The organism is Lysinibacillus sp. YS11 (assembly GCF_002896375.1).
In the GTDB taxonomy this organism is placed as follows: domain Bacteria; phylum Bacillota; class Bacilli; order Bacillales_A; family Planococcaceae; genus Lysinibacillus; species Lysinibacillus capsici.
The window spans coordinates 57,672-115,342 of the sequence record NZ_CP026007.1 but is presented as its reverse complement, the minus strand read 5'-3'; the positions used below and the strand labels follow the sequence as shown (position 1 = coordinate 115,342).

Here is a 57,671-nt window from a genome sequence, read left to right as displayed (position 1 = left end):
AACACAAGTTCCTTCATGAATTGCACAAAATGCTGAAAGTGCTCTAATTTATACGTTACATGTTCTGTTAACCAATTCTGTCGGGCTAGTAAAACCTCTTCTCGTTGTGGAAAGAGCTTGTCCCTTACCCTATCCGAATATTTCTTTGGAATGGTTAGAAATAAAATACTACCAATGGCAATTGAGGTGAAATAAACACTATCCAAGGGCAATGTGGCGTCATAAAATAAAAAAAAGACACTAGGTAAAATACTACCAATAGCAACGCCAAATCTACCACCTTTCGCTCCCATACCCGCACATAATCCAGTTAAGGTAGCCACCGAAAGCATACCGGTAAACGAAAGCTTGGCCACACCAATAAGCGTCCCTAGCACTGCTCCAATGACAGTTGCTAAAGGAACACTTCCAACCAATGCGCCAAAACAGATAAAGAGCTGAAGTAAAAAAATAGGGAGTGAAAAATAGCTTATTACAACCGTTTGCATTCCAGTAAGCATGGCTGCAAAGACGACTAATCCTGAACCTAGCTTTTCATATGTCCAATGCGTCGTAAACCATTCATACGAATTAACAAATAATACTTGCATAAACAATGTCATAATAAGAGCTAAAGCTGCTTCACAGCCCACATAAAATTGTACAAGCACTGGTGGTAAGCCTTGATACATCACCCCTTGCCACATTATTTGTACCAGTAATACAGCTAAAGACACAGCAATACTTTGGGGCAGTTGCCAGTAACGAAAACGCATAATACATTCATACAGGATAATTTGTAAAGCGAGAATTAGGACTTGTCCAAAGCCCAGGAAAAAGCAACCCGCTAAACTCCCAAATAATACGAATTTGGCATACTCCCTATATTTTGTTCGAATAATGGCCCAAAAAGGAACTGAGAACGGTACAGCCGCTTCAAATACAACAGATTGAGCTAAGAAAAAGGCGGTTAAAAAAAAGAGAGAGCCTATTAGGATCTGCTTCTTTTTCAAACCTATTTTTTGGTCATCTACATTCGTTGTATTATACCATTCAATACTTGTCATTTTAATTATCCCCTTTCCGCACTTTTGGTTATTATAAAAAATTATGTGTGGAAAGATTGTCTGACGTTGACAGAAAAAAATATAAATATTTCGACTAATAGCTATTCATAAATACGAGAACTGGCAACAATTTCTATAGTAAGAGGCTTTTGATCAATAGAAATATTGGAAAATTCAATTATTGAATCAATATAATAATTATTTACTATTCATCTTAAAGCCTAATTTGAAGGGATTTTATGTACTATTAATGGTTTGATTCAACTCTTCTCTAGGTTATATTTCTACGTAAGAACAAAAAATCCGCTAAAATATTCTTCTATAGTTAAATGTCCTGAAATATCTTTAAATATTTTTTCAAACCTACTTGACACTAGCACGATTGGCTTGTATTATTTAACTTGTTGCTTAAACGACATGCGGAAGTAGTTCAGTGGTAGAACACCACCTTGCCAAGGTGGGGGTCGCGAGTTCGAACCTCGTCTTCCGCTCCATTTCTAAATTTGGCGGCCTAGCTCAGCTGGCTAGAGCGTACGGTTCATACCCGTAAGGTCGGGGGTTCGATCCCCTCGGCCGCCACCATATAGGCCCGTTGGTCAAGTGGTTAAGACACCGCCCTTTCACGGCGGTAACACGGGTTCGAATCCCGTACGGGTCATCTCAAATAGGTATCTCAGAACTAGATTCTGAGATACCTATTTTTAATTTATCCATCTATCTACTTCTTTGCAAATTCTATCCGTCCGCTTAAGTAAAGCTATGTGACAGAATATAAAAGTATGGCATACTAGTAAAAACAACGTTTTTAGGAGGTTTAATTCCCTTGAGTGCATTAACAAAAGCTGCTTTAATTTGTGGAAGTGGCTCAATGATTATTCTTATTTCAATTCTAATAAACTTACCGTTTTTTGTTCAAATAATCTTATTGCTTGGTGGACTAGCTGTGAGTGTATATGGTGTTTCTTTACTTGTCAAAATGGTTATCCATCCTGTGAAGAAAGAATCCATTGGTCTTACCGATGAAAAAACGATAACACCCACAAAAAAGAAAAAGAGACCTTCTTCTACTTTATAGGTATATTAAAAAAGGGAGTAGCTTTTTAAAAAGCCACTCCCAACTCTATTTCATACACTTTTTCTACGATTAAAACAGTCAGCAAACTACCCTCTTCTAGCTCCGCGACCTCCGCGTTTTGATTCTGTAGCACGTTTAAGTGTTGCTAGACGTTCATCACTATCTTTTAAGAAGCGTGCCATTTTTTGCTCAAAATTTTCTTTTGGCTGGTGGCGTTCGTTGCGATCATTGGAACGATTATCACGACGTGGACGTGCTGGACGCTCTGGTCGCTCTGGTCTTTCAGCTTGAGGCTTTGCTTTACGGATTGAAAGACCAATCTTTCCGTCCGCTTCAACATTCATCACTTTTACTTCAACTTCATCTCCAACTTTTAGATGCTCATTGATATCTTTTACATAATTGTCAGCAACTTCACTAATGTGAACTAAGCCTGTTTTGCCATCTGGCAGCTCAACGAATGCTCCAAAATTTGTGATTCCTGTTACTTTACCTTGTACCTTGCTGCCTACTTCAATTGACATAAAAAAAATGCTCCTCCTTAAAAATTAAGCGACTCTTTTGAGCCATGTAATCAATTTAATCAAACTTTTTACTGCAATAAGCTTCTCTTTTCATTATATATAACAATAAAAGAGTGTCAACAATACATAGCTTTTCAGTCGTCTTTTTTATCTTCCTTATCTGGAATGATGAAAATAATCTCACCTTTTTCCGATAAGTAGTACTCTTTTCTTAATAGCTTTGCGATATATTCATCATCCTGCAATTGTTTGATTTTAAGATTTAATGTATCTTGTTCCTCTTTCAATTCAGTGAGATGCCGATTCGCTTCTTCTTTGGATTTCTCTTTTGCTGCTAATGTTTCATTCTGATGTGACAGCACATTTAAGAGAAGAGCAATAATAATGACTGGTACAATCGCAAAAAAGACAATACGACGCATCTTACGTTTTCGAGCCTGTTGTTTGCGATTTATAGCTCTATCCGTGTTACGGACATAGTCATTATCAAGCTTAGTGAAGTTTTGGGATTCATCATTTGATGAATGACGTCTAGTCATGTCCGCACCTCCGATAATTATTGTTGCTTTTTATTATACTTCAAATATCGTAATTTTTTAAAAAAAGTGTAGGACAAATACGAATAAATTTTGACAAAAGGTCTTATAACAAACATAACAATATTTATTAATAATTGCAAAATTTGTCGAATAACCGTAATTATGAAACGCACAATGAACCAAAAGGGTCTCCATGTTATATTCACCAAAATTCTAGCAACGAAACGTAAAAAGGTTTGAAAAAATGATTGATACAAAAAAATTCCGGCTATTTGCGCTAGCGGGTCGTAAGCCCGCCAAGCGCCATCTTTTAGCCAAAATAATAAATAGTATGTCAACCCTCCAAGTAGAATCCAAGTTATTAACTCAACAACCATCATCCACTTTCGAAGGCTTGACCTTTTTGGAGTTGAAAAAACAATAAGCCTTATACTATCAATTATGAAACCAACTGCTATACCGCTCAAAACCATGACAATTAATTGATAAAATTGTTCACTGACAATCATCCAAATAACTTATGAAGGAAACCTTTCGAGAAGCCACTTTCCTCCTCGTCGTACTGTAAGGTTTTTACAGTTCCTTCAAGTGTCAATAATCCTTTGTCAACATCTAAATGAACGATATGCAGTTCCTCTCCACGGATTAACAAGTGCCCTTGGGACGTCTTAATGAAAAACTCTTCCTGATCAAAGCGTTCAATTGATTTTACAGAAGTCATGTCCATTCTTTTACGATTACGAATCGTTAAAATATGCTCTCCAGATGGAATTGTGTAACGATTACTTTCTTGATGTAGCGTCATTTTTTTCCTCCTTTAGTCGTCCTAGCTTCTGTTCACTTTATGCGGACAACCTTCAAAGCATGACAACTTTATTTAAGTTGTGTCATACTTTCACCTACAAAAAGAAAGGCAGGACAACAATAGGAGGGCTAGAAAATAAATTTAGCTTTAATCCTCATCATCAATAAATTCAGGCTCAATCTTTTCAAGTCGTTCTTCTTTCAAAATGGTAAACATTTTTGCTGCATCTTCTTTTTTCACAGTATCACGTATTTCTTCTACACGTGCCGTTACTATTTTTTGACCAAAACGGATAGCAAGCTCATCACCAGCTTTCACTGTACTACTTGCTTTTGCAATCTTTTCATTGATTGTAATACGTCCTTGATCGGCCACTTCTTTGGCTAAAGTACGGCGTTTTATTAAACGGGATACTTTTAAAAACTTATCTAATCTCATAATCTTACTCCTTTTCTAGTTGCTTTGCTTCATTCCAAAATGCATCTAATTGTTCTAATGTAAAATCGGAAAATGGTTTTCCACTTGCCTTTACCTGTTGCTCAACATAGCCGAAACGTCTTGCAAATTTCTCATTTGCATGTAGCATGGCTTCTTCTGGTGATAATTTATAGAAACGTGCTAAGTTTACTAATGTGAACAATACATCGCCAAATTCATCAAGACGGGACGCATTAGAGCCTTTCGTCACCTCATGGCGAAATTCCTGCCATTCCTCGGTAAATTTATCCCATGCTCCCTCCACATCTGGCCAATCAAAGCCCACTTTTGCAGCTCTTTTTTGATAATTGTAGGCTGTCTGTAATGCCGAAGATGCTCTATATTCTTCGTCTAATAAAGGTTTGTCGCTAGTTTCTTTTTCCTCAGCTTTAATAGCCTCCCAATTAGCCACAACATCATCTGCATCTTCTACTGCAACATCCCCAAAAACGTGCGGATGGCGGCGAATCATTTTTTTACTAATCGAAGCTAACACATCTTCAAGTGTAAAATAACCTTGATCTTCTCCAATTTGTGCATGCAAAAATACTTGTAACAACACATCACCAAGTTCCTCAATCATAGCAAAATCATCCTCAGCATCGACCGCAGCCAAGTATTCATGTGCTTCCTCAAGTAAATATTTTTTCAACGACTCATGTGTTTGCTTTTGATCCCAAGGACAGCCATGTGGACCTCTCAGCGTTGCAATGATTTGACGGAATGTTGTCCAATCTCTTAATGACTCCTCCTGTGATTTTACAGGTGGTACATAGACTGTTGTTAAATTATTTACTTCTACACTTTGATCGAGTTCATAGAGTGGCACTGTGACAATCTGTTCCTGTGAAGATCCAGCCGCTGTCACAACTGTCACAGGATACTCATCATCATATTTCTCCATCAACGTTAACTTCACTTCTGATGCACTGAATGTATCGTATACTTGAGCGATCAAGATATGCTGACGCATGTTAATGTCATGCATTGAAAAACTAGTACCATCAAGTAATTGAAAGCCTTCAATTGGATCTATTTTTAACGCACCAAAAATGGGATCTAAGAAACTCTGACCACCCTCAATGACTAGCTCAATTTTCCCTTCATTTGCGGCTGCAATAAGTAATTGCACTGTTTGCTCTGCAACTAGTGGATGCCCTGGCACAGCATACATAACATCCTCAACAGCGGTAGCTTCTATAAGTGAATCAGCTATTTCTGCATACACAGGTTGAAATGTATCGTGTTTTTCATAAACGTCGTCAAAACTTTCAAATCCCACACCCTCTGCTGCTAATTCCTCTAAAACCGGATGATCCACTGTTCGTACATATAATTTTTTAGCAGCCTTTAATTTTTTATAAACACCCATTTGCAGCTGATTAAAGTCACCTGCACCTAAACCAATAATTGTTAATGTATTCAATATTACACCTACTTCCTTGAATTTAGCCAAAGTTGGTAAACAGCCATTCTACGTCCAAACGGCAGTAAATACCATTCTTTTTCTATTAGTACTCTTTTCTTTGCAATAATTGTTAGCATAACAAACGCCCCAATAGATACTGCTGTCAAACCCGCCACCATGGCTATCATACGTGAAGACATCAAATGGTTTAACAAGGACGATACTAGCTGTAACCATATAAGAACGACGATTGTCATACTGAAGGAGGCTATACCTACTTTTTTATAAAATGCGCCTGAAGCTAATTGAATGCCAGTCAATGTTTTTAAATAAATAATTAGCAAGGTTGCTGTTAATAATAATCCTATATCGTTTGCGATGGCAGCTCCTAGTACACCTAATCCACCAATTAAACGTACATTTAATATAATTTTTATTAGAAAACCAATTATGAGAAATAAAGCTGGTTTTTTTAATTTTCCATAGCCTTGTAAGATCGCTGTAAATGTAAGGATAATCGACAAAGGGACAATTTGAAATACATAGACAATCAATACTTCCGATAAGGAATTGGTTTTAAAAAGCATTTCATTTAAATAAGGCATAACTAGCATTAAGCCTAGTGCAGCAGACCAGCCGAACAGGACGGATGCTTTGTATGTTAATTGTATGAATGGTACTGCACTACGTCCCGCTTGTTTTTTCGACAAATGGGCGACAAGTGGCACAATGGCCAACGACAATGAGGATGCAATGACAACACCTAGTTGAACTAACGGTTGTCCTCGATCATAAATACCCTTCGTTTCCTTTGCAATTGTAGGAGTCATGCCATTATCAATTAATGAAGAATAGATTGTAAATGAATCGACCAATTGATAGCCAAGTAGTAGTAGACCACTCATACTGACACTCAAGCTGAGCCAAGTGACCTCTTTAATGATAGGTAAACTTGGATTACGTTGTAGATGTTGTTTAACTTGCAGTAGACCAAATCGTTTATATGAGATATAAGCAAGTAATAGCAAGGCTGTAATTTCTCCAATTACTGTACCGATAACAGCCATTTTTCCTGCACCATAAAGAGATTTAGTCGTTGTCATAATAAGAAAGGTACCTGCTAATATGACAGTTACTCTCACTGCTTGTTCAAGTACTTGGGCATAAGCAATAGGCTCCATAATTGCTCTAGATTGAAAGCTACCTTTTAAAATAGCCAGCGCCGGCATAACCAATACTACTAAGGAGCCTGTACGAATAAGTGGTGCTAATTGAATATCTCCCATTAAATGGGCAATCTTTTCAGCACCTCCAAATAAAATGGCAAAAAACAGTAGTGATAATACCGTTAAATACCTGAAAACTACCTGTGTTATAGTGCGACGTCTTTCATCACGTTCTATTGTATCAACAATACAATCATTGTCTGCAAGCATTTTAGAAATGGCTATAGCAAAGCCACTAGATGTCCAAACAACGAAGATTGAAATAACTGGATATACCTGTTGATAGATATAAAAGCCTTCATCACCTACTAGATTTTGAAAAGGCACACGGTAAATGGCACTAAGAACTTTTACAATAAGGGCTGCTATCGTCAATAAGGCGGCACCCTTCATGTAGCTTTTCATACCAAAACGTTGCGACATAAATTGCCCTCTTTCCTTCTTAACAATGCCAATAGTATAGCATATCTCAAAAGTTTGACGTGCAAGGTGGCACTACTGTTCCTATAATGATTCATCCTTATGTACGCAAAAAAGTTATTGTTCAGCCTTAAAGGTCATCGCAATAACTTTTCCATGCATTAACTATTCATTTGTTTTGCTAAGAAGTTTGCAGCTGTTTCCACTACTTTGACTTCTACCTCACCAACAAAGTGTACTTTAGACAAGACGATAATACAGCCTATTGGGTCACCATTCACCATAATAGGTGTCGCACAATATGATTTTACTTGCTCATATTGTCCAGGGACAATTTCAATCGTTGTCTCCATTTTTTCTATTTTTGTGGAGCGTTCGTCCATAAAGCTTTCCGCAAAGGACGTAATGCGACGATTTATATATTCCTTTTTCCCTATCCCTGCAACAGCGATTACTTCATCACGGTCAGTGACAAATGCTGGTGTGCCCATCGTTTCATAAAGTGTTTCAACATATTCTCTTGCAAATTCCCCCAAATCATTGATGGGAGAATATTTCTTTAAAATGACTTCGCCTTCACGGTCCGTATAAATTTCAAGCGGGTCGCCTTCACGAATACGTAGCGTCCTACGAATTTCTTTTGGAATAACTACACGCCCTAAATCATCAATACGACGAACAATTCCTGTTGCCTTCATTCTAATGCCTCGCTTTCGCTACAATGAAATTTTAATTCAATGATAGTATGGTTTTTATTTGAGCAATCTATGCAAAAACTGAAGAAAAAGGATTTCACAACCATCAATCAATTTTTTTCAAAAAACGGTATTACATCAATCAACTCTTTATTAGATTACCCAAGGAATAAGTTTCTATAATTAATTCATAAAAAATATTGGAAAAAAATCAATTATTCCTGTGAGCAAATATGTTAGAGATGATGATTACTGAAGCAACATGAAAAAGGCTAATCTTATCTTTTATGGTAAAAGATAAGATTAGCCTTTTAACTACTATTGCTGCTTTTTTGCTTTATCAATAATTTGCATTAGCTCTTCCAACATATCAAAGGGTTGATATTTCCCACTCTTGCGTTCATCTATTGTTAATTTTAACTGCATGCCATCCATACCAAAACCAACAGCACGCTCGAATTTCATCGATTCTTCAATAATCTTACTGCCATCGACACTTGCCGTCCCTTGTTCTGACAATAGTATTGTAATAAGTTTTTGCTTCTCCTTTACAGATACTACTCCCGCACCTAAGCCCCAAACTTTCATTCGTGCTATTCGAAGTAAACGCTCTGTTTCAATTGGAAGATCGCCAAATCGATCCTCTAATTCCTCCATGATTTCGTCATACTCCTCCACCTGATCCATGGCTTTAATTCGTTTATACATTTGGATCTTTTGATAACCATCTGGAATGTAAGCGTCTGGAATATAAGCATCAATACTCAGCAAAATTTCTATATCTGGCTTTTCTTCTTTTTTCACGCCTGTTTGACGTTCCGCGATGGCATCCTGAAGCATTTGTGAATATAAATCAAAGCCAACTGAATCAATAAAGCCATGTTGCTGCGCTCCAAGTAAGTTTCCTGCGCCCCGAATAGATAAATCTCGCATCGCAATTTTAAAGCCTGAGCCAAGCTCTGTAAATTCTTTAATTGCTTGTAAACGTTGCTCCGCTACATCTGTCAGAACTTTGTCGCGTTGGTACATAAAATATGCATAAGCTACTCTGTTAGAACGTCCAACGCGCCCGCGTAATTGGTAGAGCTGTGCTAAGCCCATGCGATCAGCATCATGGACTATTAATGTATTTACATTCGGTATATCGACACCAGTCTCGATAATTGTTGTCGTAACAAGCACATCATAATCGCCCTCTAAAAAGGCTAAAATCACTGATTCTAGCTCTGACTCAGTCATTTTTCCATGAGCAAAGCCTATACGTGCTTCAGGGACGAGTACTTGAATCTCCTCAACCCTTCGAGCCATATCCTCAACCCGATTATATAAATAAAATACTTGTCCGCCACGTGCCATTTCCCTCTCAATAGCTTCTCGTACTAATGCCCCGCTGTGCTCCATCACATATGTTTGAACTGGGAAGCGATTAGCAGGAGGCGTTTCAATAACAGATAAATCTCGGACCCCTACCATGGACATATGAAGTGTCCTTGGGATAGGTGTAGCTGTTAAAGTTAAGACATCGACATTTGTCTTTAACTGCTTAATTTTTTCCTTATGCGTCACACCAAAGCGTTGCTCTTCATCCACAATTAGCAGACCAAGGTCTTGGAAAATTAAATCTTTAGATAAAATACGGTGTGTTCCAATAACTATATCGACTCGGCCTTCTTTTAAGCCTTTTAATGTGGCTGTTTGCTCTTTTTTCGAACGGAAGCGAGATAACAATCCAACATTAATGGCGAAATCCTGAAAGCGCTCACGAATTGTCTCATAGTGTTGCTGAGCCAAGATAGTAGTAGGGACAAGGAATGCCACTTGCTTTCCATCTTGAATAGCCTTAAATGCGGCACGAATGGCTACCTCTGTTTTACCATAGCCTACATCGCCACAGACTAAACGATCCATAGGGCGTTCACGTTCCATATCTCGTTTTACTTCAACAATTGAACGTAGCTGATCCTCTGTTTCCTCATAAGGGAACATCGCTTCAAAATTACGTTGGTCGTCGTTATCAGGTGTAAAAGCATGACCTTTCTCTGCTTCACGCTTTGCATACAGCTTTATTAAATCATCTGCAATATCCTGTACAGCAGAGGATACCTTCGCTTTAGCCTTTTTCCACTCTGCTCCACCTAATTTATGTAGCTTTGGTTCACGATCCTCTGACGCCACATATTTTTGGATTAAGTCTATTTGCTCTACAGGGACATATAATTTATCGTCTGCACGATATCGAATATGCAGGTAATCCTTATGTGTACCATTAACCTCTAATGTCTCTACACCAATATATTTACCAATCCCATGATGAACATGTACAACATAATCACCTGGCTTAATTTCCGTATAACTTTTAATACGTTCAGCATTGGTCATTTTTTGTGTGCGTGCTTTTTTCTTTGCCTGCTGTTTAAAGAGCTCATCTTCTGTTACAATTGCTAAACGCTGTAGGGGCAATTCAAAGCCACTCGACAAGCCACCATCTACAATATAAATACCAGGTTCTGTTGGCTCACCTATCGCTGTATGAATATCGTATTCTTCAAGCATTTGCTGAACCCTTTTTACTCGTTCTTTATCCCTTGCTATGATGAGAACTGTAAATTTGCCAAGTAACCAGCGTTCAACCTCACTTTGAAGCAAGGACATTTGTCCATGAAATTGCTGCATTGGTTTGCAAGAAAAGTTAGTTGTTTTATTAAACGTAATCCCTGCAAATGTTCGCGAAAATAATGAAAATGAAAGCTTTTGTTGTGACAACATCGCCAATATTTCTTTTAATGAGAAGGCGGGTTTGACATCATGAACCATTTTTCCCTCTTCGATTAAAGATAAAAACCATTCATCTTCTTCACGTTCCCATGCATCCATTACCTCTTGAATACGTCCAAGCTCGTCAAAAAGTACAATACCATCATATTCAAAGTAATCTCCCAAAAAGGCTGTTTTATCGTATAATAATGAGCCATATTTGTTTACATAATCAGGTAAATTTCCTTGCTGTAGCAACTCAATATCATATTGAATATGCTGATACAGAAGTTCTTTTGTCTCCTGCTTTTTCACCTTCTTTAGGCTGGCTGCTAATGCCACTTCTAAACGGTCTGCTAATGCCTGTCTTTCTGATTTCGTAAGAATGACCTCGGAAGCAGGAAGAATACGAATTTTTTGTAATTTATCAATAGAACGTTGGTCATCTGCTGAAAATGTTCGTATGGAATCAACCTCTGTATCAAATAATTCAATACGAATTGGTGATTCTAAATAAGGTGGATAAATATCTAAAATTCCCCCACGTAATGCGAACTCTCCAGGTGATGTCACCATTGAATTCCGTACATAGCCCATCTCAACTAACGTTTGCAACCATTTATCAATTTCAACATCTTCGCCTAATGCAGTTTGTAAAAAATAATGTAGCCAGTGTTCTTTTGGTTGCATTATTTTACGTAGACCAGCCACAGGTATTACATATACGGCTTTCTCCCCTCTAGCTAAGCAATCGAGCGTCGCGATTCGCTCCGCGCGAAGTTCTGGTGAAGCCACAGAAAGATCAGCTGCAATAAATTCATCCGCAGGGTAATAGTGAACATGTTCCTCGCCTAATAGTCCAGCAAGCTCATCCACCATTTTTTGTGCCTGCAATAGATTAGGAGAGATAATGTAGATTGGCTTCTTTACATATTCAAATAACACATCAACCATTACTGGGCGTGCGCTTCCTGTTAAACCTGTTATAAGCTGTGATGCAGTTTGACCGCTCTGAATTTCCTTTAAAAATGATGTAATATGTTTATCTTGCGACACAAGCTGTCGTAAAACCTCCACAGTCAAAAGCTCCTTTCAGCATAAATTCTATATTTTTATTTCTATTATTCTAGTGTTATTTTACATATCTCTATTAATGGCTGTTTTATGAAATGGAAAAAGCCTTGAACACACATAAGTGTGTCAAAGCATCCTTCCAATTATTGAATCCATTTATTGAGTGCGTGATAATCTGGATATTGTCTCAGCGAATCCTCACATTGCTCACAAATGCAGTGCACAGTCGTTTGACCATGTTGATCTTTCTCAACATAATCATCCGCTTCTCCCAATTCGAAAATATGCAACTTTCGAATTGTATCATCTGCATCAAATGGTAGTGTCCCTATTTCTACTTCACAATGCCGACATCGATAGCGAACTGACATCTCCAAATCATCCTCCTTTAAGCAACTTTCTACTTAAAGTATAGACATTTATAAAAAGGATTATGCACTTTTCACTGTCATCCTCATTGCAATAACGTAAAAATTAGAGAATTAATTTTTACCTGTAGCTAAGACTATTCACTACAAGTATTAGCTGTAATAATAGTGTAAGGCAGCTCATTACTCACCTTACACCATGCCAATTATCCAAAAACTTTAACAGAAATTTTATTACTTCCATCTATTTGCTTGCGTTAAAGTGATTCATCACATCAAGAAACGGCTTTGAAAGAGATGCTTCAACAGCGTTTACAGAATTTACAATGGCGTCTTGCATAAGAACTTGGTCTTCCTTCGAAAATTTAGCTAACACATAGTCTGCTACCTTCATGCCCGCTGGTGGACGATTAATGCCCACTCGAATACGATTAAATTCCTGAGTGCCTAAATGTTGAATTAATGATTTAATGCCGTTATGACCACCTGCACTCCCTTTTTGTCGCAGACGTAATTTACCTGTCTCTAAATCCAAGTCATCATAAATGACAATTAAGTCTTCTACCTCTATGTCAAAATAGTCCATTAGGGGACCAACACATTCCCCTGATAAATTCATATATGTTAATGGTTTAACAAGTAGAACCTTTCCTTCTGGTCGATGTACAGTTGTGTACATCCCGTTAAATTTTGAATTTGTTAAAGGTGTTCCCCATTTTTCTGCTAACGCATCAATAACATCAAAGCCGATATTATGTCTTGTATGCTCATAAGGTTTACCTGGGTTTCCTAAACCAACGATAATTTTCATAAGTACCTCTCTTCTTTCAAATCTAATAGTCATTATTTTACCATATAGCACGCCTAGAAAGCATTTTGTACAATTGTTAAAAGGCATAAAAAATAAGGCTAACAAGAAAGCTATAGCCTTCTTATTAGCCTTAAGCGTATTTACTTTTATACTGACTCTTGCCCTTCTTCATTTTCTGTAGTCTCTTCCTCTACAGAAACAGGCGCCACAATGGTTACTAACATATAATCATCTTCACTAATAATTTCAACAGGTGTAGCATCGCGAATATCTGCTACTGTTAGGGATTCCCCAATTTTCAACGATGAAATGTCCACATCAATTGATTCGGGTAACTCTGTTGGCTTTACTTTAACTTTTAATTCTAAGTTAGGCTGCATTAAAATACCGCCCTCACTCACACCAACTGACTGTCCAAGTAATTTAATCGGGACATCAGCTTCTAGCTCTTCCGCCATATTAATGGCTAAAAAGTCAATATGATTTACTTCATCTTTCAATGAACATTGCTGAATCTCCGACACAACAGCATTCACCTTTTTCCCCTCTAACTCTAGCGAAAACACACTATTTTGCCCATTTTTTTGAATGGACTTTTTAAAATCTTTTGCAGCAATAGAAATTGGGGTTGAATCTACTTTGTAGCCGTAAATAACTGCAGGAATGGCTCCCCCTTTTCTAAGTTGGGTTAATGTTGAACGATGCCCAGTTTCGCGCTTTGAAACACTTAATACTGTACTCATACTTCTTTATTCCCCTTCCAAGAAAATTATTTACGCCTCAACAATAATTCGTTGTAGGCTATGATAATACTTAGCTCTATTTGTTTAAGGTAGAGTAAATATTATTAAGACACATTATTATTATACCCCTTTGTGAGAAGGCTCACACATAAAACACTCATCTATTTCTTCGTCTTGATGAAATAGTGTCCAATTTATATAGAAAAGACCAATCTTCTCAAAGAGTAGATTGGTCTTATACTTACAATATTTATTAATCAAATAGAGTACTTACAGATTTATTTTCATAAACGCGAGAGATAGCATCCGCCATTAATTTAGCTACAGAAAGCTCTGTAATTTTTGGAGATTTTTTCTCGTCTGAAAGCTGAATTGTATTTGTCACCACTAATTCTTTAATAGCAGAGTTTTCAATACGTTCAATTGCTGGACCAGATAATACAGGGTGTGAACAGCAAGCGTAAACTTCTTTTGCACCAGCAGCACGTAACGCATCTGCCCCAATTGTAATTGTACCTGCTGTATCAATAATATCATCAATCAAGATTGCCACTTTACCATCAACATTACCAACAATGTTCATCACTTCCGCAACGTTTGGTTTCGGACGACGTTTGTCAATAATTGCAATCGGTGCTTTTAATCGTTCAGCCATTTTGCGAGCACGTGTTACCCCACCATGATCTGGTGAAACAATAACGATCTCATCTCCTGGAATACCTTTAGATTTGAAGTAATCAGATAGTAATGGTACTGCCATTAAGTGGTCGATTAGGATATCGAAGAACCCTTGGATTTGAGGTGCGTGTAAATCTAATACGATAACACGTGTTGCACCAGCAGTTTCAAGTAGGTTTGCCACTAATTTAGCTGTAATTGGCTCGCGCGCTTTTGCTTTACGATCTTGGCGTGCATAACCATAATAAGGCATTACAACGTTTACTGTACGAGCAGATGCACGTTTAACTGCATCTACCATAATTAAAAGCTCCATTAAATGTTCGTTTACAGGTGCAGAAGTAGACTGCACGATAAACACATCACAACCTCGAATACTTTCTTCAATGCTAATTTGAATCTCTCCATCACTGAAGTGCTTAACAGAAGATTTACCTAATTCTACGCCCATTTCCTGCGCAATTTCTTGAGCTAATGGATTATTAGAGTTAAGTGAAAATATTTTTAATTGTGAGTTTGCATAATGATACGGCATGATGGCCTCCTGTTTAGTTGATAATTATTTTGAATTTAATTTGCTTACATAATTCGGTTTGTTTTCTTGTCTTGCACGAGCTATGGCAAGTGCATCTTCAGGAACTTCTTTTGTAATTGTAGAACCTGCTGCAATAAATGAACCTTTTCCAACTTTCACTGGCGCTACTAAGTTAGTATTACATCCTACAAATACATCATCTTCAATAATTGTTTTGAACTTGTTTTTTCCATCATAGTTTACTGTAATGGAACCACAACCAATATTGACGTTACTACCGATCTCAGCATCGCCAATATAACTTAAATGTGAAACTTTCGAGCCGTTATCTAGCTTGCTTTTCTTCACTTCTACAAAGTTACCAATTTTGACATGACTACCGATGTCTGAAAGTGGTCGAATATGAGCAAATGGCCCAATAGCAGTATCCTCTGCAATAGCGCTTTCACGGACAACTGAAGAATGTATAGTTGTACGATCACCAACGCGGCTATCTATGATTTGAGTGTTTGGCCCGATAATGCAATCTTCACCGATTACAGTAGCACCTTCAATCATTGAGCCAGGTTGAATCACCGTATCACGCCCAATAACTGCATCTGCACTAATATGCGTTGTTTCAGGATGGATAATTGTTACACCATTCCGCATATGCTTCTCGTTGATTCTTGTACGCATTAATGTCTCGGCTTGTGATAAAGCCACGCGATCGTTAACACCTAGTGTTTCTTCAAAATCATCAGTGACATATGCTTCAACAATATCACCTTGCTTTTGTAAAATTTCAATGACATCTGGTAAATAGTATTCACCTTGAGCATTATCATTTTTCACAAGCTTCAATGTTTCAAATAATAATTTGTTATCAAAGCAATATGTGCCTGTGTTTATTTCTTTTACTAATTGCTGCTCTGCTGAAGCATCCTTTTGTTCAACAATTTGCTCCACCTGTCCGTTACTGCCACGTAATATACGGCCATAGCCAGTTGGATTTTCAGCAATTGCAGTTAAAATAGTTGCTTTAGCATTCTTTGCTTGATGATGTTCGAATAGAGCTTGCATCGTTTCAGGACGAATTAGTGGTGTATCTCCACATACAACTAATGTTGTACCTTCTTCATTACCTAAAATGGCCTCTGCTTGTTGCACAGCGTGCGCTGTACCTAGTTGTTCAGCCTGCAGCACATACTCACTTTTATCACCAAGCTGTTGTTGCACTTTTTCAGCACCATGTCCGACAACCGTTACAATGCGATTCACATCTAACGTCTGAATATGATCCACCACATGTTGTACCATTGGTTTCCCACATACTGGATGGAGCACTTTATATAATTTGGACTTCATACGTGTACCTTGACCTGCAGCCAAAATGACAGCAAAAATATTGCTCATCTGTAAGTCCTCCAATACGCTCATTTTCTCTTATGACTATATAGCAAAATTCATCTATTTTCAAGGCATGTAGAGTTGACAAAAACATGAATTCCTAAATCCAATGCACCTTATGCTCGAATGTCATGAAGTATATCCTGAAATTGCTCATATTATCTTTTTATCAAAATAAAAAGAACCCTTCCAACTAGAAGAGTTCTTCCTATCTTTTTTACCGTAAGTTTGTAACATATCCTTAAAAAGTAAGTTATTTACTATTTATTACACACCGATTCCCTCTAATTCTTCTTCTTTACCAGCTTCCTCTATTTCACTAGAGTTATGATACTCGTTTAAAATGATCTCCTGAATTTTATTTCGAGTATCAGAATTAATTGGATGAGCAATATCTCTAAATTCCCCATCTGGTGTTCGTTTACTAGGCATAGCTACAAATAATCCAGTATTTCCATCAATGACACGAATATCGTGAACAACAAATTCATTATCAAGTGTAATGGAAGCAATCGCACGCATGCGACCATCCGTCTGTACCCGACGTAATCTCACATCAGTAACTTCCATTTTCTCACCACCTCTCTTCTTGGATGCCTAAATGAAAATATTATATTCTCAATTACCGAATATTTTCCTTTTCATAGTCTATCAAATTTTCTAAAAAATTTGAATACTTATTAGAATAATATTTTTTCTTATATACGTAATTTTTGACAATTGTTTGTCGGCGTAAAAAAACCCACTAAAAAGAATAAAGATTCTCTTTAGTGAGCTTAATAAGTTTTATTTATTTTACGATTGCGATTACTTCGATTTCTACTTTTACATCTTTCGGAAGACGGGCTACCTCTACAGCTGAACGAGCTGGTTTATGATCACCGAAATGATTTGCATAAACTTCATTCATCGCTACAAAGTCATTCATATCTTTCATAAAGACCGTTGTTTTCACAACATTATCTAAAGAAGTTCCAGCTTCCGCTAAAACAGCTTTTAAATTAGCAAATACTTGATTTGTTTGTACAGTTATATCGCCTTCCACTAAATCTCCTGTAGCTGTTAATGGAATTTGACCAGAGCTATAAAACATACCGTTAACAATAATACCTTGTGAATATGGTCCGATTGCTGCTGGTGCATTTGTTGTTGCTACTACTTTCATTTGTCATGTCCCCTTTTAGAAAAATAGTTACCTTCACTTAATGCAATTGTTCGATCTTTTTCATTAACTTCATGAAGCTTTACAAGTGAATAATAATCATCTACTAATGTTTCGTCCGCATGCTCAGCCTCCACAAGCACTGCAATGCCTGCTAGCTGACAGTCAAACTCCTCTAAGAGATTTTTCATGCCATTCATAGTACCGCCGACCTTCATAAAGTCGTCAGTAATTAATACACGTTGTCCACTCTTCATGCTTCTTTTTGATAATACCATTGTCTGAATTCTTCTGGAAGAACCAGATACATAGTTAATGCTTACTGTAGAACCTTCTGTTACTTTACTATCTCTTCTCACAACAACCACTGGTACATTTAAATGTCTTGCAATGGCATGAGCGATGGATATCCCTTTAGTTGCTACTGTCATTATGACATCGATTTGTTGATCTGCAAAGGCCGAAGCAAAGACCTTTCCTACACGATTAATTAAATCTGGGTTTCCAAGCAAGTCCGTCATAAATAAGTAACCACCTGGTAACAATCGATCTGAATGTTCTAGCTCTGCTTTTAAATCTTGAATCACTAAACGTACTTCAGCCTCGGACATTTTCGGAATATACTTTACTCCTCCTGCAGCACCCGGCACTGTCATCAATAACCCGATTCCTTTTTCTTCGAATGTTTCTTTTACAATCGTTAAATCTTCACTAATGGATGACTTAGCAGATTGATATAGTTCTGAAAAATAAGTTAGCGGGATCAGCTGATGTGGATGTTCTAGTAAGTAGTACGTCATATCAACTAGTCGTTCACTACGCTTCCATTTCATGCGACCCTCTCCTAAACACGAATATTTATAGGTAAAATTAACACAAATTTGCGTTTCTAAGCAAGCGTATTTCGCTCACCCAAAATTCGTACTGCATAAACTTCCTCACAAAAACCACGTAAACCATTATAAATGCGACTTACACGAGCTTCACTATCCACTAGCCCAAATACAGTTGGACCGCTTCCACTCATTAGCGTGGCATCTGCCCCAAAGCGCTTCATTTGTTCCTTTAACATCACAACTTCTGGGTGTAGCTTAAATGTTACAGTTTCCAAAACATTTCCTAATGAAGAACATAATAGCTCATAATCTTTTGTCTCTATAGCTTGTATCATCTGCTGTGTATTGGGGTGTTGCAGTCCTTCAACCTTAAGACCCCCATAAACTTCTGCTGTCGACACACCAATTTTAGGCTTAGCTAGTACAACCCAACAATTAGGTGGAGCTGGTAATTCCTTTATTTTTTCGCCTCGTCCTGTAGCGAGTGCCGTGCCTCCGTAAACACAAAACGAAACATCCGAACCAATTTTAGCACCAAGTTCCGCTAATTCATCTATTGATAAACCTAAATCCCACAGTTCATTTAGCCCTTTTAATGTTGCAGCTGCATCACTACTACCTCCTGCGAGTCCTGCTGCTATGGGGATTTCCTTTTCAATCGTAATGGATACACCTTGTCTAATGCCATATGTATCTTTAATGAGACGCGCTGCCTGATAAGCAAAATTACGATGGTCATTTGGTACAAAATTATCTGTTGAAATTATTTGAATAACACCATCTTCTCGAGATTCAAGACTGATACGATCAGCTAAATCGACTGTTGTCATAACCATCTCCACTTCGTGAAAATTATCCGGTCTTTTATAAAGTACATCTAATGTTAAATTAATTTTTGCAGGCGCCTTTACATAAAGCATCTTTCTTCCTCCTTATAGCTACACGTATAAACAGTTCTTTTTTTCGCGCAAGATTATTCATTTTATTTTACCATATTGAGAATACGAAAATGGAAAAAAAGAACCGTTTACCCTATTCGGAGTAACGGCTCTCTCTCGTCAGTTGTATTTGTTGTGTCAGTAAGGATTTTCATCCCTGCTGAATGAAACTTTATAAGATGACTATTTTAGCAAAAACAGTCTACTTACGCTCTTGCTCACTACTTGCCCGTTCTGCCATTTCTATGGCACGTTTGACCATATTACCAGCATCACGAGCTTTTATGCCGCCCCAGCCTTCCTTTTGCACAACATCATAAAATCCAAGTTCTTTTGCGATCTCTTCTTTTAAACGAGGTGACATGATACCTTTTCTAGGCATATAAACTCCTCCTTTAACAACTGACGAATTTAGTATGCCCGTGAAAACGCAAAACACTCATGTATTTTTAATATACATGAGTGTTTCTAAAATATAGAAATAAGTACTAGAAACTATTTTGCGACAGCAGCCTTTGCTTCGTCTAAAAATGTAATCTCTACTGCTTCAGTTAAAATATCTGTGTAGCTATACGATACGCGCTTGCACGTATTGTCTTCTTGATCGAGCTCTACTACAAAGATGGCGCGATATGTCTCACGTAGTATCCCTGCACACTCAACCGTTTTCTTGCGACCACCGTTTGCTTTTAATTGCAAACGTTTACCCAAATGACAATCCAACGACTTTTTAATGTCCGCTAAAGTTTTTGGCATTTTCGCTTACACCTCACTAATAACAAGTATAAGCTAATGGCCCAAAAATGTCAACAAAATATAATATTTTATCAGCCTCTTATAAATCTTGTCAACTTATTTTTATAAAAAAATATATATTTTTTTACATATCCGAAAAATTGTTAACAAAAATTTTTACTTTGCAAATACAGGATGCAGTGCATCAGCTAATTTCCCAAACTCTTGAATTGAAAGTGTTTCTCCACGGCGAGTTGGCTCAATATTTGCTAACTCTAATGCCTGTAAAATTTGATCCTTTTGTGCCTTTCCATTAGGTAAACCAGATTGCAGGTTATTATAGATTGTTTTTCTTCGCTGTACGAATGAAGCACGCGTTACAACAAATAAAAAATCCTCATCTATTACTTTTACTGGTGGTTCCTCATGCTTAATAAGGCGAATTACTGCAGAGTCGACGTTAGGTTGCGGCATGAAAACGGTTTTTGGCACTGTCATCGCAATATCTGCTTTCACGTAATATTGTATTGCAATTGATAAAGAACCATATTCTTTCGTCCCTGGCTTAGCTGTTATACGGTCTGCTACCTCTTTCTGCATCATCACAACAAAACCACGGATCGGTAATCGGTCATTGAGTAATTTCAGTAAAATTGGGGTCGTTACATAATACGGTAAATTTGCTACAACCATAATATCATCAATACCTGGCATCTCATCTGCAATTACTTTCTCCACATCTGCCTTAAGTATGTCAGAGTGAATAATAGACACATTATTATATGGACTAAGCGTATCTTCTAGTACAGGTAATAAACGTTGGTCAATTTCAAAGGAAACTACCTTTTTAGCGCTTCTCGCCAAATGCTCAGTTAATGCCCCAATCCCAGGACCAACTTCAATTGCGCCACTATTCTCAGTTAAATTGGCGTGACTCACTATATTTCTTAAAATGTTCGGGTCAATTAAGAAGTTTTGACCTAAACTTTTTTTAAATGAAAAACCATACTTTTTTAATATTTCTTGTGTTCGAATTGGTGTAGCAATATCCTTATGCATCATTTTCCTCCTGATCTAACTGTGCGATAGCCGCACCAAATTGCTCCTCTGTAATCTGAAACATTTTCAATCTTTTATGAAGTTGTTTACCATTTGTAGCACCTATATTTAAAATTTCCCCTAGTCTATCACGACGTTGCTTTGATTGTGGATGTCCAATTAAACGAGCAGTCATTAAATCTTCCAGTGTAATTACCTCTTCGTTTAGCACCTCATGTGTAGGGGTATAGACATGTTGTAGTGCCTCACGTATATCCTCATCAGCAGCATGCTCAATCCCTAACCCTTTACCGTTTTTAGCGATCGTTTTCGCTTTTGGTAAAAAGGCATGCTTCACCCCTTTTACACGCTCCTCGATAATGGCGCGTATTCGACGTCCTGGATAGTCTGGATCAGTAAATACGATAACTCCACGTTTTTCTTGTGCGTGCTGAATTCGCTTTAACGTTTCTTCAGAAATTGCAGATCCATTCGTTTCTATAGTATCTGCTTGTACAGCACGTTTAATAGCTGTCGTATCATCTTTTCCTTCAACAACAATAATTTCTTTAATTTGCAAAAAGGCTCCTCTTTTCTATCTACCTTATCTTCTGACCATTTTACAACTGCTCTATACGATTTGTACAGGAATACAAGGTTCAGATGAGCTTATCTTATTCAACTTTCTCTCTACATACCTACAACATCATTTGCTAAAAAAATAATAAAGAAGCCTTCCCGCCAGTCAAAACAGGAAAGCTCCATTTGTGAAAAACATTTTGATTAATTTTACAATTTTTTTAATTTAATACTTTAACGCGCACTTTCTTACGTCCCCAGTTACGTGCTTGGGCATCTGTTTGTACAAGTATGTCAATCTTATTACCCTTAATTGACCCACCAGTATCCCCAGCTATAGCAGTTCCATAGCCTTCTACCCAAACCTTTGATCCTAACTTAATAACAGAAGGGTCAACTGCGATCACCTTCAAGCCAGAATTTGAACGTAGATTTATACCAGTTGCTGATGTACCAGTACAACCGTTGCAATATGGTGTATATGCTGTTGCCGTTACATAAAATTCTTTTCCGTTAGTAGGCTCTGCAGAACCACGTGACACAGTTGCTGCACTTGCAACAATTGTTTTTGTGCCTACAGCAACCACTTGCTTCTTCGGCTCTTTTAACACTTTCTCAGATTGTAGGTTTTTTGCCACAACCTTACCGTTTTCTTTGACAACCTCATACGTACGAGAAATCGAACCCTTCTCGCCCGTTGCTACTACTTTTTGTTTCCCCTTTTGCAATGAAGCATCCTGCTTCTTTTCAACTGCGAAATCTAAAGAGTCTTCCACTACATCGATAACCTTTTCTACGCGAACTACTGTGATTTTACTCTCCGGAGTAATAACGTTCTCCAGGTTATTTTCGACACGATCGAATTCATTTAGCTGAATTCCTTGTTGTTTTAAAAAGTTAGCGACCGTAGTCGAAGTGGACCATACTTGTCTTTTATTTACGCCATCGACAAGCGCTACTTGAAACGCTTTTTGAATATCGATTTTGTTATCTGCTCCTAGTTCAGTATCTAGACCTTGCGCTAAAGAGTCATGTTCAGATACTTTAATATTTGCTTCCTTCAAAATGTCTTTCACAAGTGTTTCAGTTGTCCAAACTTTTGACTGATTTCCATCAACTGAAATAGTTACTTCTTTTGCCTGTTCCCATGTAATTGCTAATCCATTAACAATTTTGGTGTTCAGAGAGGGTGAAATTTTGTCATGCTCTGCTATATCTATATTTTGATTTTGTAATAATTGTTCTACAGTTTTGGCATGTGTTGATACTTCGATTGTTTCTCCATTTGCTTCAAGCTTAACGGATTTTTTCGTACCTTGATAAAGCACGAAAGAGATTACAGACACAAACAGGACAAGTGAGATAATTCTTATCACTGTTTGCTTACTCCTCAATGATCCTAAGAACAAGTTTTTCATGGAATTATTTGACATGAAAAAACGCCTCCTTAATACAAGGTTGGATTATACGGACTAGTTTTGGCACTGTCAACCCGAAAGTATTTCTCTGAAAATTGACTTCTTGTTTTTTGCCAACCACAAACCCTGTATTGGAGGCATCTAAGCTAGTTAATTGTCAATCCCAAAAAAATTTTTCGCATTGGTTGTAGTTGCTTGTGCAATTTCCTCAATTGTCAACCCTTTCAAACGTGCGATTTCCTCAGCAACTAAAGGCACGAAAGCGGGTTCATTGCGCTTACCTCGATGTGGATGTGGAGCTAAATAAGGAGCGTCTGTTTCAATCATCAAGTGTTCAAGAGCTATTTCTGTAGCTACTTCCTTTGGTAGACGTGCATTTTTAAATGTCACTGGTCCCCCAAGACTAATCATAAAATTCATTGCTATACATTCACACGCTGTTTCTACACTTCCACTAAAGCAGTGCATAACACCCCCTACGGATGCAGCATTTTCTTCACGTAAAATTTGTACAACATCACCTGTTGCATCCCTATTATGAATAACGATTGGTAAATTGATCTTTTGAGCTAATTGAATTTGCTTGCGAAAAAGTTCCTGTTGAACGTCTTTTGGAGACTTATCCCAATAGTAGTCCAATCCCGTTTCACCAATGCCAACTATTTTTGGATGTGAAGCTAATTGCTCAATCCACTCTAAATCTTGTTGAGTACAATCAATAGCGTCTACTGGATGCCAGCCAATGACACCGTAAACAAAATCATATTGCTCTATTAATTGCATTGTTCTCTCAATGGTTTTACGGTCGAAACCAATAACTACCATTCGTTCTACTTTAGCTTCAAGAGCTCTATCAATCACTTCTTGAAGATCTTCCTCATACTGATCTGCGTTTAAATGTACGTGTGTATCTATAAACATCTTCATTCTCCTAACATTGATTTTATTAAAATTTATTATTTCATATTTTTCGTGATCATTACAATTTCATTACAAACTATTCGACATTGTGACATTCCACTTAATCGACATTACCACAAGTAGTTCTTCGGGCCCATAAAACCAAGTTTTTCACGCATCATAAATTATATCAAAATAATTTAATCCCGATTTCTCTAACAGATTTGAAAAGCCTGCTGAATAATTCATATTCAGCAGGCCTTCCTTAAGTTCATTACTTTACTTTTGCACCATTTTCAAGTTTAGGATCAACTGATGCTAATTTTAAAATTCCATCTTTCTCACCAGCTAAAATCATTCCTTGTGATATTTCACCACGTAATTTTACTGGTTTTAAATTTGCTACGACAATCACTTTTTGACCTATTAAATCATCTGGTGTATAGAATTTCGCAATACCTGAAACTACTTGACGTTGCTCATATCCTAGATCAACTTGTAGCTTTAATAATTTATCTGCTTTCGGAACAGTTTCACATGCAGTCACAGTAGCTACACGCAAATCAACTTTCATAAAATCATCAATAGTAATTTCAGGAATTTCTGGATTTTCTTCAGTTTTTTCTACCTTTTTAATTTCTTCATCCTGTGGTGTTTTCACAGACCCACGCATTTCCTCACGAATATAAGTAATCTCAACCTCATTTTCTAAGCGTGGGAAAATCGGTATCCCTTTTTCTACCACTTTAATGTTTGCTGGAATAGTATTGCCGAATGTTGCAATTGTATCCCATGCTAAGAATTTGTCATCTAATCCTAACTGATCGATCATACGTTTAGGAGTTGTTGTCATAAATGGTTGCAACATGACAGCGATTTGGTGTAAGCTTTCTGCCAAATTTCGCATAACTGCACCTAATTTTGGCTTGTCTGACTCTTCCTTTGCTAACACCCATGGTTGTGTCTCATCTATATACTTATTTGTGCGTGAAACAAGCGTCCATAAGTCAGCAAGAACGACACTAAATTGCATTTTTTCCATACTTTCTTCATATTTAATACGTACCGACTCAGCTTGCTCTTTTAAAGCTGCATCAAATTCTGTCGGTTGAAGATTTTCTGTCGGAATAATACCATCAAAATATTTATTAATCATTGAAATTGTACGATTTAATAAGTTCCCTAAATCATTAGCCAGATCAAAGTTTGTACGTTCAATAAATGATTCTGGTGAAAATACCCCATCAGAGCCAAATGGTAATTCTCGTAATAGGAAATAACGTGTGGCATCTAGACCATAACGCTCGATTAACATTTCAGGATAAATTACATTGCCTTTTGATTTAGACATTTTACCGTCTTTCATCATAATAAAACCATGAGCAAATACCTTTTTCGGTAATGGCAAATCTAATGCCATTAAGAAGATTGGCCAATAAATCGTGTGGAAACGAACAATATCCTTGCCAACTACATGTACATCTGCTGGCCAATATTTATTGAATAATGATTCATCTTCTGATAGATAACCTAAGGCTGTAATATAATTCGTTAATGCATCAACCCATACATAAATAACATGCTTTGGATCTCCTGGTACTTTAATTCCCCAGTCGAAGGATGTTCTTGATACCGATAAATCCTCTAGCCCTGGTTTAATGAAGTTGTTAATCATTTCATTTTTCCGTGATTCTGGCTCAATGAATTCAAGGTTTTCTTCATAATAAGCTAATAAACGATCTGCATATTTCTTCATATTAAAGAAGTACGATTCTTCTTTAACCTTATGCACCGGACGACCACAATCTGGACAGTTCCCGTCAACTAGTTGAGTCTCAGTAAAGAATGATTCACACGGTGTACAGTACCAACCTTCATATTCACCTTTATAGATATCACCATTATCTAAAAACTTTTGGAAAATCTTTTCGACAGCTTTCGTATGTCGATCCTGCGTTGTTTGAATAAAGTCATCATAAGAAATATCCATTAAACCCCAAAGTTTTTTCGCAGCATCGGCAATTTCATTTACATAATCTTGAGGATGTTTACCCGCTTCTGCTGCTTTTTCTTGAATTTTTTGGCCATGTTCGTCCATTCCTGTTAAAAAGCGTACATCATAACCTTTTAAACGTTTATAGCGTGCAATAGTATCAGATGCTACTGTTGTATATGCCGTACCAATATGAAATTTCCCACTTGGATAGTAAATGGGTGTTGTTATATAGAATGTTTTTTGTTGTTCACTCACAAGAACTGCCTCCATTGTTTTACAATATACTTTCTATTCTAACGAAGTACGAAATTCGTTTCAATGAAAGTTTATTAAACGCGAAAAATGTCGAATAATATATTTAATCCATTAAATGACTTAAATAAGAACCTTTTTTACTATTAACAAAAATATTTATTAAAAACCTTTTAAAAAAATTAAAATACCTGCATTCTTCTCAAAAATTTTTTTTAAAAACCATAATATTAGTGCATTAATTAATTGACGTTTATGGCATTACTTGGTATGATAACTATCAGACAAAGAATTAATGTCGAAATTTGACGAAATACCAATATAACTTTTATAAATTAGGAGGAAATCTATTATGAAATCAACAGGGATTGTTCGTAAAGTCGATGAGTTAGGTCGTGTAGTAATTCCTATCGAGTTACGCCGTACGCTAGGTATTGCTGAAAAGGACGCTTTAGAAATCTATGTGGATGATGATAAAATCATCTTAAAAAAATATATGCCTAATATGACATGTGCTGTTACTGGTGAAGTTTCAGATGATAACTTCCGTCTAGTTGGAGGCAAATTAATTTTAAGTCCAGAAGGCGCAGAAATGTTAGTTAAAGAAATTCAATCTAACTTAAAAAAATAATTAGTTTCTCACCTAAATCAAAACAGTGATTTAGGTGTTTCTGTTTATTAATATAACCAATTTCTTAACCCCTTATAATGTCCATGTCAGACCTTTCTATTTAAGGTTACTATTATTTACAATTATTATCAATTTAAAATTGTGTCTCAAAATTATTACTTTTCAACTTTTAAGTTTCGAGTCATTAACTAAATAAAAATAAAGAGCTACCCTAATAAGGTAACTCTTTACTATTATTCACTATGATATTCATTATAAACATCTCGCTTTGCCACTTGCCTTAACTTAGCTACTTCTTTAATGGCTTCTTTTGAAGATACATTCGATTCATTGATAATGAAATCAACATGTTCAACAATGGACATGTTTTGCCAATAGGCTTCTTCACGATCTTCCTCTTCTACACAGCTATTACCTTCAAGAACAATACAGAACTCTCCTCGTATTTCTTCAGTTTGTGACCATACTACAGCTTCAGACAAAGTACCTCGTAAAAACTCTTCAAACTTCTTTGTCAGCTCTCGAGCTAAAACAATACGACGTTCTCCGAGTATAGCTTCCATATCTTTTAATGTATCCTTTAAGCGATGTGGTGCCTCATATAGTAAAATCGTTTCTTGGCGTTTTTTTAATTGTTCTAATTGCTGGCGACGTTCCTTTTTTCCGCGATTCAAAAATCCATAAAAGAAAAATGGTTGTGGCGATAACCCAGATGCAATTAATGCTGAAATTGCTGCATTAGGCCCTGGCACTGGTACAACAGAAAAGTTTTGGGCAATTGCTTTTTCCACTATATCTGCACCTGGATCAGAAATACAAGGTAAACCTGCATCACTTACTAATGCTATTGTTTTTCCTTCTTGTAGTAATGTTAATAATTTTTCTCCACCTACGGCTATATTATGCTCATGGTAGCTGATTAGTGGTGTGTCAATCTCAAAGTAGTTACACAGCTTTTTGGTGTTTCTAGTATCTTCTGCAGCGATAATATCTGCTTCTTTTAAAATGCGAAGTGCACGCACACTCATATCCTCTAAATTACCAATAGGTGTTCCTACCAGATATAAACAACCTGTCTGATCGTGTATTGTACTTTTTTGTGATTTCACGATTCACCCCTCCTTATATAATTAATTTTCTGTGTTCTTGTTAATTGCTTAAAGGCATATTCAGCACGCATTGCTTCTTGCTTTGTCTCGAATATTTCTTTGTAAATACATTTCACTGGACCTCTAGCTCTTGTATATTTTGCTCCTTTACCAGCGTTATGTACAGCAACACGTTTTTCTATATTATTTGTATACCCTGCATAAAGAGTTTGATCAGCACACTCTAACACATAAAAGTAGTGATTATTGCTCTTTTCCATAAAGAATTTCTCTCACTTCTGTCGTGTATTCATTATTGGCATCATAAACATACAACGGCGGCAGAATTTTTAAATCAGGCTTTCCATCTTTTATTCCTTCTATTAATAATGTATTAGCCTCTTTCCCTTCCTTCGGATAAATGAGCTGCATCCGTTTGGGCTCTAAGCGATTTGCTCGCATAGCTGTCACAATATCTAATAATCGCCCAGGTCGGTGAACAAATGCGGCCTTGCCCCCTTGCTTTAATAATTTACTTGCGGATTGAATCGCTTCTTCCAATGTTAAATACAATTCATGGCGTGCAATGGCATGATGCTCACTAAGATTTTTATCACTCGCTTCATGTGCTAAAAAATAGGGTGGATTACAGGTAACCACATCATACTTTTCAATGCCAAGTTGTTTGGGTATTTCTTTAACATCTCCAAGAATCATTTGAATTTGCTGTTCTAGCTGATTGTAACGGATACTTCTCTCTGCCATCTCAAATAAACGTGGCTGAATTTCTACGCCTGTTATCTGTCCCTTTGTACGTGCACTTAAAAAAAGTGGAATCACACCATTTCCTGAGCATAAATCAACGATTTTTCCCTTATGATAAGGCATACTGACAAATTTCGAAAGCAATACTGCATCTAATGAGAACGAAAAGACAGAGGGACTTTGAATAATACGTAAATTCTCAGCCAACAAATAATCTAACCGCTCGTCACCTTTTAGCCATTTTTCCATGCTTACTCCTCCTACGCTACAAAACAAAAGACTGACACCACCGTAGCGGGAATCAGCCTTTTATTACACATTTTGTTTATTTAAAAATGATAGACAGAACAGACAATCCTCACCCTTACGTGAACTTCCAAAATGAACATGGCAAACATGGAAGCCCTCTTGGTAGAGGCGAGCTAAGTTATCATATCCCTCACCAATATCTAGCGGACTCTCTTTCTTTACTTCAGCAGCTTGTACGGAGTTTGTATTAGAAAGTAGTTCTTCTAGACGTGTACGTAGGTGATGATTTTCTGTTTCAAGCGCCTTATGCTCTTCCATCATTAACGCTACAAATTGTTTCAATGCACCAAATTGCTCCTGCATTGCTTCGAGCTGTTGTTCGAACTCCATAACGGTATCTAAGAAATTACGGTCCTTCACCCAAGCCACCTCGTTAAATTCTCTATCTTAAATAAGATTTTTTTCGCATGCTAGCAGTTCTTCTAGTGTATACTCAACTGTGCGTTCCTGCTCATGTAAATATACTTGAATAAGTCTTTCCAGCACATTTAGCCCTACTACTTTCCCACGGCCATCTGGTGTCATTGTTATCTCACCAACATCTGGCATGCCCTCTTTTGCTTCTTCATATTCATCATTTTCATACTTTAAGCAACACATTAAACGTCCACAAAGGCCAGATATTTTTGAAGGATTTAATGATAGGTTTTGATCTTTAGCCATTTTAATCGAAACGGGCTCAAAATCACCCAAAAATGTGGAACAACAAAGCATTCTACCACATGGACCGATACCACCTAAAAGCTTGGCTTCATCACGCACACCAATTTGACGAAGTTCAATACGTGTTCTAAAAACCGAGGCTAAATCTTTTACTAGATCCCTAAAATCAACTCGTCCTTCAGCTGTAAAGTAAAAAATAATTTTATTACGATCAAATGTATATTCAACATCTACAAGTTTCATTTCTAAATTATGCTCTATAATTTTAGTACTAGCGAGCTCAAATGCACGCTTTGATTCCGCTGCATTTTCCTCTACTTGTATACGATCACGATCATCTGCTGGTCTAAGTACTTGTTTTAGTGGTAATACAACATCATTATCACCCACAACTTTTTGAGGGACAACTACTTTTCCATACTCTACACCGCGGGCTGTCTCTACAATAACATATTGACTATCCTCTAGTAGAAATGATGCCGGATCAAAATAATATATTTTACCCGCCTTTTTAAAGCGGACTCCTACTACATTATACAAATGTATATCCCTCCTGCAGATTTAGCATTAACTGCTCCATCAATAACGTCCTATTCATGTTACGCTGTAAAGAGGCGCGTGCTTGTAAAATAGATTCCATCTGATTTGATAATCTTTCATAAGTGGAATATAACGCAACTTCTTTAAATAGTGGTAACATGTCTGGATAAGTACAAGCTGCCTCGGGATTAGCTTTTATTGACACTATATCACGGTAAGCAAATAGTAGTAAATCCAATGCTTGCTCCATCTCGCTTTTTTCTTTAAAGTGAGGCAACCACTCTTCATGCACAATAAGCAATGCTTCATGTACATTTTGCCGAATGGCCTCTACTAATTTTAACACTGTTTTTCGAGCGAGTGCAAACTGCTCATCATTTGCTAAAAAAATCGCTGTTTCGAGCTCATTTGTCATCATGCTTACTGTTGAGGCCATTGAATATGAAATATTATTTTCCTGTAAATGCTTCAACAAAACATGACGTGGCATTTTTTGAAATTTGATATGTTGACAACGAGAACGGATAGTTGGAAGAATTGACTGCATTTGCTCAGTTAGTAATATGGCAGTTACTTCTCCTTCTGGCTCCTCTAAAAATTTAAGTATCATATTTGCAGAGGCTGTATTAAGACGGTCTGCATGATGAAGCACATAAATCTTACGTCCTTCTTCTACACCCACCATTTTCATTTCTCCGATGAGTTCTCGCATCTGATCAATTTTTATGAATTGACCATCTGGATAAATTTGATGAATATTTGGATGATTTCCCGAATCTACACGTTTGCAATTTCGACATGTTTCACATGGAACATTTCCACTTGGTTGCTCACATAACATTAATTTGACAAAAAAGTGCATAATATCTGCCTTGCCTGTCCCTTTTTCGCCATCAAAAATATATGCATGTGCTAATCTATTCTTGTCAAATATTGTTTGAAGCTGCTTCATTACGACTGGTTGCAGTGTGAGTAGCTCTTCAACATTCTTGGCCATACATTTAAATTCCTTCCTGTCTCTACAACAAAAGGTGATACTTTCTTGCACTCTTGTAAAGATTACAGTTGATTACTTTATGGCGAGTAGCCACATCAACATTTGAAAAAAGCCCGCGCCTAAATGAGAACGAGACACGGGTTTTACATATATAAATTAATTAGTAAGCCTTTAATTTCACCGATTTTATCAAGAAGATCTATTGCTTCTTTTTCTTCGTCTAAGAGATCCTGTGCAAGCTCGACAAGACGTGTATCAATGGTTTCAATGATTTTCAGACGTCTTCCTTCACCAAAACGATTCCAGGTATGTGATTGTTTTAACTCCATACCATGTTCTACTGTCTCTTGTAGAAATCGTTTAACAAGCATTTTAAACCTAGCAAGTTCTCGTAAATTACGTGATCTAGCTACTCGGTCCCCTGCAGTAGATATATCTCCTAACAAACGCGTGAGTTGTTCTGTTTGCAGCTTATTACCTTGCTTGACGACCATATCTCCAAATCGGTTATTTTGATTATTATTTTGTAGTGGCTCTTTGCGATTTGTATTTAACCCGACACGTATATCTTGATTAATCTTCAAGCTGGTTTCGCCCCCACAATTTTCATCTATTTCTCCTACGCATAATCGATTTTAAATAAAATGTTTAATAGTAACAAATAATCAATGATTTAGCTTCGGAGGCTACTTTTTAAAAATGATGGAATTGTTCAATCGGTAAAACAAATACGGTAGCTCCTCCCACCTCTACCTCCACAGGGTAAGGTATATAGGAATCAGCATTTCCTCCTAACGGAGAAACGGGTGCAACCATTTGCTCTCTTGCCCGACAATTATCCCGAATAATATCTAAAAGTTTGGGTATGAGAGAGTCTTCAGTTCCTATAAGAAATGTCGTATTTCCTGAACGTAAAAATCCTCCTGTGCTCGCTAATTTAGTTGCGCGAAACTGATTTTTCGTTAAAGCATTTGATAAGCGGCTGCTATCCTGATCTTGCACTACAGCTACGACTAACTTCATTCGCACTCACCCCTTTTATAAAATTCGCCTAGATAGATTTCAATTCTATTCTTAATCTTAGTTCATCTGTTGAACTAGAGGAACATCATCATGTTGATACAAAAACTCTATAAGAAAGTTTTAAAAGAGACATCTACAAGGTTCCCTATAAACACATAATGTATCTTACACGAAGGTGTGTCTGACCTAATAGGTACTTCGACAAATGTTGCCCTCCTAGTGAAAATAAATTAATGGATAGTATCATTATATCACATTGTTGTAGACAACTTCATGCATTTACTGCATTGCTTCCAATAATAATAACCATACATCTTCCACAACATTTTCAATATCTTGATCTGCATTGACTACACGTATTCGCTCTGGGTACTGCTCTACTAATTGTAAATATCCTTCACGTACCTTCTGATGAAACGGCAAGCTTTCAACATCTAAGCGGTTTACTTCCCGATTGCCAGTTGCATGAATACGCGCTAAGCCAACCTCTGGAGCAAGATCAAATAGTATGGTCACGTCAGGTAATTTCTTCCCAATAGCAAATTCATTAATAGAAAGCACCTCATTGACACCTATACCTCTTGCATATCCTTGATAAGCTAAAGAGGAATCGATAAAACGGTCACATATCACTAACTTCCCTGCATCTAAGGCAGGACGTACTTTCTCAAAATAATGCTGGCTTCTTGCTGCAGCATATAACAATGCTTCTGTTCGTTCATCCATAGCAGTATGTGCAGGATTCAAAATAATCGTTCTTATTTTTTCTGCAATCTCAATTCCACCTGGTTCTCTTGTTGCTAGAACTTCAATATTATTTTTTTTAATCGCTCTGCTATCATTTGAATGACCGTTGTTTTTCCTGCTCCCTCTGGTCCTTCAAATGTAATAAATAAATTGCTATTCATGCTGTTATTGCCTCCAACTATTTAATAACCTGAATCATTTTTTCTGCTAAACGATGATTCCCCTGGAATGTTGCACCTGCTGCTAGTAGCTCTTCCAATTGACTTAACTTAGCTACTGTTATTCTTTCTCCTGGTACTAATAATGGTATACCAGGTGGATAAGGAATGATCATATTCGCTGAAATTCGCCCCATTGTACGCATATATGGTAACCATTCTTTCTTTAATGATGCAACCTCATTAAAGGTATATATAGGCTCAGTAATCGGTACAAAATGATAGGCTGTTTGAGAAGCCGTTATGCTATCTGTTTTAGCTGTGTTTAATAGCGTTGTTATGGCCTCTTTTATACGAACCCTGATTTCAGCAAATGGGTAGGTATGTCCCTGCTTCAGCAAAGGTAACACAAATAAAACCTGATTGGCATCTGCAAGTTCCCCATATACATGCTTTGCCTCTAATGCCTCCTGTAATTGAAAGCCACTATAACCATTAACACGTAGCAATACTTTAAGTGGATCATCTACTTCAATTACTTCTAATGATCCAATTGCTCGTAATGCATCTACCCATTGATTCTTTTTTTCTATTATATATGCCCCATCACTCTCCATATATGTCTGTACATAATAGCGAGCATCATCTAATGATGCTAATAATAAGTAAGATGGACTACTAGATTGTAACATGCGTAAGTAATGATGTATTTTGTCAGCCTCTATCAATTCCGACTTAACATGCATAAAAGAGGCCATCGTCATAGCAGGTAAAGTTTTATGAGCTGATTGAACAACAACGTCTGCACCAAGTGTCAATGCGGATGGCTGAAATAGCGTACATGCATTAAAATGAGCGCCATGTGCTTCATCCACCAATACAGGTATTCCCTTCTCATGACAATAAGCAATTTGTTGCTGTATTTCATTCGAAGTCATCCCATAATAAGTAGGATATGTTAAAACTACTGCTTTCGCCTCTGAATAATTTTCTACGGCTTCTTTTAAATCTCTATAAGTTACATGTGTCGCCGACATTGTCCGTTCATCCCATAGCGGCGACACAAAAATTGGCTTAGCCCCAACAAGTTCAATAGCATGGAAAATTGATTTATGTGCATTACGCTGAACTATAATGGTATCGTCTTTGTTACAAGTAGCATAAATCATTGCTAAATTTCCAACAGTAGACCCTCCTACCAAAAAGAAACTCTTCGTTGCTCCATATGTATCTGCCAATAAATTCTCGGCTTCTAATATCATTTCCTCAGGGTAATGTAGATCATCTAATCCTGATAACTCAGTTACATCATAACGCATTACATCCTTAAATGCTTGTGGAAGGTGGGACAGTTCACCATGCTTATGACCTGGGACATGAAAAGAAATATTTTGTTGCTGTCGAAAACGTTCTAACCCTTCTATAATTGGTTTTTTCTTATGCAAAACAAACACCCATTTTCGTTAGATTCTCCTTTAATTATACGAAATTATAAGGAGAGAAAAAAGCTATCCCTCCGCATGGTAATCCACTTTTTATTTAGTAACAAACCTTTTCATCAAAGTTAATCACAGCTTGATGTCATTATCGTTGACGCCTCACTCAAAAAAAGAGTCATCTATACCTAAACCATCATTTTTGTAGCAGTAGGAATTGCTAATTAAAATAAAACCGATTATTGCTGTTATCTGTAATAATCGGTTCACCACTTATTTTCATATAACTAGTCTTGTAATGCTTGAATGGCCATTGCTTCCACTAATTGCTCAATCAGCCGAGGTACAAAATTATCTAATACTGGATTCATCATTCCTGCTAAAAATCCACTTGCTTTCATTGTTAAATTACCAGTCAGTTGTGGTGATTCATTTTGATTTTGTATGATTTCAAAAGAACCATTACCATTTATAGGATCAGATAAACCCTCTAATTCAAACTGTATTTGATGAGCATCTGATTTGTTTACTTTAAGTTTTACTTTAACAGCTTTCTGAATTATACCAAAGTCTCCTTGGAAGACCCAGATCATATCGTCTTCATTTAGTAATTCATGATGTAAGTAACCTGGTATTAAAACAGCCCATTGTTCTTTATTATGAATAAAACCCTCTAATTTATTTTTCTGTACATTGATTACCTTACTATATTGTCCTGTTGCCATTCCATTGCACCCCTTTGAATATTTTGATCATTCTATTAAACTTTAACATTTTCTAGATTTCAAAACATACAAAAAACCACTGATTTCTCAGTGGTTACTTTTTGCCTAGCGACGTCCTACTCTCACAGGGGGAAGCCCCCAACTACCATCGGCGCTAAAGAGCTTAACTTCCGTGTTCGGTATGGGAACGGGTGTGACCTCTTTGCCATCATCACTAGACTTTGTATTTAATTGAAAGATTTATTCTTTCAAAACTGGATAAACGGTGCATTGAATGTTTCAAACTTTTTTGGTTAAGTCCTCGATCGATTAGTATTCGTCAGCTCCATGTGTCACCACACTTCCACCTCGAACCTATCTACCTCATCGTCTTTGAGGGATCTTACTTACTTGCGTAATGGGAAATCTCATCTTGAGGGGGCTTCATGCTTAGATGCTTTCAGCACTTATCCCGTCCACACATAGCTACCCAGCGATGCCTTTGGCAAGACAACTGGTACACCAGCGGTGTGTCCATCCCGGTCCTCTCGTACTAAGGACAGCTCCTCTCAAATTTCCTACGCCCACGACGGATAGGGACCGAACTGTCTCACGACGTTCTGAACCCAGCTCGCGTACCGCTTTAATGGGCGAACAGCCCAACCCTTGGGACCGACTACAGCCCCAGGATGCGATGAGCCGACATCGAGGTGCCAAACCTCCCCGTCGATGTGGACTCTTGGGGGAGATAAGCCTGTTATCCCCGGGGTAGCTTTTATCCGTTGAGCGATGGCCCTTCCATGCGGAACCACCGGATCACTAAGCCCGTCTTTCGACCCTGCTCGACTTGTAGGTCTCGCAGTCAAGCTCCCTTGTGCCTTTACACTCTACGAATGATTTCCAACCATTCTGAGGGAACCTTTGGGCGCCTCCGTTACCTTTTAGGAGGCGACCGCCCCAGTCAAACTGTCCGCCTGACACTGTCTCCTGCCCCGCTAAGGGGCATGGGTTAGAATTTCAATACAACCAGGGTAGTATCCCACCGACGCCTCCTTCGAAGCTGGCGCTCCGAGATCTCTGGCTCCTACCTATCCTGTACAAGTTGTACCAAAATTCAATATCAGGCTACAGTAAAGCTCCACGGGGTCTTTCCGTCCTGTCGCGGGTAACCTGCATCTTCACAGGTACTATAATTTCACCGAGTCTCTCGTTGAGACAGTGCCCAGATCGTTACGCCTTTCGTGCGGGTCGGAACTTACCCGACAAGGAATTTCGCTACCTTAGGACCGTTATAGTTACGGCCGCCGTTTACTGGGGCTTCAATTCGCAGCTTCGCTTGCGCTAACCACTCCTCTTAACCTTCCAGCACCGGGCAGGCGTCAGCCCCTATACGTCACCTTACGGTTTTGCAGAGACCTGTGTTTTTGCTAAACAGTCGCCTGGGCCTATTCACTGCGGCTCTCATGCGCTTGCACGCTCAAGAGCACCCCTTCTCCCGAAGTTACGGGGTCATTTTGCCGAGTTCCTTAACGAGAGTTCTCTCGCACACCTTAGGATTCTCTCCTCGACTACCTGTGTCGGTTTGCGGTACGGGCACCTCTCACCTCGATAGAGGCTTTTCTTGGCAGTGTGAAATCAGGAACTTCGTCCATACGGACTCGCCATCACAGCTCAACGTTACAGTGTGCGGATTTGCCTACACACACGCCTTACTGCTTGGACGCGCACAACCAACGGCGCGCTTACCCTATCCTACTGCGTCCCCCCATTTCTCAAACGGTGAGGAGGTGGTACAGGAATATCAACCTGTTGTCCATCGCCTACGCCTATCGGCCTCGGCTTAGGTCCCGACTAACCCTGAGCGGACGAGCCTTCCTCAGGAAACCTTAGTCATACGGTGGACGGGATTCTCACCCGTCTTTCGCTACTCATACCGGCATTCTCACTTCTAAGCGCTCCACCAGTCCTTCCGATCTGACTTCAACGCACTTAGAACGCTCTCCTACCACTGACATCGTAGATGTCAATCCACAGCTTCGGTGAATCGTTTAGCCCCGATACATTTTCGGCGCAGCGTCACTCGACCAGTGAGCTATTACGCACTCTTTAAATGATGGCTGCTTCTAAGCCAACATCCTGGTTGTCTGTGCAACGCCACATCCTTTTCCACTTAACGATTACTTTGGGACCTTAGCTGGTGGTCTGGGCTGTTTCCCTTTTGACTACGGATCTTATCACTCGCAGTCTGACTCCCGTGTATAAATATCTGGCATTCGGAGTTTGTCTGAATTCGGTAAACCGGGATGGCCCCCTAGTCCAAACAGTGCTCTACCTCCAGTATTCTCATCACGAGGCTAGCCCTAAAGCTATTTCGGAGAGAACCAGCTATCTCCAAGTTCGATTGGAATTTCTCCGCTACCCACACCTCATCCCCGCACTTTTCAACGTGCGTGGGTTCGGGCCTCCAGTAAGTGTTACCTCACCTTCACCCTGGACATGGGTAGATCACCTGGTTTCGGGTCTACGACCACGTACTATTTCGCCCTATTCAGACTCGCTTTCGCTGCGGCTCCGCCTTCTAAAGCTTAACCTCGCACGTAATCGTAACTCGCCGGTTCATTCTACAAAAGGCACGCTATCACCCATTAACGGGCTCTAACTACTTGTAGGCACACGGTTTCAGGATCTCTTTCACTCCCCTTCCGGGGTGCTTTTCACCTTTCCCTCACGGTACTGGTTCACTATCGGTCACTAGGTAGTATTTAGCCTTGGGAGATGGTCCTCCCGGATTCCGACGGAATTTCACGTGTTCCGCCGTACTCAGGATCCACTCAGGAGAGAACGAACTTTCGACTACAGGGCTTTTACCTGCTCTGGCGGACCTTTCCAAGTCGCTTCATCTAACTCGCTCTTTTGTAACTCCGTATAGAGTGTCCTACAACCCCAAGAGGCAAGCCTCTTGGTTTGGGCTCTTCCCGTTTCGCTCGCCGCTACTCAGGGAATCGATTTTTCTTTCTCTTCCTCCAGGTACTTAGATGTTTCAGTTCCCTGGGTCTGCCTTCAAGACGCTATGTATTCACGTCAAGATACTACGCGATTAAACGTAGTGGGTTCCCCCATTCGGAAATCTCCGGATCAAAGCTCACTTACAGCTCCCCGAAGCATATCGGTGTTAGTGCCGTCCTTCTTCGGCTCCTAGTGCCAAGGCATTCGCCGTGCGCCCTTAATAACTTAACCAAGTTATTAAGCCTATAAAAAACTTAAAAAAATAAATGTGTTTGTTACAATTTCAATGTCGTTTTATCCAGTTTTCAAAGAACAAGTTTTGAAGTGTTTCATTCAAATAGAATGAACCTTCAAAACTGAACGCAAAACGTAATCTTACAAACCTAAGGTTTGTATTCCGAAATAATCCTTAGAAAGGAGGTGATCCAGCCGCACCTTCCGATACGGCTACCTTGTTACGACTTCACCCCAATCATCTATCCCACCTTCGGCGGCTGGCTCCAAAAGGTTACCTCACCGACTTCGGGTGTTACAAACTCTCGTGGTGTGACGGGCGGTGTGTACAAGGCCCGGGAACGTATTCACCGCGGCATGCTGATCCGCGATTACTAGCGATTCCGGCTTCATGTAGGCGAGTTGCAGCCTACAATCCGAACTGAGAACGACTTTATCGGATTAGCTCCCTCTCGCGAGTTGGCAACCGTTTGTATCGTCCATTGTAGCACGTGTGTAGCCCAGGTCATAAGGGGCATGATGATTTGACGTCATCCCCACCTTCCTCCGGTTTGTCACCGGCAGTCACCTTAGAGTGCCCAACTAAATGATGGCAACTAAGATCAAGGGTTGCGCTCGTTGCGGGACTTAACCCAACATCTCACGACACGAGCTGACGACAACCATGCACCACCTGTCACCGTTGCCCCCGAAGGGGAAACTATATCTCTACAGTGGTCAACGGGATGTCAAGACCTGGTAAGGTTCTTCGCGTTGCTTCGAATTAAACCACATGCTCCACCGCTTGTGCGGGCCCCCGTCAATTCCTTTGAGTTTCAGTCTTGCGACCGTACTCCCCAGGCGGAGTGCTTAATGCGTTAGCTGCAGCACTAAGGGGCGGAAACCCCCTAACACTTAGCACTCATCGTTTACGGCGTGGACTACCAGGGTATCTAATCCTGTTTGCTCCCCACGCTTTCGCGCCTCAGCGTCAGTTACAGACCAGAAAGTCGCCTTCGCCACTGGTGTTCCTCCAAATCTCTACGCATTTCACCGCTACACTTGGAATTCCACTTTCCTCTTCTGCACTCAAGTCCCCCAGTTTCCAATGACCCTCCACGGTTGAGCCGTGGGCTTTCACATCAGACTTAAAGGACCGCCTGCGCGCGCTTTACGCCCAATAATTCCGGACAACGCTTGCCACCTACGTATTACCGCGGCTGCTGGCACGTAGTTAGCCGTGGCTTTCTAATAAGGTACCGTCAAGGTACAGCCAGTTACTACTGTACTTGTTCTTCCCTTACAACAGAGTTTTACGATCCGAAAACCTTCTTCACTCACGCGGCGTTGCTCCATCAGGCTTTCGCCCATTGTGGAAGATTCCCTACTGCTGCCTCCCGTAGGAGTCTGGGCCGTGTCTCAGTCCCAGTGTGGCCGATCACCCTCTCAGGTCGGCTACGCATCGTCGCCTTGGTGAGCCGTTACCTCACCAACTAGCTAATGCGCCGCGGGCCCATCCTATAGCGACAGCCGAAACCGTCTTTCAGTCTTTCACCATGAAGTAAAAGAGATTATTCGGTATTAGCCCCGGTTTCCCGGAGTTATCCCAAACTATAGGGTAGGTTGCCCACGTGTTACTCACCCGTCCGCCGCTAACGTCAAAGGAGCAAGCTCCTTTTCTGTTCGCTCGACTTGCATGTATTAGGCACGCCGCCAGCGTTCGTCCTGAGCCAGGATCAAACTCTCCATAAAAGAAATTTGATTAGCTCAAATTGTTTTGCTGGCATCATGTTTGATGTCCAAAATTGTGTTTCGTTCACTAGCAAAACTAGCTACTTAAAACTTTATTGATTACGTTTTGCTTGTTCAGTTTTCAAGGTTCATATCGTTCACTACTGTTTCAGCAGCAACTCTTATATAATACCACGCGCCACAAACTGCGTCAACAATAATTTTAAAATTATTTTTCGTTTCAATCAGTTGTATTAGCGACTTTTATAACTATACCATAATCTTTTTATATTGCAAGCCTTTTATAAAATAAATATTAAAGCTGTTATTCCTAAGACACCAGGAATACCTAAAACAGCGATTGTTAAGACCGAAAACAGATTGATTGGCACATTATATCCTATATAACCAATACCTAAATGGATTACGAATAATAGTAGAAAAGCAAATGCAAATCTAAACCAGAACACCGATAATCCTTCTAAGATTTTACCCAATTTAGCATGTCTTATTATTACATAAAGAAAAAGAAGCCCGACAGGAATACAAATACTCATAATTACTAACCCAGACATATAGTTGCCCCCTCAATTAAATAATTATGAAAGTTTATGTTTCCTGTTTTGCTTCTATGAATATTTTACAGAGAACTATTTTATTAATACCTTACGAATTCTAGCTTCCTTAAACAAATAGAAATGAATACTTTCTGCTGTTTTGCGTTGAGCAATTACACCTAGGTCATAATCATCCATTAATTCTTCTATTATCTTTGCCTGTTGTAAATCCTCTTTTGTTTCTTTAATCAGATTCACAAGCTTATCGTCGAATTCTTTTTTAATTTCCCTTTACTACGGAAGAACATACTAATCCCTCACTCATAACTCGCGTCGGCCTTCCATTGCCTTAGATAGCGTAACCTCATCTGCATATTCTAGATCTCCACCTACTGGCAATCCATGAGCAATACGGGTTGTACGAATGCCAGACGGTTTGACAAGGCGAGAAATGTACATAGCGGTTGCCTCACCCTCGATTGTTGAATTTGTAGCTAAAATAAGTTCTTGGACACTTTCATCTTGCAAGCGCACTAGCAAAGAAGCAACATTAATGTCTTCTGGACCAATACCATCCATTGGTGAAATTGCTCCTTGAAGTACATGGTACATACCGTTGTAGTCACGCATTTTTTCCATTGCAATCACATCTTTTGTATCTTGTACAACACAAATAATAGAATGATCTCGTTGCTTATCTGTACATATGTGACATGGATCTACATCTGTTATATTGCCACAAACAGAACAGTAGCTTAGGTTTCGTTTAGCATCAATCAGTGCTTTAGAGAAAGATAATACATCATCTTCCTTCATTGTTAACACAAAAAACGCCAGACGAGCCGCAGTTTTCGGCCCGATACCTGGCAATTTCATAAAACTATCGATCAATTTAGATATTGGTTCTGGGTAGTACATATGAATACCTCCTAGAATGGAAGGTTTAAGCCTTGCGTGAATTTACCCATAGTTGAGTTTGTTTTTTCTTCTACTTTTTTCAACGCTTCATTTGTTGCAATAACAATTAGGTCTTGTAGCATTTCGATGTCTTCTGGGTCTACTACAGATTCATCCAGATTTACTGAAACTACTTCACGCTGACCAGAAACTGTTACTTTCACCATACCGCCGCCTGCAACACCTTCAAATTGCTCAGCATTTAAAGCTTCTTGTGCCTCCATCATTTCCTTTTGCATTTTTTGCATTTTTTTCATCATACCTTGCATATTTCCCATTCCACGCATAAATGTTTCCTCCTAAAAAATTTAATCTTCAATGATTTCAACAAAATCTTTACCAAAGAGCTTTTCAGCCTCTGTCACAAGTGGATCTTGTGAAGCAAGAGGTTGGGCATCATCGATAAATGGTTCTTCTGGCATTTCTGCCGGTGGTGGCTCTAATAATTCTTCTCCATGCTCTGATTCAGACTGTGATTTCTTTTGCTGCAGACCATGATCACGAATAAACTCTTCACGCATTTTTAACCATGATTCTTCTGGTATGCATAGCATCTCGTACATTGTACCAGTTTGCCCTGCAATTAATTGTGTAAAGTGAGCCTTTAAAGACTGGTTGTCGGCAACCATCTGACAATGAATATCATACTTGAATTTTAACACAAAAGCACTTGAAGATGCCGCAACAGGTTCGGCTTCTGCTAAAAGAGCAGATTGTGATTTTTGCATTTGACTTAAGGCCTGCGCCCAAATGGACTTAATGCGTTGCACATCTTGCTTTGTGGCATCTTTCAGCACTTCCTGAATACGACCTGTAGGTGCTTTATAACCATTCGGACTTTTAGCTCGGGGCCGTTGCTCTTTTTGTGCTGTCGGCGTTTGCATAGGAGTCCCCGTTTGCAGTTGTAAGGATAGTTGCTGAACCAGCTGTTCAAGAGCCACAATTTTTTGAGTGAGATCAGGGTTTTCTCCCATTTCATTTGTAGTCACCGTTTGATGGGCTACCCCTCCTGAAAACTGTACCATTTTAAGCAAAGCCGTCTCTAAATATATTTTGGTATGGTGAGAGAAACGCATCTCTTGCTGTGTCTTTGCCAGTATATCGATATACCCATAAAGCATATTTGGTGCAAATTCGTGTGCTAAAGTGAATACACGTTCCTCAGGAGATACAAGCTCTAAAAGTTCAGCTAAATCATCACTTGTTTGAAGTAATAATAAATCGCGGAAAAATGTAATTAAATCCTCTGAGAGCCGCAAAGGGTCCTTACCGTCAGCTATAAGTTGCTCTAAAAGGGCAAGCATTTGCGCAACATCTTTTACCTTGAGTGCCTCCGCTAGATCATAAAAAACATCCTGACTAATAGAACCTGTAACTAATAACGTATCCTCAAGTTTTAATTTTTCGCCACTAAAAGACACAACTTGGTCCAATAAGCTTAAAGCATCACGCATTCCCCCTGCGGCTGATTGTGCAATCACCTTTAAACCTTGTTCTTCATATGGCAAGTCAATATCTTCCAAAACAACCTTCATACGTTCAATAATATCATTAGTAGAAAGTCGTTTAAAATCAAAACGCTGACAACGAGAAATGATCGTAGCAGGCAATTTATGAGGCTCTGTAGTTGCTAAAATAAAAACAGCATGAGGAGGTGGTTCTTCCAACGTTTTTAAAAGAGCGTTAAAAGCGCTTGTAGAAAGCATATGCACTTCGTCTATGATGTACACCTTATATCTACTGCTTGCGGGAGCAAAACGAACCTTTTCTATGATATCCCTAATCTCTTCAACACGTGAATTTGAGGCTGCATCAAATTCAATTACATCTGGATGAGAACCATCTGTAATACTTATGCATGTAGCACATTCATTACAAGGCTCTTTCGATGGTGCATGTTCACAATTCAAGGCCTTCGCAAAGATTTTAGCAGTACTTGTTTTCCCTGTACCACGGGGCCCAGAAAACAAGTAAGCGTGTGTTGTTTTATTTGCTAGGAGAGCATTTTGTAGCGTTCTTTTGACATGTGTTTGACCAGACATTTCTCGAAAAGATTGCGGTCGATACACACGGTAAAATGCTTGATACGTCACTGATTTCCTCTCTCCTTCTCCATTTAATTGAATAGTTTTATTATAGCATTTGCAGCATTATATAGAAAATGAAGATGCTAAATTTAAAATAAAAAAGCATCCGCCTATAATAGACGGATGCTTTGAATTGGCAATTTAATGCCGTGCACCTTTCCTTGACAGCCGCACATAAGCGTTACTCTTGTCGTTAGCTCAGATTAGGCAACCCCGCGGCACATGAATAAGACCACTTAATGCTGCTTCCTTCCGGACCTGACATGGTTCATGGGTATCCATTGCGCAGGACCCAATCGTCAACACTACGTGCAAAAGGCAGACCAAACAATACGGACAGCCTCGAAAAAGGAATTCAGTCTCGCTAGAGCGGATTGCGAGTTACAGGACACCGCTACCTTCCCACCTAGCACGGCAATAACTAGTATACTGACTGTTTGTATAAAATGCAACTTAATGCACAAATTATTTATTTCTAAGTGACAATTTAAACATTATATATTTTTTCAAAAATTATCTTGACGTTCGTTTCTAGTTATGATAAATTTATTTTTGTCGATAAGACAGTAAAGCAATATAACATGGAGGTATACCCAAGTCTGGCTGAAGGGATCGGTCTTGAAAACCGACAGGCGGGTAACACCGCGCGGGGGTTCGAATCCCTCTACCTCCTCCAGTTTTAAATTTCCGACTACGAATGTAGCCGTTTTTTTTTTGCCCAAATTGTATGTATTACTTGTTAGATACCACTTCCGCCTCGGTTGTGGTATTTTTTATTATATCAATGATGGGAGGTTGTTGAATTGCAATCGAAATTACTTATGACGCGTGCTTCCCTTACTTGGATTTTCATTATTGCTGTTATGACCGCAATAGGTAGTGAAATTAAAATTATGCCTTTTGCTAATACAACTTTCCGTTTTGGTTTAGGAACCATTGTCTTCTTTTTATGCACATTAATTAAACCTACACCAATTATTTTAGCCGGTGTAGCTACCAGTATTGTGACAACTATTTTTCGGGTTATTAATTCGACATTACATGATGTTCCGATTGCCGAGAGTATATTTAACCATTTACCAGCTGGTTTATTTTATGTATTGTTTGCAGTATGCCTGCAAATTTTAGATATTCAACAATACAGAGAAAAACCACTAAAACTTGGTTTACTCGTTGCTTTTAGTGAGGTTATCAGTAATTTAGCTGAACAAATTTTCCGCTTTTTTGTCCAAACATATACTTTTTTATTTCTCCATGATCTCTTGATCCTATTAGCAGTGGCATTATTACGAAGCTTTTTTGTAGTAGGGATTTACAGCTCTATTTTGATAGCTGAACAAAAAAACGGGTACAAGAAATGCTGAATATTGGATCTGATCTCTATGTGGAGACACTATATTTAAAAAAATCAATGAATCATATTGAAACAATTACAGGTAGTGGTTATGAATTATATCGTCAGTTAAAGACGCTAGGTTTTCGAGCCGAAAGTTTACAAGCACTTCATATTGCCCAGGAAATCCATGAAGTGAAAAAGGATTCTCAACGGATATATGCTGGTATTTCAAAGATTGTCGGTGAAAAGAGCTTTGGCCCTTTTGTATTATCAGAATTATTGCATTATATTGAAGAAGGTAATAGGAAATATGCAGAATTACTCGGTAAGGAAATACAATTTAATACATGTATAGACTTCGATTTTCAAACGAAAGATCATATTGCACTCCTTGCTCTATTAAATAATTTATCAGCCAATGCTGTTGAGGCTATTGAAAAGCAAGGGATCATTTCTATTGCTATTGAGCGCCAAGAGGATAATACTGTAATAACCGTATGTGATAATGGACAAGGGATTTCACAAGCAGATATTTCTGTTATTTTTGAACCTGGATACACCACTAAATTCAATGTTGATGGTGTTGCAGCAACTGGCATTGGGCTTTCACATGTTGCTGAACTAGTAGAAAAATTAAAAGGCTCAATAACCGTTGAATCAAACAATCAATACACAACGTTTAAAATCATAATTCCTACGCAAACTATTCAAACGGGAGAGACTTAAATGAGGTATTTTATTGTAGATGATGATCGTGCAAGTCGTGTTATGTTAAAGCAAATTATTGAAGATAGCGGGTTAGGAACAGTTATTGGTGAGGCTCGCAATGGTGAGGATGCCATTCCACAAATTTTAATGACACAGCCAGAGTTTGTGCTTATTGATTTACTGATGCCTAAGCTTGATGGCATAGCAACTGTGGAACAACTTATGCAAAATCGTTTTGAGGGACAATTTATTATGATTTCACAGGTAGTGAATAAGGAAATGGTTGGCGAAGCATATGAGCAAGGAATTGATTTCTTCATTCATAAACCAATCAATCGTATTGAAGTCGAAAATGTTTTGAAAAAAACAACTGAACAATTTCGACTTAAAAATTCACTATTAGTGATACGTCAATCACTTACAAATATTGAGTTAAGTGAACAAAAGACTCATAAAGCTACATCACGAGACCATATTCAATCTATTTTGAATGATATGGGGATTGTCGGGGAAATTGGTAGTGAGGATATCATTGCCATTATAGAAACATTACTTGCTCACCAGCACAAGATTGCCCCCCTTCCTCCATTAAAAGAGCTTTATGAAGAAATTGCAGCTGTGACCAAGGCTACGCCAGATGAAATTTTAAAAGAGAGTAAAGCCATCGAGCAGCGTGTGCGTCGTACAATATTAGCTGCCATGATTAATCTCGCTAATTTAGGGGTTGTTGATTACACAAACTCAGAATTCGAGTACTATGCCCCTCGCTACTTTGATTTTAAAGAAATTCGTCAGCTCATGACACAGATTGAAGATCACGATAATCGTAAAGCAAAGGTAAATATTAAGAAGTTTATTCAAGTGTTATATTCAGACATTTTAACAAAAGTAAATTAATTTTCTCGGATTTTGTCGGATTCCATAAGTCCTCCGTATTATTAAAGTAAGGCGTGTCCTAAAAATTTAATATTAGGGGAGGTACAAAGGATTTGAAAAAGAAATTTAAAGTCAGTTTAGCCGCTCAGATTTTAATCGGTTTGATTTTAGGGATCATTGTTGGTGGTATCTTTTACGGAAATCCCAAAATTGAGACATATCTACAACCATTAGGGGATATATTTTTACATCTTATTAAGATGATTGTTGTACCGATTATTATTTCGACATTAATCGTTGGTGTTGCTGGTACTGGAGATATGAAGCAACTTGGACGATTAGGCGGGAAATCTATAATTTACTTTGAGATTATTACTACAGTTGCAATCGTAGTTGGATTACTTTCCGCAAACATTTTCCAACCTGGTGCAGGTCTTAACATGAATGAATTATCTCAAGGGGATATTTCGAAGTATGTATCAACAACTGAGGAAGTTCAGCATGAGGGACCATTTGATATCATTGTAGGCATTGTCCCAACAAATATTATTCAGTCAATGGCTGAAGGTAATATGCTAGCAATTATCTTCTTCTCAGTTATTTTCGGTTTAGGGGTTGCTGCAGTAGGAGATCGAGGGAAACCAGTCTTAGACTTCTTCCAAGGGGTAGCAGATGCTATGTTCTGGGTAACAAACCTCGTAATGAAATTCGCGCCACTAGGGGTATTTGGTTTAATTGGAGTAACCGTTTCCAAATATGGGTTTGCTTCACTGGTTCCGCTTGCCAAATTAGCAATTCTTGTTTATGCAACAATGCTATTCTTTATCTTTGTCGTTCTTGGACTTGTGGCAAAATTCGCAGGAATCAGCATCTTCTATTTAATTAAAGTATTAAAAGATGAGCTAATTTTAGCCTTCTCAACAGCAAGTTCTGAAGCTGTGTTACCACGTATTATGATGAAAATGGAGAAATTAGGGGCGCCAAAGGATATTGTATCTTTTGTTATACCTACCGGTTACTCCTTTAATTTAGATGGGTCAACACTATATCAAGCCATTGCAGCATTATTTATTGCACAAATGTACGGTATTCACTTAAGCATTGGTGAACAAATTACGTTAATGCTTGTATTAATGGTTACATCAAAAGGTATTGCAGGTGTACCAGGCGTATCATTCGTAGTACTTCTAGCAACTTTAGGTACTGTAGGTATTCCACTTGAGGGACTAGCCTTCATTGCTGGTATTGACCGTATTCTTGATATGGGACGTACAGTTGTTAACGTAATTGGTAACTCATTAGCGTCATTAGTAATGGCTAAATGGGAAGGCCGTTTCGATCGAGAAAAGATGAAAAATTACTTTAATGATAATGAAAATCTAGCGTAATTTAAAAAAATCCTCACGATGTTGGATGGCATCGTGAGGGTTTTTTTATTTTGCTAACACTTTATCTAAATAAGCGATAATTGATTCTTTTCCATTGGCATGTGCTTCTTGAGCGCGTTTTTCATCTTTTTCAAGCTTAGCCTCTGCCGCTACAGCAATTTTTTCAGCATCTTGCTGTGGCACAACAATTACACCATCCACATCCCCAATAATATAATCACCAGGATGAACCGTAACTCCTCCAATGGCGATCGGTACATTTACTTGACCACCGCCGTTTTTATTGCCTGCTGCTACAGTAGTGCCCAACGAAAATACAGGGAAATTTAATTCGCGAATTGCTGCAATATCACGGATTACACCATCCACAACAAAACCTTGTACACCTATCCCTTTTGCTAAGGAGATCACAAAATCTCCAGCAACAGCTCGGTTTGTATTTCCTTTTGCATCAATTACTAAAATATCCCCTTCATTTGCAGCCCTAATCGCTTCCAAAACTGCCCCATTTTCACCATCTGGTAAACGTACAGTTACAGCTCGCCCAGCAACTTTAAAATGGTCTGCTAACGGCTTAATATCACTTCGCACATTGGTATGCCCGCCAGTTGCATCTGAAATAGCTGTTGTTGGTAAATGCTGAAAGCTTACTTCCACTTTTGTCATACATAACACCCCTATTATGATTAATGACTTACACTAGTATTGTAAATAAAAAATATATCCTATTTCAATATATCTCGAAAATAGTAGTCATTATTAGAATTAAATAATTTCAATAAATTGCTTTGATTGCTCGTCTAAGGCTTCAGCAGCAGATGCTATTTCACTAAAGTCATTTGCTGTGACAGTAATTTGTTCATTTGTTTTATCTATTTTTTCTGCTATTTTTGTAATACTATCAGTCACCTGACCAATTTCTCGCTCAATACCCTCCACATTATCCTTCACTTCTGAAATAGATTGTTCAACTCTTACAGAAAGCTTACGTACCTCTTTCGCCACTACATCAAAACCTCTACCATATTCTCCAGCCCTAGCGGCTTCAATAGCTGCATTTAATGCCAATAAATTAGTTTGTGAGGCAATTTCTTGTATAGTTTTGACAATCCCTTTAATAGAATCTGCTTGTTTCTGAAGCTGTACAAGATTACTTACATTTTCATTTGATTCCTTTGAAACCACTTTAATGGTTTCTAGTAGATCTTGGCTATTTTGAATGCCCGCCTCTGAACGCTGGTAAAGCTTATTAGACATGCCCTTCAACTTGTCGGCAACACTAACTATCTCATGTTGACGTTCAGTGATATTGGTAGCTATTTTGGATACACCTATTACTTTTCTTGTATTATTTGCGAAGACAGGCATATATGTCGCTTCTAGCCAAATTATATTACCTCTAGCATCAATTCTTTCTATTTTGTCCTGATAGCTGTTTCCTGCCGTTAGGTGGCGCCAAAATTTATCGTACTCCATACTATTAACGAAATCAGGCAAACAAAAGTCTTTATGATGTTTTCCTAGCATTTCCTGCACTGTATAGCCTAATGTTTGAGCAAATAGTTCATTGACATACGCCACTCTTCTATCCATATCGAAGCGGATAATGGCTATATTGCGTTCAATAGCCTGTACTACTAAATCATCGGTTACTTGAGCCTCTACACTATGCATAAAGAACACCCCATCCGTTACTAATTTTTTACTTAAAATTTAATTATTTTACTTTTATATTACATTAATTATGCCTCAGTGTAATTGCAGCAGATGTTAGTGTACCTGCTGCATCAAGATAAAAAACATGGAGAATGTTCATCCATGTTTTTTTAATAAACGTAAAATCCCTTCAGAGGTAGCCGCTACACGTAAGAACTTCTTTTGCTCTGCAAGTATAAAGCCCTCCTCTAGCATTGTTTTAAAATGCTGTAGAAGTGCATCATAGAATCCATGGACATTATATAAAATGACAGGTTTTGTATGAAGTCCAATCTGAGCCCAAGTAAATACCTCAAAATATTCATCTAAAGTCCCTGCGCCACCTGGCAGAGCAATAAAAGCATCTGCTAACTCGGCCATTTTAGCTTTACGAATATGCATAGAGTCTACAATATGAATTTCTGTTAATGAGGCATGGGCCAATTCACGCTTTTGTAAATGTGTTGGCATCACACCAATCACTTCTCCTCCAGCTGCTAAAACAGCATCGGCTACCTTCCCCATTAGGCCTGTTTTAGAACCACCATAGACAACCCCGTGACCGTTTTTTGCCAGTGCTGTACCAAGCTCTGCAGCTTTCTCTGCATAAATAGGACTTTTACCCAAACCGGATCCGCAATACACTGCGATTCTTATAATAATCCCTCCTATTCAAAAAACGTGAAACAATCGGCTATATATTGTCTCACGTTTTTTGGTCATTTATTTTACTTTTATTTTCGTAAATGGCTTGTTTGTTTTAGCATATGACTGATACGGCTTACAATTGCTTCAATGGCATCAGGATTTTTTAATAAATCATAATCATTAATATCTAAACGTAGAACTGGACAAGAATTAAAATTATTTATCCAATTTTCATAGCGTTCATGCATTTCTATCCAATAATCATTCGGTGTTTGTTGCTCCATTGTACGTCCACGCTCTTGAATACGTCCAATAACTGCATCAATAGGTCCTTCAAGATAGACAAGCAAATCTGGATGTGGGAAATAAGGTGTCATCACCATTGCATCAAACAAATTTGTATAAGTCTCATAATCTGTTGGACTCATTGTTCCTTTATCATAATGCATCTTAGCAAAAATGCCAGTATCCTCATAAATAGAACGATCTTGTACAAATCCTCCACCATATTCAAAAATACGCTTCTGTTCTTTAAAACGCTCTGCTAAAAAGTAGACCTGTAAATGAAAGCTCCATTTTTCAAAGTCCTCATAAAATTTATCAAGGTATGGATTTGTGTCTACTTTCTCGAACGAGGTACGAAAGTTCAGTGCCTCTGCTAAAGCCTTTGTCATCGTCGATTTTCCTACCCCAACAGTACCTGCAATCGTAATAACCGTTTGTGGTGGAATATCGTACTTCTCTCTTAAATTCATTATTGCAAACTCCTTTGTTGTAACGTATCTTTAATTATTTTTAAAACATGATTTAAATCATTTGGATTTTTTACAAAATCAAGCTGATCTCCATTAAATCGAATAACTGGAATTTCGGGATGCATGCTTTCAAAATGCTCGATAAAAGAATGATAGTCGGCCACAAGCTGCTCCATGTAATCACGTGAAATCATCTTTTCAAACTCTCGCCCTCTCATGGCGATACGCTTCATTAATGTCTCAACGCTGGCATATAAATAAACCACTACATTTGGAACAGGCATGTCTTTCGTTAAAATTCTATAGATCTCTTCATACTTCTCGTATTCAGTTGGTGCCAATGTACGCTTCGCAAATATTAAATTTTTAAAAATATGATAGTCTGCTACAACAGGTTTGGCATGTGCTAAGCGAAATTTTTTAATATCGGTTAGTTGCTTATAGCGATTACAGAGGAAGAACATTTCCGTTTGGAAACTCCACTCCTCAATGTTTTCATAAAACTTATTTAAAAAAGGGTTTTCGTCTACAATTTCTTTTAATAGATGGTAATTAAATGTCGCTGCTATCTCTTTCGATAAAGAGGTTTTACCAACACCAATCGGACCTTCTACCGTAACAAATGGAACCGTCACCAGAAGCTCCTCCTTTTGTTCTATGGATTCTATTTTAATAATTATGCCCCGTATGGATAATACGCAGGGAATTATTTCTAATAATACAATATACACTATGGTTGTAACTTGGTTTTGTAGAGGTTTAGATAGCATTCTATCAAATGAGTCAGTGCTTTTAATTGTATCATATTGTATAGATGAAAAATAGAACTACCCTCATACCTAGCGATCTAATAGATACATTCATCTTAAATCATAACTTTTCGGCAATCATTCAAAAAAACGTATGAATCAAAAAGTGTGCTGGAAGAAAGGTGGGATCATTCAAAAAACAATCTTAAAATAAATAGAAACCCACGGGACTAGGTAAACTAGTAGTCCCGTGGGAGTTAGAGTGTGTAGATGGAAAATTTAATGTGGGATTCTTTGATAAATTTTTCTTACATATTATCTTTAAATAGTCCAATTTATGAATCATGCAGTATTTCATGAGGCAAATTTAAAAAATGATCAAAGGAAACAATCGATTCTAATTTACTGTTAATGTAATTACAATCTACTTTATGTAAGTAGTCCAAAAAATCAAAGTAATTAAAGCCATTCGATAGATTTTCTGAATACGCTAATGTAAATTCTTTTATATTATCTATTTGCAACAATCTCTGTCCAATCATTTTTTTTGTTGCCCTATCAATTTCTGATGGCATCAAACCGTTTTTTCTCACCTGTTGAAGTTCTTCCCATATCTTTATTACTAATGAGTTTAAATTCATCGTCGAACTACTGACAACACTAAAGTCATAGTTTGGACCAGTATAATTAGAATAACTCCATTTATTTGTAATTAGACCTTCTTTCTTTAAATTAACTGTTAGAGTGGATCCTAAACCAAAAAGGGACTCCATTATCACTTGTGTTGCTAAATAATTATCAATTTTATTATCTTCTTGTATTTGACGCCTTAAACCTATTGAAAATAAATCCTGGGCTTTATTTTTAATAATTGCAATGTTTTTATAAGGTTCATTTTGTGCTTTTGGATAAAAACGTTCAACTTCATGATCTTTTGTTTTAACATGATGTCCATTGCGCTCTATTGTATTGAAAATACATTCATTCAGTCTTATTGGATTAACATCACCAACAACCACCAATTTCATGTTATTAGATTTATAATAAATATTATGCACCTGTTCTAATAATTCTTTATCCAAGCTTTTAATACTATCTATGGTACCGGATACATCTGTACAAATAGATAATTCCGGATACATCTGCATTACTAGATCCCTATAAACTATCCAGCTTGGCTCATCTTGATATACCAAAATTTCCTCTTTAATGACTCTTTTTTCATTCTCAATTTCAAACTTTGAAAAACTTTGGTTTAGGAGGGCTGTGAATAATTTAGGAATAATAGCTTCTATATTACCGGAACAAGAAATTAAAAATTCCGTATTATTATAGTTAGTCTTTGCAGAAATAGTTGCACCTATTTCTGAACAAATTTGATCGATGGCATTTTTATTCCTAAACATTAAATGTTCGATAAAGTGAGCTGTACCCAGTGGAAATTCTATTTTTTCCTTAGTAGTAGTATTAATAAATGCTGTGTCATTAGCACCAATGTTAACATTTAATACCGCAAATGTTTGCGACATGCCTTTTAGCGGTATCATATGTAATTCCAAACCATTACTAAATGTTTCACAAAAAATAGAAAGCCCCAATTTATCATATTGAATACATTCCATTTATATTTCCACCGTCTTTCTCACGGATTTAAAAACAGTATCCAACGTTATTTCTTTAGCAACATCGACAATATTTTTTTTAGAAATATTATCTAATCTAGAAAAGAATTTATTTTCATCATCTTGGTAATCTAATAATTCTCCAGTTAAACTAATATCAATTAAGATAGCAGGCGTTTCCAACCCTGATTTAACAAAATGTTTCACTGCATTTACACCTGCTTGAATTTCTTCTTCAGTTATACCTCCATCTCGAATCTTGTTTAACTCATCTAGAACAATCTTAGTCACCATTTCATAATTTTCCTCTTGTAAAGCCACATGAATTAATAATATTCCCTTCAAATCTTCAATTTCAGATCTTAAATAATAGGCCAATCCTCTTTTGTGTCTTATTTCCGTTTGCAATTTTGATGAGGGTAAATTTCCAAAAATCGCATTAAAAACAAGTAAATGGATATAATTTTGTGAAGATAAGTTAATGCCTGTTTTAAATCCAATCAATAGTCTTCCTTGTTTAGTCGTGGATTCATGTTCAATATATTTAATTTCCTCATTAATTGAAGAAATCATATTTTCCTTAGACAAAACGATACTTTCTTTTTCCCGTTTAAAATAATCACAAATATTACTTTGTATCCTTTTTTCATCAATATTGGGACCTATTATATGAATATATATTTTTGCTGAAGCTATGAAATCTTGATAATGCTTGAATAATATTTTTGAATTTAAATCTTTAAGTGTGTTCAAATCACCAAAAATTGAAGTACTGAATGGTTCTCCTTCTGTCATAATAGTTAAACACTTTTCTTGAACTGTATATTCCACATAATCGTTTATCTCTTGAATGCGATTATAGTGATTTAAAAATTCCTTTTCTACTCTTTCAGAATTAAATCCGTTTTCAAGTGAGCTGTATATGATTTCTGATAATAGTTTTAGTGAATTTGACAATATATCGGAATCCAAACTCTTATCTTGTATAATGGACATTTCAAATTCTAGAACTTGATAATCTCCCTTTCTTGATACATTACTTTTCAAAGTGGCTCCATACAATTGATCTAACTTTGCCTGAATATCATGGGGGATTAGTAATTCAGAAAAAATAGAAATTGAACTTGCCATAACTTTTTTCAATGGATATAAAAGAGATAATCTTATAGTAGAATTCATATATTTGTCATTTTGGTGTATAAAATAATTGATACCAGATATTTGTTGCATGTTAAGTGATAATTCTTCAGTTTCAAGCTCAAATAATCGAGCATTTTTAGCATCTAATCCCAACATTTGATTACTATGTATGTCTTTTGTTCTCCAATCAATTTGAATTGGTCGCCCATTATCAATATTTACAGATGAATGCCAATTTAAAACTTGTTCATCATGACGATACCATAAACGCCATAGTTCTGGTTTTTTTATAAGTTCAGCAGTAAAAATTGAAAAGGCTTTGTTAACTGCTTCATCTATCTTATTTGGCTCAACAAGAAATGGTTTATAGAAGATAATTTGTTTCTTTCCATCTTCAGACATAGTAGTAATAAGTATACATATTTTTTTCTTAGCTTTTTCAAGAATTCTAAAGATTCCGCTTCTAACCTTTATTTCTGATGATAGAAATTTCGTTCGAATGTCTGCATTATCCTCATTAAATCCTGCTTGACCGTCCAAAAACAATAAAAATGAATTGTTCTCTTTTAAAAGGTAAAATAACTTAATAGCAATTAGTTTTGATTCTGCAACTAATAATCTAACTCCAGCTTCTTCTCTTACTTTCTCCCAAGCCTCTAGTTTTCCTTCTGATTCATAGGATTCCTGGTCCACTACTACAAAAAATTTTCTGTTTTTATCTTGGAGTTTAAATCTCAAAGCTTTAATAATTTGGTCAGTATTATGCCGATAATCTCCAAAATGCCAAGTAAGAAATGCACCTCCTTCACTAAGTGTTTCCATCATATATTCTTCACCGAATATTTCATCAAAACTATCAATTTCAAAATTAGGTTTTACCCTCTCTCTATTTATGAGTCTGTTATGACTCAAATATTTCGCCCAAATTTTCTCACAAGGTTCATTTAGTTCTAGAGGTAATAATTCCATAACCATATTTGTCAACGAAAGAAACTGATCAATCGACAAGCCATGCTCATAATAGTAACTTTTCAGCATTTCTTCCTCTGATAAAAATCGCTTATATAACTCATAAAAACTATCCAATATTTTCACTCTCCTTTGTAAATCAAAATAATTAAGGGTATTTCATATTGATATAATTTAGGTATCATCTTTTTCTTCCTATTTCATTGAAGAAAAAATTAAATTATGTGATCATTACTTGTTATTTAGCTATTTAAAAAAGCTATACTCTTATTTTTCTCCGATATACGAACTTAAAGACAAAGTAAGACTTCGAAAATGAAGCATTCTCAATATGAATGCCTTTTTTCTACTCTATTAAAGTAATAAGTCATTATTTAGTAATTTTTTTCAAACTACGTTTTTTTCATCTTAAAGTTATTCTTAATAACAACATAACTATAGAAAATACCTATAATTGCAAAAGTATTCACTAAGCTAATTGTCCAATAGAATAGGCTTTCTACCTGATAAATAGTTGTTAGAAGCCATCCTACAACAACAATTAAAAAGAAATATAAAAAATTTAAAAAGAACGCTCGTAGCCCTTTACCAATTTGCTCAAGAACTAACAAGGAAGACATCATTGGTCCCATTATGCTATAAGATAAAGCAACAATTTGTAGATAATTTTCTGTATGTGCGCTCACTTCTCCATCAGCTATTAAAAAAGAAGCAATAAGATCTCTTCCTAAAAATATAACCATGCCAATAATAATATAAATTCCTACTATATTAATAAGCCCTTTCTTATAGACTTGAAAAGCGCGTTCCGCATTATTACCACCCATATTTTGATTCATAATAAGACCTAATGTATTGCCAAAAGATATTGATACTAGTAGGACAATGGTTTGTAAACGGTAAGCAGCACCAAAGCCTGCTATTACCTCGTTACCAAATGGCATTAAAATTTTGTTAAAAAAAAATGTACTAATAAAAATTAGAAAATAAGAAATTGCAACCGGAATCCCAATATTCAAAATTTTAATTTTCACTATTTTTTCTAATTTCATATTTTTCAAGGAAAAAAATAGCTAGTAAAATTAAAGATCTTATATTTAAGAAGGAAATAAGCGCTTAAAAAAATTGAAATACTAATAACAATAAAATTTGCAAGTACAATGCTATAAACACCTAGATTAAAAAAATTAATAAAAATGTAAACTAATATTATATTGGACAATGAAGCTAAAACACTTATTCCAGACGAAATTTTTACTAATCCATATCCTCTAATACTCGATAATAAGATTGCATTAATAACAGAAAAAACGGTCATAAAAACCATTAAACGGGTATATTTAAGAAATGTATTGATTGCTCCATCATGAACATTAAAAAAATTGATTAACTGGGGAATAACTAAACTAATAAAAATAGCAATAATTAAACTAGATATAATTCCATACAAAAGTAGGTTATTAATGATTTTAGAAATATTATTCAAATTGTCCTTACCTTTTTCAAATGCTACTGTAGATGCGTTCGATATTTGAAATCCTTCAATCAACGCCGTCATAAAAAAGGAAAATGGTATATACAAACCAACAATATAAAGTGCATCCTTATGCTCATGCCCCATAAAAAAGGTATTGGCTAACTGTGTGACAATTGAAACAGAAGAAGCCAATACCATTGGAATAAAGGTTTTATAAATTAGCGGAACAATTCTGTCATTTAAATAATCAATTTTTTTTTGCAAATTATCCATCC

Annotated in this window: 56 protein-coding genes, 4 tRNA genes, 3 rRNA genes, 1 other RNA gene and 1 pseudogene (1 of these 65 only partly in view); 10 read left to right on the top strand and 55 right to left on the bottom strand. The window is 37.4% G+C overall.

From position 1 onward, the window contains the following. A protein-coding gene (locus LBYS11_RS00565; RefSeq protein ID WP_004229149.1) for a SpoIIE family protein phosphatase crosses the window boundary here: on the bottom strand, positions 1-1,046 show its 5' portion. It extends 1,348 nt beyond the left edge of the window; 1,046 of the gene's 2,394 nt are visible here — the first part of the coding sequence; its start codon is at positions 1,044-1,046; its stop codon lies beyond the left edge, outside the window. A 419-nt stretch (positions 1,047-1,465) separates the two neighbouring features. Between LBYS11_RS00565 and LBYS11_RS00560 the strand changes: the two genes are divergently transcribed. From LBYS11_RS00560 to LBYS11_RS00545, 4 genes are all read left to right on the top strand, one after another. Continuing rightward, positions 1,466-1,540, top strand: a tRNA-Gly gene (locus LBYS11_RS00560). Between the two features lie 11 nt (positions 1,541-1,551). Further along, positions 1,552-1,628: transfer RNA gene (locus LBYS11_RS00555), tRNA-Met, on the top strand. Positions 1,629-1,632: 4 nt separating this feature from the next. Beyond that, positions 1,633-1,704: transfer RNA gene (locus LBYS11_RS00550), tRNA-Glu, on the top strand. 165 nt (positions 1,705-1,869) lie between these two features. Beyond that, entirely contained in the window at positions 1,870-2,121 is a 252-nt protein-coding gene (locus tag LBYS11_RS00545; RefSeq protein ID WP_103117253.1) for a hypothetical protein, read from the top strand. 86 nt (positions 2,122-2,207) lie between these two features. On the opposite strand, the gene LBYS11_RS00540 is transcribed toward LBYS11_RS00545, so the two are convergent. The 25 genes from LBYS11_RS00540 to metG form a co-directional block, all read right to left on the bottom strand. Further along, entirely contained in the window at positions 2,208-2,645 is a 438-nt protein-coding gene (locus tag LBYS11_RS00540; RefSeq protein ID WP_048395331.1) for a S1 domain-containing RNA-binding protein, read from the bottom strand. 134 nt (positions 2,646-2,779) lie between these two features. Next, complete coding sequence (locus LBYS11_RS00535; protein WP_048395333.1) at positions 2,780-3,184, bottom strand: FtsB family cell division protein; 405 nt, start codon at positions 3,182-3,184, stop codon at positions 2,780-2,782. 17 nt (positions 3,185-3,201) lie between these two features. After that, positions 3,202-3,693 carry a spore cortex biosynthesis protein YabQ gene (yabQ, locus tag LBYS11_RS00530; RefSeq protein ID WP_048395335.1) on the bottom strand — a complete coding sequence of 164 codons (492 nt, stop codon included), beginning with the start codon at positions 3,691-3,693 and terminating at the stop codon, positions 3,202-3,204. Continuing rightward, positions 3,690-3,989 carry a sporulation protein YabP gene (gene yabP / locus LBYS11_RS00525; protein ID WP_004229167.1) on the bottom strand — a complete coding sequence of 100 codons (300 nt, stop codon included), beginning with the start codon at positions 3,987-3,989 and terminating at the stop codon, positions 3,690-3,692. Before yabP ends, yabQ begins: the two co-directional genes overlap by 4 nt. Positions 3,990-4,136: 147 nt before the next feature. Then, positions 4,137-4,427, bottom strand: coding sequence for an RNA-binding S4 domain-containing protein (locus LBYS11_RS00520; RefSeq protein WP_048395337.1), 291 nt, complete (start codon positions 4,425-4,427; stop codon positions 4,137-4,139). 4 nt (positions 4,428-4,431) lie between these two features. Then, positions 4,432-5,892: a bifunctional methyltransferase/pyrophosphohydrolase YabN gene (gene mazG / locus LBYS11_RS00515; protein ID WP_103117252.1), complete on the bottom strand. Its 1,461-nt coding sequence runs from the start codon at positions 5,890-5,892 to the stop codon at positions 4,432-4,434. Between the two features lie 8 nt (positions 5,893-5,900). Beyond that, the gene (locus LBYS11_RS00510) at positions 5,901-7,523 is read right to left on the bottom strand and encodes a putative polysaccharide biosynthesis protein (protein ID WP_066038163.1); all 1,623 of its coding nucleotides are present in this window, start codon (positions 7,521-7,523) and stop codon (positions 5,901-5,903) included. Positions 7,524-7,681: 158 nt separating this feature from the next. Beyond that, a complete protein-coding gene (gene spoVT / locus LBYS11_RS00505; protein ID WP_004229174.1) occupies positions 7,682-8,218 on the bottom strand; it encodes a stage V sporulation protein T in 537 nt (178 codons plus the stop codon). 315 nt (positions 8,219-8,533) lie between these two features. After that, the gene (mfd, locus tag LBYS11_RS00500; protein ID WP_103117251.1) at positions 8,534-12,046 is read right to left on the bottom strand and encodes a transcription-repair coupling factor; all 3,513 of its coding nucleotides are present in this window, start codon (positions 12,044-12,046) and stop codon (positions 8,534-8,536) included. A gap of 140 nt (positions 12,047-12,186) precedes the next feature. Next, positions 12,187-12,414, bottom strand: a complete 228-nt coding sequence (locus tag LBYS11_RS00495) for an anti-sigma-F factor Fin (RefSeq protein ID WP_016993788.1) — start codon at positions 12,412-12,414, stop codon at positions 12,187-12,189. A gap of 241 nt (positions 12,415-12,655) precedes the next feature. Continuing rightward, a complete protein-coding gene (gene pth, locus LBYS11_RS00490; protein ID WP_016993791.1) occupies positions 12,656-13,222 on the bottom strand; it encodes an aminoacyl-tRNA hydrolase in 567 nt (188 codons plus the stop codon). 146 nt (positions 13,223-13,368) lie between these two features. Next, positions 13,369-13,965 carry a 50S ribosomal protein L25/general stress protein Ctc gene (locus LBYS11_RS00485; protein WP_103117250.1) on the bottom strand — a complete coding sequence of 199 codons (597 nt, stop codon included), beginning with the start codon at positions 13,963-13,965 and terminating at the stop codon, positions 13,369-13,371. Between the two features lie 253 nt (positions 13,966-14,218). Beyond that, positions 14,219-15,178: a ribose-phosphate diphosphokinase gene (locus tag LBYS11_RS00480; RefSeq protein ID WP_004229183.1), complete on the bottom strand. Its 960-nt coding sequence runs from the start codon at positions 15,176-15,178 to the stop codon at positions 14,219-14,221. A gap of 24 nt (positions 15,179-15,202) precedes the next feature. Continuing rightward, positions 15,203-16,573 carry a bifunctional UDP-N-acetylglucosamine diphosphorylase/glucosamine-1-phosphate N-acetyltransferase GlmU gene (gene glmU / locus LBYS11_RS00475; protein ID WP_103117249.1) on the bottom strand — a complete coding sequence of 457 codons (1,371 nt, stop codon included), beginning with the start codon at positions 16,571-16,573 and terminating at the stop codon, positions 15,203-15,205. A 261-nt stretch (positions 16,574-16,834) separates the two neighbouring features. Then, on the bottom strand, positions 16,835-17,137 hold the full coding sequence (gene spoVG / locus LBYS11_RS00470) for a septation regulator SpoVG (RefSeq protein ID WP_048395448.1): 303 nt from the start codon (positions 17,135-17,137) through the stop codon (positions 16,835-16,837). A gap of 220 nt (positions 17,138-17,357) precedes the next feature. Continuing rightward, complete coding sequence (locus LBYS11_RS00465; protein ID WP_004229189.1) at positions 17,358-17,732, bottom strand: RidA family protein; 375 nt, start codon at positions 17,730-17,732, stop codon at positions 17,358-17,360. Next, on the bottom strand, positions 17,729-18,562 hold the full coding sequence (purR, locus tag LBYS11_RS00460) for a pur operon repressor (RefSeq protein ID WP_004229190.1): 834 nt from the start codon (positions 18,560-18,562) through the stop codon (positions 17,729-17,731). Before purR ends, LBYS11_RS00465 begins: the two co-directional genes overlap by 4 nt. Positions 18,563-18,618: 56 nt before the next feature. Then, positions 18,619-19,485 (bottom strand): 4-(cytidine 5'-diphospho)-2-C-methyl-D-erythritol kinase, encoded by an 867-nt coding sequence (gene ispE, locus LBYS11_RS00455; protein ID WP_048395447.1) that lies wholly within the window; start codon positions 19,483-19,485, stop codon positions 18,619-18,621. Positions 19,486-19,705: 220 nt separating this feature from the next. Beyond that, the gene (locus LBYS11_RS00450) at positions 19,706-19,885 is read right to left on the bottom strand and encodes a small, acid-soluble spore protein, alpha/beta type (RefSeq protein ID WP_004229193.1); all 180 of its coding nucleotides are present in this window, start codon (positions 19,883-19,885) and stop codon (positions 19,706-19,708) included. A gap of 113 nt (positions 19,886-19,998) precedes the next feature. After that, complete coding sequence (gene veg / locus LBYS11_RS00445; RefSeq protein WP_004229199.1) at positions 19,999-20,259, bottom strand: biofilm formation stimulator Veg; 261 nt, start codon at positions 20,257-20,259, stop codon at positions 19,999-20,001. Between the two features lie 156 nt (positions 20,260-20,415). Beyond that, positions 20,416-21,297 (bottom strand): 16S rRNA (adenine(1518)-N(6)/adenine(1519)-N(6))-dimethyltransferase RsmA, encoded by an 882-nt coding sequence (gene rsmA, locus LBYS11_RS00440; RefSeq protein ID WP_048395444.1) that lies wholly within the window; start codon positions 21,295-21,297, stop codon positions 20,416-20,418. Next, positions 21,290-21,856 (bottom strand): ribonuclease M5, encoded by a 567-nt coding sequence (gene rnmV / locus LBYS11_RS00435; protein WP_103117248.1) that lies wholly within the window; start codon positions 21,854-21,856, stop codon positions 21,290-21,292. Before rnmV ends, rsmA begins: the two co-directional genes overlap by 8 nt. A 220-nt stretch (positions 21,857-22,076) precedes the next feature. Further along, entirely contained in the window at positions 22,077-23,288 is a 1,212-nt protein-coding gene (locus LBYS11_RS00430) for a resuscitation-promoting factor (RefSeq protein WP_103117247.1), read from the bottom strand. Positions 23,289-23,423: 135 nt separating this feature from the next. Further along, positions 23,424-24,194: a TatD family hydrolase gene (locus tag LBYS11_RS00425; protein ID WP_103117246.1), complete on the bottom strand. Its 771-nt coding sequence runs from the start codon at positions 24,192-24,194 to the stop codon at positions 23,424-23,426. A gap of 253 nt (positions 24,195-24,447) precedes the next feature. Continuing rightward, on the bottom strand, positions 24,448-26,439 hold the full coding sequence (gene metG, locus LBYS11_RS00420; protein WP_369823948.1) for a methionine--tRNA ligase: 1,992 nt from the start codon (positions 26,437-26,439) through the stop codon (positions 24,448-24,450). A gap of 334 nt (positions 26,440-26,773) precedes the next feature. Here metG and LBYS11_RS00415 point away from each other — a divergent pair, with 334 nt between their 5' ends. Beyond that, positions 26,774-27,052, top strand: coding sequence for a transition state genes transcriptional regulator AbrB (locus tag LBYS11_RS00415; protein ID WP_004229214.1), 279 nt, complete (start codon positions 26,774-26,776; stop codon positions 27,050-27,052). 233 nt (positions 27,053-27,285) lie between these two features. On the opposite strand, the gene rsmI is transcribed toward LBYS11_RS00415, so the two are convergent. The 20 genes and pseudogenes from rsmI to ffs form a co-directional block, all read right to left on the bottom strand. Continuing rightward, positions 27,286-28,161, bottom strand: a complete 876-nt coding sequence (rsmI, locus tag LBYS11_RS00410) for a 16S rRNA (cytidine(1402)-2'-O)-methyltransferase (protein WP_103117244.1) — start codon at positions 28,159-28,161, stop codon at positions 27,286-27,288. Beyond that, complete coding sequence (locus tag LBYS11_RS00405; RefSeq protein WP_004229219.1) at positions 28,158-28,421, bottom strand: GIY-YIG nuclease family protein; 264 nt, start codon at positions 28,419-28,421, stop codon at positions 28,158-28,160. Before LBYS11_RS00405 ends, rsmI begins: the two co-directional genes overlap by 4 nt. Then, entirely contained in the window at positions 28,405-29,154 is a 750-nt protein-coding gene (locus tag LBYS11_RS00400; protein WP_103117243.1) for a tRNA1(Val) (adenine(37)-N6)-methyltransferase, read from the bottom strand. Before LBYS11_RS00400 ends, LBYS11_RS00405 begins: the two co-directional genes overlap by 17 nt. Positions 29,155-29,217: 63 nt before the next feature. Continuing rightward, positions 29,218-29,574, bottom strand: a complete 357-nt coding sequence (gene yabA, locus LBYS11_RS00395) for a DNA replication initiation control protein YabA (RefSeq protein WP_004229222.1) — start codon at positions 29,572-29,574, stop codon at positions 29,218-29,220. Positions 29,575-29,601: 27 nt separating this feature from the next. Beyond that, positions 29,602-30,417, bottom strand: coding sequence for a PSP1 domain-containing protein (locus tag LBYS11_RS00390; RefSeq protein WP_048395431.1), 816 nt, complete (start codon positions 30,415-30,417; stop codon positions 29,602-29,604). After that, entirely contained in the window at positions 30,410-31,414 is a 1,005-nt protein-coding gene (gene holB / locus LBYS11_RS00385) for a DNA polymerase III subunit delta' (protein ID WP_054548598.1), read from the bottom strand. Before holB ends, LBYS11_RS00390 begins: the two co-directional genes overlap by 8 nt. 143 nt (positions 31,415-31,557) lie before the next feature. Beyond that, a complete protein-coding gene (locus LBYS11_RS00380) occupies positions 31,558-31,998 on the bottom strand; it encodes a YaaR family protein (protein ID WP_004229228.1) in 441 nt (146 codons plus the stop codon). 109 nt (positions 31,999-32,107) lie between these two features. Further along, the gene (locus LBYS11_RS00375) at positions 32,108-32,437 is read right to left on the bottom strand and encodes a cyclic-di-AMP receptor (RefSeq protein ID WP_004229230.1); all 330 of its coding nucleotides are present in this window, start codon (positions 32,435-32,437) and stop codon (positions 32,108-32,110) included. A 279-nt stretch (positions 32,438-32,716) separates the two neighbouring features. Beyond that, positions 32,717-33,345: pseudogene (gene tmk / locus LBYS11_RS00370) on the bottom strand (dTMP kinase). A gap of 17 nt (positions 33,346-33,362) precedes the next feature. Continuing rightward, positions 33,363-34,796 carry an aminotransferase class I/II-fold pyridoxal phosphate-dependent enzyme gene (locus tag LBYS11_RS00365; RefSeq protein ID WP_048395426.1) on the bottom strand — a complete coding sequence of 478 codons (1,434 nt, stop codon included), beginning with the start codon at positions 34,794-34,796 and terminating at the stop codon, positions 33,363-33,365. A 269-nt stretch (positions 34,797-35,065) separates the two neighbouring features. After that, complete coding sequence (locus tag LBYS11_RS00360) at positions 35,066-35,503, bottom strand: SRPBCC family protein (RefSeq protein WP_054548601.1); 438 nt, start codon at positions 35,501-35,503, stop codon at positions 35,066-35,068. A gap of 103 nt (positions 35,504-35,606) precedes the next feature. Beyond that, positions 35,607-35,722 (bottom strand): 5S ribosomal RNA (rrf, locus tag LBYS11_RS00355). A 70-nt stretch (positions 35,723-35,792) separates the two neighbouring features. Beyond that, a 23S ribosomal RNA gene (locus tag LBYS11_RS00350) occupies positions 35,793-38,719 on the bottom strand. A 182-nt stretch (positions 38,720-38,901) separates the two neighbouring features. Then, positions 38,902-40,453: ribosomal RNA gene (locus LBYS11_RS00345) — 16S ribosomal RNA — on the bottom strand. Together the 16S, 23S and 5S rRNA genes form the textbook arrangement of a ribosomal RNA operon. Before the next feature lie 281 nt (positions 40,454-40,734). Then, a complete protein-coding gene (locus LBYS11_RS00340; protein WP_048391019.1) occupies positions 40,735-41,007 on the bottom strand; it encodes a pro-sigmaK processing inhibitor BofA family protein in 273 nt (90 codons plus the stop codon). A 75-nt stretch (positions 41,008-41,082) separates the two neighbouring features. After that, positions 41,083-41,247 carry a DUF2508 family protein gene (locus LBYS11_RS00335; RefSeq protein ID WP_016992633.1) on the bottom strand — a complete coding sequence of 55 codons (165 nt, stop codon included), beginning with the start codon at positions 41,245-41,247 and terminating at the stop codon, positions 41,083-41,085. Between the two features lie 63 nt (positions 41,248-41,310). Beyond that, complete coding sequence (gene recR / locus LBYS11_RS00330) at positions 41,311-41,907, bottom strand: recombination mediator RecR (protein ID WP_048391017.1); 597 nt, start codon at positions 41,905-41,907, stop codon at positions 41,311-41,313. Positions 41,908-41,918: 11 nt separating this feature from the next. Then, positions 41,919-42,233, bottom strand: a complete 315-nt coding sequence (locus tag LBYS11_RS00325; RefSeq protein WP_004233957.1) for a YbaB/EbfC family nucleoid-associated protein — start codon at positions 42,231-42,233, stop codon at positions 41,919-41,921. Positions 42,234-42,254: 21 nt separating this feature from the next. Beyond that, the gene (gene dnaX / locus LBYS11_RS00320; RefSeq protein ID WP_103117241.1) at positions 42,255-44,039 is read right to left on the bottom strand and encodes a DNA polymerase III subunit gamma/tau; all 1,785 of its coding nucleotides are present in this window, start codon (positions 44,037-44,039) and stop codon (positions 42,255-42,257) included. 141 nt (positions 44,040-44,180) lie between these two features. Next, positions 44,181-44,448, bottom strand: an RNA gene (gene ffs / locus LBYS11_RS00315) — signal recognition particle sRNA large type. Positions 44,449-44,616: 168 nt separating this feature from the next. On the opposite strand from ffs, the gene LBYS11_RS00310 reads away from it, so the two are divergent. The 5 genes from LBYS11_RS00310 (at position 44,617) to LBYS11_RS00295 (ending at position 48,341) form a co-directional block, all read left to right on the top strand. After that, positions 44,617-44,709 (top strand) — tRNA-Ser (locus tag LBYS11_RS00310). A gap of 127 nt (positions 44,710-44,836) precedes the next feature. Further along, positions 44,837-45,397, top strand: coding sequence for a hypothetical protein (locus LBYS11_RS23360; RefSeq protein ID WP_233732278.1), 561 nt, complete (start codon positions 44,837-44,839; stop codon positions 45,395-45,397). Beyond that, the gene (locus tag LBYS11_RS23355) at positions 45,391-46,095 is read left to right on the top strand and encodes an ATP-binding protein (protein ID WP_233732275.1); all 705 of its coding nucleotides are present in this window, start codon (positions 45,391-45,393) and stop codon (positions 46,093-46,095) included. The genes LBYS11_RS23360 and LBYS11_RS23355 overlap by 7 nt, the downstream gene beginning before the upstream one ends. Next, on the top strand, positions 46,096-46,974 hold the full coding sequence (locus LBYS11_RS00300) for a response regulator (RefSeq protein ID WP_048391012.1): 879 nt from the start codon (positions 46,096-46,098) through the stop codon (positions 46,972-46,974). Positions 46,975-47,066: 92 nt separating this feature from the next. Next, positions 47,067-48,341: a cation:dicarboxylate symporter family transporter gene (locus LBYS11_RS00295; protein ID WP_016995246.1), complete on the top strand. Its 1,275-nt coding sequence runs from the start codon at positions 47,067-47,069 to the stop codon at positions 48,339-48,341. Positions 48,342-48,386: 45 nt separating this feature from the next. Here the strand turns inward: LBYS11_RS00295 and LBYS11_RS00290 are convergent, their stop codons facing one another. From LBYS11_RS00290 to LBYS11_RS00250, 9 genes are all read right to left on the bottom strand, one after another. After that, complete coding sequence (locus LBYS11_RS00290) at positions 48,387-49,007, bottom strand: RraA family protein (protein ID WP_048391009.1); 621 nt, start codon at positions 49,005-49,007, stop codon at positions 48,387-48,389. A 99-nt stretch (positions 49,008-49,106) separates the two neighbouring features. Beyond that, positions 49,107-50,015 carry a methyl-accepting chemotaxis protein gene (locus LBYS11_RS24065; protein WP_016995248.1) on the bottom strand — a complete coding sequence of 303 codons (909 nt, stop codon included), beginning with the start codon at positions 50,013-50,015 and terminating at the stop codon, positions 49,107-49,109. Positions 50,016-50,153: 138 nt separating this feature from the next. Beyond that, a complete protein-coding gene (locus LBYS11_RS00280) occupies positions 50,154-50,693 on the bottom strand; it encodes an LOG family protein (protein ID WP_255409665.1) in 540 nt (179 codons plus the stop codon). A 77-nt stretch (positions 50,694-50,770) separates the two neighbouring features. Then, a complete protein-coding gene (locus LBYS11_RS00275) occupies positions 50,771-51,439 on the bottom strand; it encodes a deoxynucleoside kinase (RefSeq protein WP_048391003.1) in 669 nt (222 codons plus the stop codon). Continuing rightward, complete coding sequence (locus LBYS11_RS00270) at positions 51,439-52,074, bottom strand: deoxynucleoside kinase (RefSeq protein WP_048391001.1); 636 nt, start codon at positions 52,072-52,074, stop codon at positions 51,439-51,441. The genes LBYS11_RS00275 and LBYS11_RS00270 overlap by 1 nt, the downstream gene beginning before the upstream one ends. A 449-nt stretch (positions 52,075-52,523) precedes the next feature. Next, complete coding sequence (gene yfmH / locus LBYS11_RS00265; protein ID WP_066037895.1) at positions 52,524-53,810, bottom strand: EF-P 5-aminopentanol modification-associated protein YfmH; 1,287 nt, start codon at positions 53,808-53,810, stop codon at positions 52,524-52,526. After that, the gene (locus LBYS11_RS00260) at positions 53,811-56,036 is read right to left on the bottom strand and encodes a M16 family metallopeptidase (protein WP_103117239.1); all 2,226 of its coding nucleotides are present in this window, start codon (positions 56,034-56,036) and stop codon (positions 53,811-53,813) included. A gap of 275 nt (positions 56,037-56,311) precedes the next feature. Beyond that, on the bottom strand, positions 56,312-56,971 hold the full coding sequence (locus LBYS11_RS00255; protein ID WP_233732269.1) for an MATE family efflux transporter: 660 nt from the start codon (positions 56,969-56,971) through the stop codon (positions 56,312-56,314). A 5-nt stretch (positions 56,972-56,976) separates the two neighbouring features. Continuing rightward, entirely contained in the window at positions 56,977-57,669 is a 693-nt protein-coding gene (locus tag LBYS11_RS00250) for an MATE family efflux transporter (RefSeq protein WP_103117237.1), read from the bottom strand. Between the last annotated feature and the right edge of the window lie 2 nt (positions 57,670-57,671).

Bases quoted from the DNA above. Each gene is read 5' to 3' on its own strand.
- LBYS11_RS00540 (WP_048395331.1), bottom strand. From the start codon at position 2,645: ATGTCAATTGAAGTAGGCAGCAAGGTACAAGGTAAAGTAACAGGAATC.
- LBYS11_RS00360 (WP_054548601.1), bottom strand. From the start codon at position 35,503: ATGGCAACAGGACAATATAGTAAGGTAATCAATGTACAGAAAAATAAA.
- LBYS11_RS00300 (WP_048391012.1), top strand. From the start codon at position 46,096: ATGAGGTATTTTATTGTAGATGATGATCGTGCAAGTCGTGTTATGTTA.
- LBYS11_RS00485 (WP_103117250.1), bottom strand. From the start codon at position 13,965: ATGAGTACAGTATTAAGTGTTTCAAAGCGCGAAACTGGGCATCGTTCA.
- LBYS11_RS00465 (WP_004229189.1), bottom strand. From the start codon at position 17,732: ATGAAAGTAGTAGCAACAACAAATGCACCAGCAGCAATCGGACCATAT.
- LBYS11_RS00450 (WP_004229193.1), bottom strand. From the start codon at position 19,885: ATGCCTAGAAAAGGTATCATGTCACCTCGTTTAAAAGAAGAGATCGCA.
- LBYS11_RS00535 (WP_048395333.1), bottom strand. From the start codon at position 3,184: ATGACTAGACGTCATTCATCAAATGATGAATCCCAAAACTTCACTAAG.
- spoVG (WP_048395448.1), bottom strand. From the start codon at position 17,137: ATGGAAGTTACTGATGTGAGATTACGTCGGGTACAGACGGATGGTCGC.
- LBYS11_RS00415 (WP_004229214.1), top strand. From the start codon at position 26,774: ATGAAATCAACAGGGATTGTTCGTAAAGTCGATGAGTTAGGTCGTGTA.
- LBYS11_RS00400 (WP_103117243.1), bottom strand. From the start codon at position 29,154: ATGGAAAAATGGCTAAAAGGTGACGAGCGGTTAGATTATTTGTTGGCT.
- LBYS11_RS00495 (WP_016993788.1), bottom strand. From the start codon at position 12,414: ATGTCAGTTCGCTATCGATGTCGGCATTGTGAAGTAGAAATAGGGACA.
- LBYS11_RS24065 (WP_016995248.1), bottom strand. From the start codon at position 50,015: ATGCATAGTGTAGAGGCTCAAGTAACCGATGATTTAGTAGTACAGGCT.
- LBYS11_RS00510 (WP_066038163.1), bottom strand. From the start codon at position 7,523: ATGTCGCAACGTTTTGGTATGAAAAGCTACATGAAGGGTGCCGCCTTA.
- yabP (WP_004229167.1), bottom strand. From the start codon at position 3,989: ATGACGCTACATCAAGAAAGTAATCGTTACACAATTCCATCTGGAGAG.
- LBYS11_RS00250 (WP_103117237.1), bottom strand. From the start codon at position 57,669: ATGGATAATTTGCAAAAAAAAATTGATTATTTAAATGACAGAATTGTT.
- yfmH (WP_066037895.1), bottom strand. From the start codon at position 53,810: ATGGAATGTATTCAATATGATAAATTGGGGCTTTCTATTTTTTGTGAA.
- purR (WP_004229190.1), bottom strand. From the start codon at position 18,562: ATGAAATGGAAGCGTAGTGAACGACTAGTTGATATGACGTACTACTTA.
- metG (WP_369823948.1), bottom strand. From the start codon at position 26,439: ATGGAGGCAGTTCTTGTGAGTGAACAACAAAAAACATTCTATATAACA.
- yabQ (WP_048395335.1), bottom strand. From the start codon at position 3,693: ATGATTGTCAGTGAACAATTTTATCAATTAATTGTCATGGTTTTGAGC.
- LBYS11_RS00375 (WP_004229230.1), bottom strand. From the start codon at position 32,437: ATGAAGTTAGTCGTAGCTGTAGTGCAAGATCAGGATAGCAGCCGCTTA.
- holB (WP_054548598.1), bottom strand. From the start codon at position 31,414: ATGGCCAAGAATGTTGAAGAGCTACTCACACTGCAACCAGTCGTAATG.
- ispE (WP_048395447.1), bottom strand. From the start codon at position 19,485: ATGCTTTATGTAAAGGCGCCTGCAAAAATTAATTTAACATTAGATGTA.
- LBYS11_RS23355 (WP_233732275.1), top strand. From the start codon at position 45,391: ATGCTGAATATTGGATCTGATCTCTATGTGGAGACACTATATTTAAAA.
- rsmA (WP_048395444.1), bottom strand. From the start codon at position 21,297: ATGCATAAGGATATTGCTACACCAATTCGAACACAAGAAATATTAAAA.
- recR (WP_048391017.1), bottom strand. From the start codon at position 41,907: ATGTACTACCCAGAACCAATATCTAAATTGATCGATAGTTTTATGAAA.
- pth (WP_016993791.1), bottom strand. From the start codon at position 13,222: ATGAAAATTATCGTTGGTTTAGGAAACCCAGGTAAACCTTATGAGCAT.
- LBYS11_RS00255 (WP_233732269.1), bottom strand. From the start codon at position 56,971: ATGAAATTAGAAAAAATAGTGAAAATTAAAATTTTGAATATTGGGATT.
- spoVT (WP_004229174.1), bottom strand. From the start codon at position 8,218: ATGAAGGCAACAGGAATTGTTCGTCGTATTGATGATTTAGGGCGTGTA.
- veg (WP_004229199.1), bottom strand. From the start codon at position 20,259: ATGCCAAAAACTTTAGCGGACATTAAAAAGTCGTTGGATTGTCATTTG.
- LBYS11_RS00425 (WP_103117246.1), bottom strand. From the start codon at position 24,194: ATGTTTATAGATACACACGTACATTTAAACGCAGATCAGTATGAGGAA.
- LBYS11_RS00480 (WP_004229183.1), bottom strand. From the start codon at position 15,178: ATGCCGTATCATTATGCAAACTCACAATTAAAAATATTTTCACTTAAC.
- LBYS11_RS00325 (WP_004233957.1), bottom strand. From the start codon at position 42,233: ATGCGTGGAATGGGAAATATGCAAGGTATGATGAAAAAAATGCAAAAA.
- LBYS11_RS00340 (WP_048391019.1), bottom strand. From the start codon at position 41,007: ATGTCTGGGTTAGTAATTATGAGTATTTGTATTCCTGTCGGGCTTCTT.
- LBYS11_RS00430 (WP_103117247.1), bottom strand. From the start codon at position 23,288: ATGTCAAATAATTCCATGAAAAACTTGTTCTTAGGATCATTGAGGAGT.
- LBYS11_RS00405 (WP_004229219.1), bottom strand. From the start codon at position 28,421: ATGGAAAAGAGCAATAATCACTACTTTTATGTGTTAGAGTGTGCTGAT.
- glmU (WP_103117249.1), bottom strand. From the start codon at position 16,573: ATGAGCAATATTTTTGCTGTCATTTTGGCTGCAGGTCAAGGTACACGT.
- LBYS11_RS00275 (WP_048391003.1), bottom strand. From the start codon at position 51,439: ATGAATTTAAGAGAGAAGTACGATATTCCACCACAAACGGTTATTACG.
- LBYS11_RS00290 (WP_048391009.1), bottom strand. From the start codon at position 49,007: ATGACAAAAGTGGAAGTAAGCTTTCAGCATTTACCAACAACAGCTATT.
- LBYS11_RS00520 (WP_048395337.1), bottom strand. From the start codon at position 4,427: ATGAGATTAGATAAGTTTTTAAAAGTATCCCGTTTAATAAAACGCCGT.